The sequence below is a fragment of the Kitasatospora sp. NPDC057015 genome (assembly GCF_042673745.1).
Taxonomy (GTDB): domain Bacteria; phylum Actinomycetota; class Actinomycetes; order Streptomycetales; family Streptomycetaceae; genus Kitasatospora.
In genome coordinates this window covers 106,781-161,884 of sequence record NZ_JBHUSG010000013.1, presented here as the reverse complement: position 1 = coordinate 161,884, position 55,104 = coordinate 106,781, and the positions used below count along the sequence as shown (strand labels likewise).

Here is a 55,104-nt window from a genome sequence, read left to right as displayed (position 1 = left end):
GGACGCCCTGGTCGGCATCGTGCGCTGAGCCGGCGCCGGGGTTCGGGCCCCGGGCGTCCGCGGGTGCCCCCGGGCCGCCGCGCGCGGCCGGCGCCCCGGCCGTGGCGGCGCCTCAGTCGTGGCGGCGCCTCAGTCGTGGCCGACGCCCGGCCCCTGCCGGCGCAGCCCGAGGCGGCTCCAGCCGACACCGTCGCGCCCGTGCAGGTCCGCGCGCTCGCTGCGGTGGACGACGTCCAGGCCGTGGCCGCGCGCGAGTTCCGCCGTCTCGTCCGCCGAGACGTCGAACATCCGCCGCCCGGCCGGCACCGGACCGTGTCGCAGGGTCAGCACCAGATGGCCGCCGGGAGCGAGCAGGCCCGCGACGCTCTCCATCGCCGACGCCCGCTGGAGCGCGTCCAGGTGCATCCACACCGCGGTCAGCAGGACGAGGTCGAAGCGGCGCCCGCCCGCGCGCAGCGCCGGCAGGCCGGGGAGTGCGTCGTCGATCCACTCGATCTCCCGGTCGGCGTGGAGAATCCGCCCCCGGGAGCGGAGTTCCGGCGTCGGCTCGACGGCCACCACGACGTGTCCGAGCGCCGCCAACGCGGCGGCGTCGCGGCCGCTGCCCGCGCCGATGTCCACGATCACGGCCGGCCGTCGGGGGATCAGGTGCAGGACCTCCCGGTGGACCTCGGCGAAGGAGACGCTCTCGTACTGCTCCACCAGCGCGGCGGCGGCCTCCGCGTAACCGGCGGCGCTGGCAAGGGGTTTCGGGTCGGTCATCGGGAGAGCGTAGCGAACGGCCGGCCGCCGCCCCCGGTACGGGCGGACCGCTCCGGGACCCGCTGGCGGCCCCGCCACCGGCCGGCGACGGCGCAGGTGGGCGGGGTGCCGGTGGGCGGAAAGCGTTGGCAGTGGGACCGCGGCCCCTGGCATGCTGGCCTCGTGGAGAAACCGCAGATCTGGCTCAGCTTCGCCCCCGAACTGCACGTCTTCGTCGCCGCGGGCAAGCGGTCGGGGCGATCGGCCGTCCGGACGGACGGCGTCTCGACGCTCGGGCACGTCGTCGAGTCGCTCGGCGTCCCGCTCACCGAGGCAGGCGCGCTGCTGGTCGACGGGCGCCAGGTGCCCCCGTCGCACATCCCGGCGGACGGCGACGAGGTGTCGGTCCTGGGCGTCGCCCGCCCGCAGCCGCTGGCCGGCCCGCCCCGGTTCCTGCTCGACGTCCATCTGGGAACGCTGGCACGGCGGTTGCGCCTGTTGGGCGTCGACGCCGCCTACGAGAGCGTGGACATCGGCGATCCGGCCCTGGCGACGCGCTCGGCCGCCGAGCAGCGGGTGCTGCTCTCCCGCGACCGCGGGCTGCTGCGGCGCCGCGAGCTGTGGGCGGGGGCGTACGTCTACAGCCACCGCCCGCCCGAGCAGTTGCGGGACGTGCTATCCCGGTTCGCCCCGCCGCTCGCGCCCTGGACCAGGTGCACGGCGTGCAACGGCACCCTCCGTGAGGCCGCGAAGGAGTCCCTGCACGAGCGGCTGGAGCACGGCACCGAACGGGCCTACGACGCCTTCGCCCAGTGCACCGAGTGCGGCCAGGTCTACTGGCGCGGCGCCCACCACGCCAGCCTGAACGCCATCGTGGAGGAGTCGGTGCGCGAGTTCGGCCCGCACGCGGCCCGGCCCGCCGGCGGACCGTCTGCGCCCTGAGGGCCCGTCCGGGATCGGCCGGACCCTCGGCGCGACGGGCGCCGCGGGCCGGACGCCACGGCCGGCGCTACCCGCGCGACTCGTGCAACTCGCTCAGCTTCGAAGCCGTTTCGGCCATCGTCTGCTCCGCCTGCGCCCGGATCCCCTGGGCCCTCTCCTGGTCGCGCAGGAGATAGGACATGGTGTGGATGTGGAGCGCGGCCATCATGTCGTCGATCGCCGGAGGGTAGTTGACGGGCCCCGGCCACGGGTGGCCGGACGGGCGGGGGTGGAAGTGCAGATCCCAGACGATCTGGGGCCACCAGGGGGGACAGAGGGGGACATCGCCATCGCTCATCGGACCGTCCAGGGTGTGCGGGGACCACAGGTCCCGGCCGACAGGGGTGCCGGGCGGCGGGGCCGATCCCACGGCGGAGCTCATGGCGGGGGCGGGCCACTACACGTCGTATACGCACTGACATGCTGCCGTGCGCTCGGCGATCCATGTGTACCAGCCGTGCCCGCCACCCCACCCACGACATTCCGAGCCGCCACGTACGGAGCAGCGCGGGCCCGCCCGCACCTCGCACCGGCCGGCCGCCGAAGTGGGCCGGCGGGAAAACACCGACCGGCCCGGAACTTCTCCCCCACCCCCGACGACTACCTGGTCCGGGCCCGCAGCGGCGGGCCCGGGTACAAGGACTTCGGGAGAGTTCCATGCGTTCTCGCGTGTTGTGCGGCCTGGCCGCCTCGGTCGCCCTGCTCGCCACGGGCTGCGGCAGCGGGGCCGACTCCGGCGACGCCGGCCGGGCCGCGCCCGCTCCGACGGCCACCACGACCGGCTTCCCGGTACGGGTGACGGACTGCGCCGGCGCGGAGACCGCCTTCGACTCGGCGCCGAAGCGGATCGTCACCAGCAACGCGTCCGGCCTGGAGATGCTGCTGCGGCTCGGCGCCGGGGGCACGGTCATCGGCACCGGGTTCCCGCCCGGCAAGGGTGCCCTGCCCGCCGAACTCGCCGAACAGGCCGCCCGGGTACCGGTGCTCGGCGCCATGGTGATCCCCAAGGAGAAGCTGCTGGGTTCGGGCGCCGACCTGTACGTGGACACCTTCGCCGACATGGGCGGCATGGGCGGCGCGATGGGAGCGGCGCCCACCGCGCAGGAGTACGCGGCCGCCGGAATCAAGCACGTCTACCTGCGCTCCACCGCCTGCGCGGCGCAACTGAAGGGACCTCAGCAGGACTTGTCCGAGGTCGAGGCCGACATCAGGCGCCTGGGCCAGGTCACCGGCACCTCGGCCCGGGCCGAGGACCTGGTCGCGACCATGGAACGACAGGTCGGGGCCGTCCGGACGGCCGTCGCCGGGATCGCGGCGGAACAGCGGCCCGGCTACTTCTTCTTCGACTTCGACGCCGGCACCAAGCAGCCGATCGCGGTGTGCGGCCGACAGGTCGCCAACGCCGTGATCACCCTGGCCGGCGCGCGGAACGTCTTCGACGACTGCGAGGGCGACTTCAAGCCGGTGCCCTGGGAGGAGGTGGTGGCCCGCAACCCCGCGTGGATCCAGCTCGGGGTGCGCAACCGTGGCAGCGAGGAGGAGACCCGCAAGGCCTTCGAGGAGGCCGAGCGGTTCCTGCGCGAGTTCCCCGCCACCCGGGGGCTGGAGGCCGTGCAGGCCGGGCACTTCCTGCGGATCGGGTCCGAGGCCACCACCATCGCCGGCGTCCGCAACGCGGACACCGTCCGGCAGATCGCCGCCACCGTCCACCCGGACCTGGTCAAGGACGGCCGGTAGATGCCCACCCCCGCCACCGGCCGGTCCGCCTCCCCGCCGGGCCCGACCGACCCGCCGGCCGACCCCGGTACCGACCGGCGCCGGCCCGGGGCCGCCACCGCCACCGCCCCGGCACCGGCACCGGCCGGCCCCAGGAGCAGAGCGGCCGCCCGGCCCGGCGTGGTCGCGGGAGTGCTCGCGCCGGCCCTGCTCGTCGCCCTCACCCTCGCGGTGTCCCTCGGCTCGGTCGGCATCCCGGTCGGCGAGGTGTGGACGGTCGTCGCCCGCCACCTCACCGGCGCCGCCCCCGAGCCCGGCACCCGGGACCTCATCGTCTGGCAACTGCGCGCTCCCCGCGCCCTGCTGTCCGCCGTGGTCGGCGCCGGACTCGGCCTGGTCGGCACCGCCGTCCAGGCCATGGTCCGCAACCCGCTCGCCGACCCGTACCTGCTCGGCATCTCCTCCGGCGCCTCGCTCGGCGCCGTCGCCGTGACCGTCCTCGGGGCGGGAATCGGCGCCGGGCTCGGGTTCGGCGTCTCCGCGGCGGCGTTCGCCGGCGCGCTCGCCTCCTTCGCCCTGGTCTGGGCGATCGCCCGGCGCGGCGGCGGATTCTCCCCCCTGCGGTTGATCCTCGCCGGGGTCGGCGTCGGCCAGTTCTTCTCCGGGTTCACCAGCTTCCTGGTCCTCCAGGCCGCGGACGAGCAGCAGACCAGAGGAGTCCTGTTCTGGCTGATGGGCAGCCTCAGCGGCAGCACCTGGAGCCAACTCGCCATCCCTACCGCATCGGTGGCCTTGGCGCTGATCGCCCTGCAGGCCCGCGCCCGGTCGCTCAACGCCCTGTCGGCAGGCGACGAGACGGCGGCCGCCCTCGGCGTCGACGTCACCCGGCTGCGCCGCGAACTCTTCGTGGTCACCAGCCTGTTGACCGGAGTGCTGGTCTCCGTCTCGGGAGCGATCGGCTTCGTCGGCCTGCTCGTCCCGCACGTCTGCCGGCTGCTGGTCGGGGCCGACCACCGCAGGCTGCTGCCGGTCTCCGCGCTCGCCGGGGCCGTGCTCCTGGTGGTCGTCGACACCGTCGCCCGCAGCGCACTGGACACCCAGGAGGTCCCGATCGGCGTCGTCACCGCGGTGATCGGCGCGCCCGCCCTGCTGTACCTGTTGGACCGACGGCTGGAGCGCAGTTGAGGATCGCCATCGAGGACCTGTCCGTCAGGCTCTCCGGCCGCGAGGTGCTCGGCGGCGTCCGGCTGATCGCCGCCGAGGGCGAGATCGCCGGCCTGGTCGGGCCCAACGGAAGCGGCAAGTCCACGCTGCTCCGGACGGTCTACCGCCACCTGCGTCCGCACGCGGGGCGGGTGCTGCTGGCCGGGCGGGACGTGCGCTCGATGAGTACGGCGCAGAGCGCCCGGCACATCGCCGCGCTGCCGCAGGAGCGCGGCGACGACTTCGAGTTCACCGTACGCGAGGTGGTCGCGATGGGCCGCTCCCCGTACAAGCGGGCCTTCGCCGCCGACGGCGCCGACGACCACCTGGCGGTGGCCACCGCGCTCGCCCAGGTCGGCCTGGCCGGACACGAGGGCCGCAGCTTCGGCGCCCTCTCCGGCGGGGAGCGCCAACGCGTGCTGCTGGCACGGGCCTTCGCCCAGCAGCCGGACGTCCTGGTGCTGGACGAACCCACCAACCACCTGGACGTGCGGCACCAGGTCGAGTTGCTGGCCCTGCTGCGGGCCGGCCGCCGGACGACGCTGATCTCGCTGCACGACCTGAACGCCGCCGCCTCGCTCTGCGACCGCCTGCACGTCCTCCACGAGGGCGCGCTGGTCGCCTCCGGGCCGCCGCGCGAGGTGCTCACCCCCGGGTTGCTGGCGGAGGTCTTCGGCGTACGGGCCGCCGTCCTGGAGCACCCGCTCACCGGGGACCCGCTGATCGCCTTCGACCACCGCGCCGCCGCTGACTTCTGAACGCAGCGGACTGCTGAACGGCGCGGGCCGACGGCCCGAGGCCCGGTGCCCGCCTCCGCGGCACCGGGCCTCACGGGTGCCCGCGACGGGCGCCGCAGGGCTCCCGGCCACGGACTCACCCGGTCACGAAGTGACTCGGCCGGCCGCCCCGCAGGACCAGCCGCCCGATCCGTTCGGCGTCGACGCGCCGCATCAACTCCCATCCGGCGCCCGGCCGGTGCAGCACGGTCGAGTGCCAGGGCGTGGTCCAGACGTCCGCCGCCGCCAGCAGTCGGATGCCGAACTTGGCCGCGCCGCGCGGCTGCGGATGGATCGAGAGCCGTACCGAACGGGGGTGGTGTTCGGCGATCAGGTCGCCCCAGGCGCGACTGCGCTGGATCACCCCGTAGGCGCGGCGCCGGCAGTCGCGCTGAAGGGCCGATCGGCTGCCGGTGAACCCGACCGTGTCCTCGGTGAGGAACCGCGTGATGCCGCGGTACAGGGCGAGGGTGCCCTCGTCCCGCCTCATCTCGGCCCGCAACTCCTCGACCGTCGGGGCGTGCCGCTCGTGCACGAGGGCGCGCTTGCGGTCGTACGGGAGGTCGCCGAGGACGTCGCGCAGGTCGAACACCGAGAGCCGGCCCAGCCGTTCCCGTTCGATCAGGGCGGCGAGCTCGTCGGCGTAGGCGTCGATGTGCGGGTCGGGTACGTGGATCAGGTCGCCGAAGATGTGCCCGTCGGAGCAGACGGCGATCCTCGCGCCGGGCTCGTACACCTCCCCCACCGCCGTGCAGAGCCGGTCGAGGAAGCCGAGCGACAGACGTTCACCCTCGTCCGGGAGGTGGCCGAGCACCTTGGCCGGGCTCGGGGACTTGCAGGGGAACCCCGGCAGGGTGAACAGGATCTGCTCGCCGGCGGCGACGAAGTCGGCCAGCTGGCGCAGCTGTTCGGGGAAGGCCTCGACCGGCGCCGGGAGGCCGGGGTCGGTGGCGCGGCGGTGCGGCAGGAGCAGCCCCAGGACGGCGGCGCAGGTCCGGGCGACGGACGGCGCGGGCGGCGTGACGGTGCCGGCGGGTGGCATGCGGTTCCTCCAGGAGGGCATGACGGTACGGCGCCCCGGCGGCAGGTGTTGCCGGGGCGCCCGATGGACGGGACGCGGGAGAAGGTCGGTGTGTGGTGGTGGGCGCCGCCGTGCGCTCAGACGCGCCGCTCGTAGGCGACCGGCAGACGGTTCACGCCGCGCGCCAACACCGCCGGGATCCACTCCAGTTCGTCCAGGCCGCCGGCCGGGCGCAGCCCCGGCAGCCGGGCGAGCAGGGTGCCGATCGCGGTGGCGAGTTCGGCGCGGGCCAGCGCGGCGCCGGGGCAGAAGTGCACGCCGTGCCCGAAGGCCAGGTGCGCGTTGGGGGTGCGCTCCAGGTCGAGCACGTCGGCCTCGGGAAAGCGCCGCGGATCGCGGTTGGCGGCGCAGAGCGACACGATCACGGAGTCACCGGCCGGGACACGGGTACCGTGCAGATCCGCGTCCTCGATCGGGAACCGCCAGGTGGTCAGCTCGAACGCACTGTCGTAGCGCAGCAGTTCCTCGATCGCGCGGGGCAGCAGGGCGGGCCTGTCGCGAAGCCGGGCGAGCTGCTCGGGGTGGCGGAGCAGCGCCACCAGCATGGTGCTGATCTGGTTGGTCACCGGCTCCTGCCCGGCCACCAGCAACTGGAAGACCATCGAGGCGAGTTCCTCCGGGCTTAGCTCCCCGGCCTCCTCGGCGGCGACCAGCCGGCCGAGCAGGTCGTCCGCCCGGTGCGCGCGCTTGTCGGCGACGATGTCCGCGATGTACGCCTCCAGCGCCCGCAACCGTCCCTCGTACGCGGGGCGCCCGGGGTCGTTGGGCCCCACCGGCTGGACCACCTTGCCCCAGTCGCGGTCGAAGCGTTGGGCCAGCGCGGGCGGCAGCCCGATGACCTCGGCGAGCACCTGGAAGGGGTAGTGGGCGGCGAAGCCCTGGACGAGGTCCGCGCCGCCCCGGTCGGGGAGCGCGTCCACCAGGGCGTCGGCCAGCTCCTGCATCCGCGGGCGCAGGCTCTCGATCCGGCGCGGTGCGAAGGCGTCCAGGACGAGCCGGCGCATGTCGGTGTGCTTGGGCGGATCCTGGTGCAGCAGGTGCACCTGGAGCCGGGAGTGCTGGGGCTCCGGCATGATGGACGCCAGACTGCGCCAGTAGTCGTTGCCGAGCGCGTGGTTCTTCCCCAACCGGGGATCGTTCAGCGTGCTGTGGGCGGCCTCGTAGCCGGTGACCAGCCAGGCGGCGATCCCGGACGGGAAGCGGACCCGGTGCACGGGGCCGGCCGCCTGCAACTCCCGGTAGAGACCGTAGGGATCGCGCTTGAAGTCGCGGCCGTACAGCGGCAGCGGCTCGTCCTCGGCGCCGGGCGCGGGCGCCCCCTCGGCCGGCCGGCCGGACACCGGCGGCCCGTCCGCGACGGCGCCGGTGACCGGGCAGCGGGCCACGGCAGCGGGGTGCTGCTCGGAAGTGGTCATGGGAGTACTCCTTCGGGGAGGCGGGGCGCGGGGTGTCAGAGGGTGATCGCCGGGCGGTGGTGGTCCAGCCAGAGGGCGAGGTCCACCACCCTCTCCAGGCGCAGCCGTTGGCCCCAGTCAAGGCGCTCGGCCGGGGCGTCGAGCGTGGTCCCGAGCACCGACGCGTCGGCGATCTCACGGACCTGCGGCACGTCCAGCGCCTCCCGTGCCAGTCGCTGCAACCCCCGGTTGTAGTCCGGGTGGTGGGTGGCCGGGTAGTGGTTCTTGGGTCGCCAGAGCACCGACTCCGGTGCGATGCCCGTACCGACGGACCGCAGCAGGCCTTTCTCCCGGCCGTCGTGACTCTTCATGCTCCAGGGGACGTTGAACGCGTACTCGACGAGCCGGTGGTCGCAGTAGGGCACCCTGACCTCCAGGCCGCGCGCCATCGACAACCGGTCCTTGCGGTGCAGGAGCTGGCGCAGCCAGCGGGTCAGGGACAGGTGCTGCAGTTCGCGCCTGCGGTGCTCGGCCGCGTCCTCGCCGTCCACCCGGGGGACGGCGGCCAGCGCCGTGCGGTAGGTGTCGGCGCGGAACTCCCCGATCCGCAGCACGGCCGCGAGTTCGGGATGCAGCGGCATGGCGGCCTCGTCGCCGGTCACCAGCAGCCAGGGGAAGGTCTGCGCGGCCAGCGCCGCCGAGGCGTGGAACCACGGGTAGCCGCCGAACACCTCGTCCGCCGCCTCGCCGGACAGCGCCACGGTGGAGTGTTCGCGGATCTCGCCGAGGAGCAGGTACAGCGAGGTGTCCATGTCGCCCACCCCGATCGGCGAGTCCCGGGCGACGACGACGGCCCGGCGGTGCTCCGGGTCCAGCAGCGCCTTCGGATCGAGCACGACCGTGCTGTGCTCGGTGCCGATGAACGCACCGGCCTCGGCCGCGTACGGCGTGTCGTGGCCGGTCCGCAGGACGTCACCGGTGAACGCCACCGCCTGGTCGCTGTAGTCCACGGCGTACGAGCGCAGCAGCGCCTCGGGGCCCCCGGTGAGCCGGAGTTCGTCGGCGGCGAGCGCGGTGAGGACGGTGGAGTCGAGGCCGCCCGAGAGCAGGCTGCAGAGCGGTACGTCCGCCTCCAGCTGGCTCCGGGCGGCCCGGTCGACCAGCCCGGCGACCTGCTCGACGGTGGCGGCCAGGTCGTCGGTGTGCGGGCGCGCCTCCAACTGCCAGTACCGGCGCTCGACCTGGCCGGCGCGGTCGACGGTGAGCATCCCGCCGGGTTCGATCTCCCGGATGCCCTCCCAGAGGGTGGGTCCGGTGTTGAAGAGCAGGCTGTACGCCTCCCGCAGGCCCTCCGCACCCACCCGGGGGGTGATCCCGGGGTGGGCGAACAGCGCCTTGGGTTCGGAGCCGAAGGCCAGGCCGCCGTCGATCGGGGCCCAGAACAGCGGCTTCACACCGAGGCGGTCCCGGACCAGTAGGAGCCGCCCGGCCCGCTCGTCCCAGACGGCGAACGCGTACATCCCCACCAGCCGGTCCACCAGGCCGTCACCCCACTCCCGGTAGCCGCGCAGGACCACCTCGGTGTCACTGCGGGTACGGAACCGGTGCCCTCTGCGGCGCAGTTCGGCGCGCAGCTCGTGGTGGTTGTAGATCTCGCCGCTGTAGCTCAGGACGACCTCGGGCCGGTCCGGCGAGTCCGCCATCGGCTGGGCACCCCCGTCCGGGTCGAGGACGGCGAGCCTGCGGTGGCCGAGGGCGGCGTGCGCGCCGAGCCAGACACCGCCGGCATCGGGGCCGCGCAGGGCCATGGTGGCGGTCATCGCCTCGATCACGGGGACGTGCAGGCGGGCGTCCTGGTGGAAGGACACCCAGCCGGTGATGCCGCACATGCGGGGGCACTCCTTACGGTCGTTCTTGGACGGAGGACGGAGGACGGGAGGGGAAAAGGGAAAGGGGAAAGCGGGAAGCGGGAAGCGGGAAAGGGGAAGACGGAAGACAAGGACGGGCGCGGCCGGCCGCTCAGCCGCGGCGGCGTCCGGACCGGGCGATCAGCGCCACCGCGAGACAGCCGGTCGCGGCGGACAGCCCGAGGCCGGCCCGGACGCCGCCGCCGATCGCCCAGCCGGCCGCCCCGAGTGCCGGGCCCAGCGTGAAGCCCAGGCTGCGGGCCAACTGGACAGCGGAGCCGGCGGTCGCCGTCCGCTCCGGCGGCGCCGAGGACATCACCAGCGCCTGCACCGGCCCCCCGTACAGGCCCATCCCGGCACCGGCCAGGGCGAGCCGCCAGGCGACGGCGGGCAGTGACCAGCCGTCACCCAGCGGGACGAGCAGCAGCAGGCCGACGGCGGTGAGTCCGGCCCCCGCGACCGCGACCGGCCGGGCCCCGAAACGGTCCGCCAGACGCCCGCCGAGCGGGCCGGTCAGGCCCATCGCGAGCGGGAAGCAGAGCACGGCCAGCCCGGTGGCGGTGGCGCTCACCGCCTCGTCGCGGCGCAGATGGAGCGCGACGAGATAGTGCATCGCCGCGAAGCCCGCCGCGACCGCGAGCACGGCGGCGTGCAGACCGTGCGTACCCCCCGCGCGCAGCACCTCCCGCACCGGCCGCCCGCCCGGCCCCCGCGACCACCGGGCCAGCAGCGGGACGGCGGGCACGCCCAGCAGCAGCCAGGCCGGCGAGGCGGACGACAGGCCGAGCCCCAGCAGCAGCGCCGCGACCGCGCCACCCACCAGCCCCGCGTCGGCGAGCGAGGCGGCGTCCGGGCGGCGCAGCCGGCCGCCGGGCGGGGCGCAGCGGCGGGCGATCAGCCACGCCGCCAGGCAGACCGGGAGCTTCACCAGGAAGACCGCCCGCCACCCGAAGTGGTCGAGCAGCAGGCCGCCGACCGCAGGGCCGGTGACCGCGCCGAGCGGTCCGAGGGTCGCCGGCACGCTCATCGCCCGGCCGCGCAGCCCCGGCCGCACCGAGCGCATCGCCAGCACCGGCATCAGGACGAACAGCACCGCCCCGAAAGCCCCCTGGACGAGCCGGGCCACGATCAGCCAGACCGCCCACGGGGCCACCGCCGCGAACGCCCCGGCCACCGCGAAGCCCCCGACCGCGGTCAGCAGGGCGGGCCGGATCCCGACCTGGTCCAGCCAGCGCCCGGCCGGCAGCAACAGGGCCACCAAAGGCAGTTGGTACCCGAGCACGGCCCACTGCGCCACCCCCGCGGAGACCCCGAGGTCACGGGCGAGGTCGGTCAGCGCGAGGTTCACGACGTTCATGTCGAGCATCGCGACGAACGACAGCATCCCGGCGACCGCGACCAGGCTCCACCGGTCCTCCGGCACCGGCCGCGGCGCCGTCGCACCGGTCCCGCCGCCCGGCCCGCCGTCCACGGCCGTGTTCGCCGCCGGCCCCGACCCGCCGCCCGACATCGCGCCCGTCGCCGAGCCACTCACCGAGCCCGTCACCGCGGGACTCCGCGCCGGCGGCGGTCCTGCCCGTGCGGCCGCATGTCGCTCCCTCCGTCATGGCGGACACCGCCGATCGACGGCGTCCGTCACAGCAGTCGCCCGACGGGGGACGGAAGTTCCCGAACATCTGGGGGATTCCGGGGCTCGGGTGCGGACCCGGCGGCTCCCGGGGCGGCGACGACACCACGCGGGAGCTCGGGCCCCGAGCTCGAACCGGGCTCACGCGGGCTCAGGGGTGCGGCGGCGCTTCGGCGGAGGGCGGCACCGCGTCCGCCGGCACGAACAGGCTCAGCCGGTAGGTGGTGGGCTGCACGGTCCGTCCGCAGAGGACATCCACCCGGATCAGCCTCTCGTCGGTCACCCCGCGCTCCGCGCGCAACCGGCGGATCCGCGTCGGCAGCTGGTTCGACCAGTCCGACTCGTCCCGGGTCTCGAAGACGACCTCCCAGTGGCCGGGACGCTCCGCCTCGGCGGCCCAGGCCGCCGCGGCACGCTCCCGGAGCTCCGACCGCTGACGCCTCCGCTTCCCCTGACCCGGCATGGAGAGCAGCTTGACGGCCCCTCGCCGGCGCCGCAACGGAGTTTGCGGCGGCCACCGCGGCAAGCACCGTCCGAGGCCGAACACCCACCCGGCGGCGCAACCGGGGGTTGGCCGGTTCGGCCGGCAGAGCGGAGTGTCCTACGACGGTCGTCGCCGGTTCTCGATGCACTCCGAGCAGGAACCCACCGAGACGGTCACACGACCGTGGTAGGAATCCAGGGCCTACAGGGCCCGGAGGACGTCAAGTACAGTCCGTGGTGAAGTCGGTCGGGCCGGCCGGTCGCGTTGGGGCGATCAGGTCGGGCGGGTGCCGGCGGCCGGGTTTCGACTGGCGCCGGCGGGGGGAGCGGGGCAGGCCATGGAAGCGTTGGACGCGGCGGATCCCCGGCAGATCGGCGAGTACCGCCTGCTGCGGCGGCTCGGCGCCGGGGGGATGGGCCAGGTCTATCTGGGCCGTACGGCGGGCGGGCGCACGGTGGCGGTGAAGACCGTGCACCGGGAGTTCGCCGCGGACCACGAGTTCCGGGTGCGGTTCCGGCAGGAGGTCAGCGCGGCCCGGCGGGTGGGCGGGCGGTGGACGGCTCCCGTGCTGGACGCCGACACCGAGAGCGAGCGGCCGTGGGTCGCCACCGCCTACGTCGCGGGGCCGTCCCTGACCGCCGCCGTCCGGGAGTTCGGGCCGCTGCCGGCCACCGCCCTGCGCGTGCTCGGAGCCGGGCTCGCCGAGGCCCTGGCGGCGGTGCACGGGCTCGGCCTGGTGCACCGGGACGTCAAACCGTCCAACGTGCTGCTGGCCCTGGACGGCCCCCGCCTGATCGACTTCGGCATCACCCGGTCGCTGGACGCCGCCACGGCGCTCACCCGATCCGGCTTCGTGATCGGCTCGCCCGGCTACCTCTCCCCCGAGCAGGCGCAGGGCCTGCCGTCGGGGCCCGCCGGGGACGTCTTCTCGCTCGGCGCCGTCCTCGCCTTCGCCGCGACCGGCAGCGCGCCCTTCGGCGAGGGGCTCAGTACCCCCGCCCTCCTCTACCGGGTCGTGCACGAGGACCCGGACCTCGACCGGCTGGCCTCCCACGAGCCGGAACTGCGGGCGCTGATCGCCGCCTGCCTGGCCAAGGACCCCGCGTCCCGGCCGACGCCGGACCAGGTGCGGGAGGCGCTGACCACCGCGGGCGGCGGGCCGGCGAGCGCTCCCGGGGCGGGCCCCGGCGGCGCCGGCCGGCTCGGCGGGGACTGGCTGCCGCCGGCGGTCGCCGGTGCGCTCGCCCGGCTGGCGGTCGAACTGCTGGACCTGGACGCCGCCACCGGTGCGGTCGCGGGCGAGCCCGCCGCGTCCTCCGGAAGCGGGAGCCGGTACGCCCCGGTCGGCGGCGCCGCTTCCGGTGCGCCCCCGGCACCGGCCGGCGCGGCACCGGGGGCGCCCACCGGACGGTTCGGCCCGCCACTGCCCTGGGTGGCGCCCGCTCCCCCGGCGGCCGGGCCCCCCGGCCGGGCTCCGACCGCCGCCGCCACCGCCCTGCCGGGGCCGCCGGCCCACGGGTACCCCGGCGCCGACGGCCACCCGGGCGCCTCCACCCCGCCGGGAGCGCCCGTGGGCCGGGAGGCGCGACGGCGCCGGGGGCTGGTCACGGCCGCCGTGCTGGCCGTGGCCGCCGCGGGCCTGACCACCTGGCTGGTCCAGGGCTGGGGCTCCGACCAGGGCGGCCGGGGCAGTGCGAACCCGGGCGCCGACGGCGCGGCCTCCCCGACCGCCGCGCACACCTCCCCCGGTGCGGAACCGACCGCGGCCACCTCCGGGCCGGTCGGCACTCCGTCGGACACCGCCGCGCCGCCGCCCGGCGGCCAGGTCCCGGCCGGGTACCTGGGCACCTGGGCCGGCATCCTCACCACCCCGGCACTCCCGCTCCAGGCCGACTTCCGGATCACCATCGGCCAGGGCGAGAAGGACGGGCCGGTGGCCACCATCCACAACAACACCGGCGCCGGCACGCCGTACTGCGACAGCACCGCGCTGCTGATCTCGGCCGAGGCGCAGCGCCTGGTGCTGAAGACCTCGCCGACCACCGGTCTCAGCGGCTGCGTCGCGAACCCCGCGCTCCAGGTCTACACCCGCAACACCGACGGCAGCCTGCACCTGGAGGTGGACGGCTTCACCGGCGACCTGGCGCCCCGGCGCTGAGCCCGGTCGGTGCCGCAGGGGCCAACCGGCCGGGGGCCCGACGGCCCTGACCGGCAGACCGGTGACCGGCCGGCTGGTCAGGGCCGGGTCGCGTCGAACGGCAGCACGCGACGGAAGACGGCCATGGCCTGGCCCGGGCCGTTGTAGTCGTCGACGACGGTCACCTCGAAGCCGAGGCGACGATGGAACGCGATCGACCCGGTGTTGCCGACCGCGGTGACCGCCTTCAGCCGCCGTGCTCCCCGGCGGTGCGCGGCGTCGGCGAAGACCTCGTAGAGGCGGCGTGCGAGACCGGTGCCGCGGGCGTCGTCCCGGGTGGCGATCAGGTGGACGTACCCGGTACCGGTCGGGGTGACGAACCCGATGAGATACCCGTGGATCCCGTCCGGGCCCCGGGCGACCAGGCAGGTGTCACCGAACTCGTGCACCAGCGCGAGGACGTGCAGGGATCGCAGGTCGCGCTCTCCCCAGTAGCGGTGGTGATCGGCGAGGACCTGGTGGATGTCGGTGATGTCGGCCGCGGTGATCTGTGCGCGCATGGAGGGATCATGACAGGTGTCCCGGCCGGCGGCGGCGGGACGGTACCGACCGGGAGACCGCCGTGACGTGGCAGCGGCCCTACGGGAAGCGCGAGTTGTGAGACCCTTCGGGGCCCGCGCGGCCGGCTTCCGGCCTGCCCTGTCCGGGGTCTCGCGCGCGCGGTTCGGCGGGTCGCTCCCGAGGTCGTAAGGTGCTAGCCCATGAACCCCAGCCTCCGGGACCTGCGTCGGGCCCACGCCGAGCTGACCCCGGCGATGACGGGGGAACGCCGCCGCCAGTTCGCCGCCGTCCTCCGGGAGCTCGAACGCGCCGTCAGCGCCGGCGACGTGCCGGACGGCCCCCTGACGCCCGAGGCCGTGGCGGCGTTCCTGCGCGGGGCCGAGGCCGGCCGCTACCGTTCCGCCCCGACCGGCGCAGGCCCGACGGGACGGGGAGCGTCGGGACCGACCCCGACGGGACCGGGAGCGACGGGACCGACCCCGACCTCGGACGCGACCAACCGGACCCGGGTGGGCTGCCTCAACCGGCTCTCCGAGCGGGCGGGCCACCCGTTCGCCCTGGCGCACCGGACGCCGGCACCCGCGCCGAAGGCGGGTACGACCGTCGAGGAGGCCGGACGGCTGCGCGAGTACCTGCGGAGCCAGAACCGTCGCCCGCTCCTCGACGACGACCACGCCCGCATCCTCGCGGCGATCGGCCTCTGCCTCGACACCCGGGGGCGTTCGGGCGAGCTGGCGAGCATCCGCCTCGGTGACCTCGCGCCGGACCGGAGCACGCTGCGGCTAAGGCTCAACCCGCAGCGCCTCGTCGACCGACACGTCCACCTGACGCAGCCGCTCCCGCTCTCCGCGCCCACCCGGGCCGCCCTGGACCGCTACCTGCCGATCCGCGAACGCCTGGTGGCGCAACTGCGGGCCTGGCACCTGGAGCATCCCGACCAGGGCGTCGACCCGTACCACGATCGCCTGTTCGTGAGTCTGCTGCCCAATCACACCGGGGGCCGGCCCAGCGTCGAGGGCGGCACCGTCCTTCGGCCGGCCGGCATGCCGCTGCAGGCGCAGGGCCTGCGCCGTGCGCTGGACCGCGCGGCCTCGCGCATCAACGCCGCTCGGCCGCGGAGCCGCCCGCTCCCCACCATGGAGCAGCTCCGCCGGATCGCGGAGGGCTGACCCCCGCCCCCAGTAGGCCCTTGGCCGGTCCTTTCGGCAGCGCCACGTGATCGCCACCGGGCCCGTTAATAGCGTTCGATCAGGACCCTCGGTGGGAGCCGGGACGGCGCCGAGGCACCCGTCCCGGCTCCCACCGGCCGGGGCTACCCGGCGACGGGAACGACGACCACGGCACCATCCCCGTTCGCGACCCGGGCCGCGACCCCATCACCGTCACCGTCACCGTCACCGCCCGCGACGGGAAGGCGGGCACCGACGGGGTGGGCGGACGGCCGTAGCGAGGGACGCGCGGTGGGCCGGACGGCGCCCGGGGCGGTGGCGACGGCGCCGCCCGCCGGCTCGGCCGGTGACTCGGCGGCCCGTATCAGCGCGACCAGTTCGTCGCGGGCCCGGGCCACCCGTGAGCGGACGGTGCCCACCGCGCAGTCGGCGACCTCCGCGACCTCCGCGTAGCTCAGGCCGACGACCTGGGTGAGCACGAAGGCCTCGCGCCGCTCGGCCGGCAGCCGGTCGAGCAGGTCGGCGAGTGCCACCTCGTCCTCGAACCCGCGCTCCCGCCGGGGCACCTGATCGGCCGCCTCCTCCCAGTCCGGGACGGCCGCGCACCTGGGTCGGGCCGCCGCGCGGCGGTAGCGGTCCACGACCGTCCGGCGGGCGATCGAGAGCAGCCAGGTACGGGCGGAGGAGCGGCCGGCGAATCCGGCGAGCCCGCCGAGGGCCCGCAGGAAGGTTTCCTGGGCCAGGTCGTCGGCCGACTCCGCGTCCGTCAGATGGGCGAGGAACCGCCAGACGTCCCGCTGGGTGGCCCGGACGAACGCCTCCACGTCCTCCCGGCGGCCCTCGCGCGCGGACAGGGCGAGCGCGGTCACCTGCTCGTCATCCACGGCCCGCCTCCGATCGGTCGGCGAGGCCCGCACCGACCGGCGCGACCTCCCCTGGGAGCCGCCCGCCGGGCTGCGGGACGATGGGCCCATGACCTGTGCCGAGTACCGCGCCGCGATGTCCGCCCACCTCGACGGCGAGGGCGGCCCCGGCCCGGGCCCGCACCCCGATTCCTGCGCCGACTGCGCGCAGTGGCTGGCCGTGGCACGACGCCTGCGGGAGCTCGCGTCGCGAGCGCCGGGCCCCTCCCCCGCCTGGTCGGACGGCCTGTTGGAGCGACTGGGCGACGCGCTGCCCCGGGCGGCGCACCGCACCGCGGACGAAGCACCCCAAGGGCCGGGTACTGGTACGGGAGCAGGGCGCGGCACCGGCACCGGCGACGGGTCGGAAGCCCCGGCGGGCGGCGGGGGCGAGAGAGGTTCTGCTGCGAGACATGACGGATCCTGAGGGCGGGAACGAGGGCGGCGGCCGCAGGGCGGCTCTGCCGGTGGACGGCGCCCCGGGCAGCACCCCGCGCAGTGATACCGCCCGGGAGCATGCCTCGCCCCCGTCGAACGGGGAGTCGGGCAGCTGCACGGGCGGGCCCCGACCATGGACGGGGCTTCTCCGGCGGGGGCGGCGGGGCCTGCCCCGGCGGCGGGCCGCCCCGACGGGCGGCGCGAGCGCGCAGGGGTGACCGGCCCGGCGCATCGCGCGGACGGCCGGCCGCCGCACACGCGGGGAACGGCCGGCACCCCACGGGGGGACGGGCGGATTCAGGCTGCCAGGTCGAAGGCCGGCGGCCCGCGCCGCACCAGGACGTACGTCAGGAGGGCCGGCCGGGGCAGCCGGGCGGCGCGCCGCGCCGGGCGGACGGCGGTGGACGGACCGGCGGTGCCCGGCCCCGGCAGCGACAGGGCGGGGAGCAGCACGCAGGCCAGCGCCCGCAGAAGGGTGAAGAGGCCGGCGATCGCGGCGTCGCCGCGCCACAGCAGCAGGGCGCAGGCGAGGGCGGCGAGCAGGTGGCCGCCCACCATGCCGATCGAGAGGGCGTGCGCGGACATCAGGGGATCGTGACCGGCCGTCAGGGATCCGGCGCCCGTGCCGCCGGCCGTCGCGTGGGCGCCGGAGAGGGCTCCGTGCCCGGCCGCGGCCGGATGCTGATGGCCCGCCGGCCCCAGCCGGGCGAGCCAGGCGGCGGAGGTCGAGAGCGTCTCGGGGTCGAGGCCCGCCGCCCGCGCCAGCTCCTCGGGGGTCGTCCCGAGCGCGGCCGGGTCCCTGGTGTTGCAGAGCAGCAGGGCGGCCCAGTCCACCGGTGCGGCCGTGGGGCGGCCACCGGCCCCGCCGAGGGCGGGGGCGTACTCGAAGAGCAGGTGGAGGGCTGCCTGGGTGGTCGTCATCCAGGCCGCGATCAGGGGGAATCCGCGTCGGCGACCGCCCAGCAGCCAGCTGCCTCCGGCCGCTCCGCCGAAGGCCAGCGCCAGGGCGGGCAGCGGCAGCGGCGTCCCGGACCGGGACACGGCGTGGTGCGCGCCGGCGGCCATCGCCACGCAAGCGGTGGCGAAGACCAGGGCGCGGAGCATCCGGGGCTGCCAGGTCGTCACGATGGCCCCATCGTCGCATCCGGTGGCACCCGCTGTCCGGCCGCCCCCGGAACCGCCGGCGGCGAAGCCCGCGGCCCGCCCCTCCCGCCGGACGGACCGTCAGGTGTGCACGGGCCGCGCGCAGGCACCGAGGCAGGGGGGACGGAGGCAGGACCGCCCCGAGCGCTCCCCGGAGTCGCTAGCGCAACAGCGCGCCCCGGACGAAGGCCGCCTGGCCGACGTGCTGGAGGTCGTCCGCCAGCACGCTGACCAGCCGTACGCCGAGGGTCACCGGCGGGGTCCAGGCCTCGTCCACCACCCGGTCGAGGTCCGCGTCGGTGAGGGCGCCGACGAACTCCAGGGTGCGCTCGTGCACGGCGTCGTGGTAGCCGGTGAGCAGCTCGGCGGAGGGCACCCGCAGCCGGGCCACCTCGTGCGCGGTGTGGCCGTAGCCGGTCGCCCGGGCGGCGAAGGGCAGCGAGAAGCGGCCGAACCAGTCCTGCGCGGTCCAGATCTGCTCGGTCCTGGCGACGTCGGCGACGTGGTCGTCCTGGATCCGGGTGAGGTGCCAGACCAGCCAGGCGATCGAGTTCGCGCCCTCGTCGAGGCGGGCGGCGAGCTCGTCGGCGTCGAGTCCGTCGACCGCGTCGTGGACGGCCGTACGGATCCGGCCGAAGGCGTCGACCAGCAGACCGGCGCAGTTCATCGGGGCTCCTCCCGGCGCAGCCGGTGCTCGGCACGACCGGTGGCCGCCTCGATTGTGGCCCGTCGGGGGCTCCGCGCGGCGCAGCGACAGGCCGGCGCGGCGCGGCGGGCGGAGCGGCCGGGGGCGGCGGACGACCTGCGGCCACGGTCCGGCCGCGGCGACCACGTCGGGGCGTGCGTCCCGGTCCGGGCGGCCGGCGCGCTACCGTGCCCGTCATGGACTCCGATCCGCCACGGTCGCCCGGCCGGCCGCCGGGCCCCCCGGCCGCCCAGCGGCGCCGGGACGCCGCCGCGCACCCGTACCGGGACCCGCGGCCCCACCCGGCCCTGGGCAACTCACCGATCTCGTTCGTCTCGGCCGAGCTCTGGCAGGAGCTGGCGGACCTCGCCATCGCGCCGGCCGCCGCCGAGGCGACCGTGCTGGCCCTGCTGCGCACCATCGCCGCCGACGCCACCGACGCCGCGCTGGCGCCCGGGAACGAGCGGGCGCCGCGCGACGACCTGTACGTGAGCGCCCCCGCGTACATCGGGTCGCGGCGCCGGATGGTGTGGTTCCAGCGGGACGGGGCGCGCGGCCCGATCACCGCCTTCTTCCCGCCGGACGACGCGCTGCCGGCCGGGCCCTACCCGCGCTGACCGGGGGCGGGCCGGCGGTGGGGGCCGCCCCTCCGGCGGACGGCGCGACGGGCCGCCGAACCGGCTCCGAGGTCGACCTGCTCCCGTCCGCCCGACCTCCCGTGCGAGTGGCGGCCCCCCGCCCGGGAGGGGCAGGCTGAGGAGTGATGCGATCGCGCATCGTCCCGACGCCGGGGAGAGACCATGGGCGACACCGATGTGCTGGTGGTGGGAGCGGGCCCGGTCGGCCTGACCGCCGCGGCGGAGCTCCGCCGCCACGGGGTCGACTGCCGGATCGTCGACAAGCTCGCCGAGCCGCAGCCCTACGCCAAGGCCGTCGGGGTCCAGCCCCGGACCCTGGAGATCTGGGACACGATGGGTCTGGCCCGCGAGGCACTCGACGCCGCCCTCCCGATGCGCGGCCAGCTGATCTTCGTCGACGGGAAGCCCGGGCCCCGGATCGAGATGGAGCTGCCCGCCGACATCCCGTACGGATTCGCGGCGATCCCGCAGTACACCACCGAGCGCCTGCTGGCCGACCACCTCGCCCGGTTCGGCACCCGGGTCGAACGCGGCACCGAACTGATCGACCTCGGCCAGGACGCCGACGGCGTGCGCGCCGTGCTCAGGACACCGGACGGCCGGGAGGACGTCCAGGCCCGCTACCTGATCGGCTGCGACGGCGCGCACAGCCCGGTGCGCCGGGCCATGGGGATCCGCTTCGACGGCGATGCCTTCCCCGAGCAGTACATGCTCGGGGACGTCGAGGTCGACTGGGACCTTCCGGTCGGATTCGGGGTCCGCTCGGTGCACCACGACGCCGACGGCGGCGCCGACGACATCCTGGTGTGCATCCCGCTCCCGGGCCTCAACCGCTACCGGATGTCGATGCTCGTACCGCCCGAACTCGAAGCGGTGGCCTCCGTGCACGGCACCAACGGCGAGGTCGCGCACGGGCTCGAAACCAGCCGCACGCCCAAGCTCCGGCACATCCAGGCCGTCCTCGACCGGCTCTCCCCGACGCCCACCACCGCCTCCGCGCTGCGCTGGTCCTCGGTGTTCCGGATCAGTCACCGCCTGGTCGACCGCTACCGGGAGGGCCGGGTGTTCCTCGCCGGGGACGCCGCCCACATCCACCCGCCGACCGGCGCCCAGGGCATGAACACCGGCGTGCAGGACGCCTACAACCTGGCCTGGAAGCTGGCCCTGGTGGTCGGCGGCGCCGCAGACGAGGGCCTGCTCGACAGCTACCAGGCCGAACGCCACCCGGTGGGCGAGGAGGTCGTCGGCCGTACGGTGCGGCACGCCCGCGCCGGCATCACGGCCGACCCCGCCGACCTCACGACGGTCCTGCTCCGCGAGGCCCAGCTGCTGGTCGGCTACCGGGAGAGCCCGCTCGTCGACGGGGCCGACGCGGCGGCGGCCGACACCCCCGCACCGGGAGACCGGGCGCCCGACTGCGGCGGGCTCCTGCGCGACCTCGCCCGCTACCCGCTGCGCCTGTTCGACCTGCTCCGGGGTCCGCACCACACACTGCTCCTGCACGCCGGACCGGACACCCCGGCGGACCTCCTCCACCGCTGCGCGGACGCGGCAGCCTCGGCCGCCCACGGGCGGCTGGACAGCTACGCGCTGCTCACCCCCGACGCCCGGGCGGAGGGCATCCGGCTCCCCTGCGTGCAGGACGGCGAGGACGGCTTCCGCACGGCCTACCGGAGCCGCCCCGGCGAGGCCGTCCTCGTCCGCCCCGACGGCTATCTCGGCGGCCGGTTCCGCCCCGCCGACCCGGACGCGCTGGTCACCCACCTGCGCCGGACCTTCACCCCGGTCTCCTGACCGGGCCGGGTCGGGCCGCTGACCGCTGACCACACGCCGCTGAGCACGGGCTACGGGCCGCGAGCCGGTGCGGGACCGGTCCGGCCGGCCCCGCACCGCACGTCCGTCAGCCGGCGGTGGCCCGCCGCTGGCCGGGCACCCCCCGGTCCCGCTGGAGGTCGAGCAGCTCCCTGAACAGGCCCGGCCGGGAGGAGAGTTCGTCCCAGCTGCCCTGCTGGATGATCCGGCCCTCGCGCATCACCACGATCCGGTCCGCCACCACCACGTTGCCGAGGTTGTGGGTGACCAGCAGGACGGCCCGGTCCCTGGCCAGCTCGCGGAGGTTCTTGAAGATGCGGTGCTCGGCGCGCGGGTCGAGGGCGGAGGTGGGTTCGTCCAGGATGAGCAGCCCCGGGTTCCGGGTGGAGCGGAAGAACGACCGGGCCACGGCGAAGCGCTGCCACTGCCCGGCGGACAGCTCCTGGCCGCCCCACCACTGGCGGGCCAGCAGCGTGTCCAGGCCCTTGCGCAGGGAGTCGAGCACCTCGTCCGCCCCGCAGAGCGCGGCGGCCTCCCGCACCGCCGTGTCCCCGCGCTCGGACGGGCCGCCCAGCTCGATGTTCTCCCGGGCGGTCATCGGCCACCGGGCGAAGTCCTGCGGGACGCGGGCGGTGAACCGCCAGGCGGCGTGCGCGTCCAGGTCGCCGGTCGGTACGCCGTCCCAGCTGACCACCCCCTCGGTCGGCAGGTAGAGCGCGGAGATCAGCTTCAGCAGGGTGGACTTGCCCGAGCCGTTCTCGCCGATCAGCGCCACGATCTCGCCGCGGCGGACGGTCAGGTTCACGCCGGTCAGCGCCGGGCGGTCCGCGTCCTGGTACGAGTAGCCGACCTCGCGCACCTCCACCACCTCCGGCGCCGCCGGTCGGAGGTCGCCGCGCTCGATCCGGTGGCCGCCGGCCTCGTCCAGGAACGCGAACAGGTCGTCCAGGTACAGCCCCAGGCGGTAGAGCCGGGCGCCGTGCGAGACCATCCCCTGGAGGCCCTCGGAGGCGGTCCGGAGCGCGAACACCGCGGTGCCGGCCGAGGCCACCGTGATCATCCCGCCGGCGAGCAGGCCCAGCAGCACCGCCCAGACCAGCGCGGTGGCGAATCCGGCCGCGGCCGAGCCGAGCAGGATGACCCGGGCCGACTTCCAGGAGGCCTCGTTGGTGCTGCGGTCGATCCGGGTGCCGGCCCTGCGGTACTTGTCCAGCAGGTGGTCGGCCACGGTGTCCGAACGCACCTGGTCCGCCGTGTCCTTGTCCACCAGGAACCAGCGCAGCAGGGCGAGCACCCGGCGGTCCTCGATGGTGTCCAGCATCGCGAGGTAGTAGATCCGCGCGGACCGCACGGCCGCCATCCCCTGCGGCAGCGAGGCGAGCAGCAGGAACGGCAGCAACAGCGGGTGCAGCGTGGCCAGGACGCCGGCGGCCGCCGCCAGCGAGATGGTGGACGCGATGATGTTCTGCGCGTCGCCGAGCAGGTCGCTCGCCGTCTCGGCGCCGCGGTCGGCGGCGTCCCAGCGGTCGTTGTAGCCCGGGTTGTCGTACGCCGAGAGCTCGGCCGCGGTCGCCACGGTGAGCAGCTCCAGCTCCGCCTCCCGGCCGATCCGGGGCGAGAGCCGTTCGGACAGGCCGACGATCACCGCGCCCAGCAGGGCGCGCGCTCCGCTGCCGACGGCGAGCAGGGCGACCGAGGGCGCGGCCTGCTGGAGTCTCCCCGTGACGGGGCCGGCGGCGATCAGCGCGCCGATCGCCCCGGTGGTGGCGTAGAGGGCGACCGCCCCCAGCACGCCGGAGACCGCCTGGCAGACCAGCAGCAGGACGGTCGAGGTGCGGTCGACGCGCCAGGCCAGGCCCAGCGTACGGCGCACCAGTTGGGGCAGGCGGCGGAGCATGGCCAGCGCGGAGATGCTCCGCCCCGCGGCCTCCCGGGCGTCGCCGGGGTGCAGGAACCTCAGCTCCTCGTCCGCCGGCCGACCCTCCTCCCGGCGCTCGCCGGCGGCGGCGCCCGGGTCGGTCTCGGACGGATCGGTCTCGGAAGGGCCGGTCTCGGACGGGCCGGTCTCGGACGGGCCGGTCTCGGACGGGCGGACGGCCTGCCGATCGTCGTCCCGGGGCTGCTGCGGGGGCTGTTGGACGTTCTGCTCGGACACACGGACTCCCTTGGGTCTGCGGGCGGGTGCGGTGCTGCGGGACCGGTTGCCGCGCCGGCGGCGGGTCGTCGAGGCGGATCGCAGCGTCGGCCGCGCGGTGCGGCGCCGGTACGTGGCGGGCGGGGCGGCAGCGGATCGACGGCTGCGCATGGGCGGGCGGGCAGGGTGGATCACCACCGGCCGCGACACAACTCGCTTATGCTCAAACGCCGTTGATGTCATGCCTAGGTAGCGGAGGTGCCGGGCGGCACTCCGTTCGCGAGGACTGGTCGATCGGTGCGGCCACGATCCTGTCAGCGGGCCGGGGGCCCGCTCGGCGTGTCTGCGGGGGCCTCACTCGATCCGGGTACATCCGTGTCGGCGTCGGCGCGTTGGTGGCGGCCGATCTTGGGAACGGTCACTGTCCAGGCGGGACCACCCGCCCTCCCGGTCCGGCCCGCGGGTGGGGCGCGCGGGTGGCGGCGCGCGAGCCCGGTGCGCGGGGCCCGGCGCGCGGCGCGCAGCGCTCAGGCTGCGGCGCTGGGGCTGCGGCGCTCAAGTGGGGTGGAAGCACCGTCCCCGGGCGGGACCGGACCGGCGCGCGGGGCGCGGGCAGCCCGGATCGAACCCACGGGCGTCCCGCGCCGGCGCGCCGGCCGGCGTCGGATCAGGACACGGTGCGCCGGCGCTGGAGCAGCAGCACGGCCGCGGCCGTGACGACCGCGCCGGAGGCCATCACCCCGGCAGTGGACCGCCAGGACATCACCGACCAGCGCGAGCGGGCCGAGAGCAGCGATCCGGTACTCGCCCAGGACCCGATCGAGAGTGCCGACCCGGCGGACCCGACCGACCCGATCGAGAGCACCGAGCCGACCGAGCCGACCGACAGCAGGGACCCCACCGAGCCGATCGACAGCAGGGAGTCCTTCGACCAGAGGGAGAGGCGGGAGCCGTCCGAGAACGTCCCGACCCGGTCTGTGACTGACGTGCGCACCTGTGGAATCTCCTTCACCGGACGACGGTTGGCCGCCGGGGCGAAGTTCGCGCGAGCGTCGTACCGCACCCGGCGGTACGACGATCCTAGGTCGGTCCCCGCCGCCCGGCCGGTCGCCACCGGCACCGGCACGCGCGGACAATCATCGACGGACAATCACGAACGGTCAGTCACCGACGGACGGTCGCCGACGGACGCGGCGAGCCCCGGCGACGGGTGTCGCCGGGGCTCGCCGCGGGTGACGAAGTGACTCCCGCCGACTACGGGACCCAGTAGTTGCCGGAGGCGACGATCATCGACTGCAACTGGACGCTGCCGCCGTAGTACAGCGAGGGGCTGATCGGCGTGGCGGCCAGCTTGTTCCAGAGCGCGTCCAGCCAGGCCTGGGAGCCGGGGTCGGTCATCGCGGTGACCACGAAGGGCGCGGTGAAGGCCATGTCCTTGCCGCTGTCGAAGGCGGTGCCGTCGAGGTGGTAGCCGGTGACGACGCCGTCGGGGTTGCCTCCGGTCTTGGCCTTGATCCAGGAGTTGAGCCTGCGGGCCGAGGCCAGCGAGGCGGCGTCCCCGCCGGTCACCGCGTCGGCGCCGATCCGCCAGGGGTCGCGGCAGGCGTTCCAGCCGTAGTCCCCGTCGTTCGGGCTCTCCAGCACCTCTCCGGTGGCCGGCTTGGCGGTGGTGTTGGTGTTGACGATGAAGTCCGCCAACAGGCCGGTGCTCGCGGCGTACTTGGTCTGCTGCGAGGTGATGAGGTTCTGGTGCGCGGTCCGCACGGTGTCCCAGGTGCCGTCTCCGGTGGCGGCCCTGAAGGCCCGGAAGTGGTCGAGCATGAAGTCGGAGGAGCGGGTGACGTAGTACTGCGAGTCGCCCGAGCCCGACCAGTCGCCGAGCAGCATCAGGTGCGTGGTCGGGTTGACCTCGCTCGCCTTGACGGCGTTGATGTGCTTGACCGCCAGGTCCTTGTAGTCGTAAGTCCCGGTGCTGCCCCACTGCTTGTCGGCGAGCAGCAGGCCGTAGGCCACGTCGAGGTCGCCGTCGGTCGCCGAGTCGGAGCCGTTGACGCTCTTGCAGGAGGCGTCCTGCTCGGCGGCGAGCAGGTTGGCGTTGTTCACCGACTTGTGCGCCAGCATGTACTTCACCATGCCGTCGAAGACGGTCCGCGCGTTCGGGTCGGCGCCGGCCATGGTCGCGGTGACGACCATGCCGTAGCCCTGGGCCTCGGCCACGTACGGGTGGTCGGCATCCGGCGAGATCACCTCGTACCAGCCGTTGCCGCAGTTCTGCTTGACGAACGCGGCCTTCCACGCGTTGTAGGTGCTGACCACCTGCTGGTCGAGCGTCGACTGCGCCCCGGACGGCTTCAAGGTGCCTGCCGCGTAGGGGAACCGGTGGCTGCCGAAGGGCACGGCAGGGCCGGTCGGGGGCGTGCCGGTGCCGGGGTCGGCGTCCAGGTAGTCCACGTTGGGCAGGCCGCCCGCGGTGGTGGAGGTCAGTCGGACCAGGTTGGCGCCCGCCTTGAGCTGGGCGGTGAACGTGGAGGTGGCCCAGGTGTCCCAGCTCCCGGTGCCCGCGAAGGCGCGCCCGGCCGACACCACGGTGCCGTTGACCGCGACGTCGGCCGGGCGGTTGACGGTGGTGCCGTTGGCGTACCGCAGGCCGAGCGTCGCACTGCCGGCACTCGCGGCGTTCACCGTGAACTCGACGTAACCACCCACCACGTTGTCGCCGTTGACGAAGCCGGTGCCCGAGAAGCCGGTGTGGTTGGCCTCCACCACACCGAGCGCGACCGTCGCGCCCTCCGCCTCGTAGCGGGTGACGGCGGCGGCGGCGGGCACCGCGACCACCCCCACGACCAGACCGGCGGCGGCGAGCAGCGTGCCGCCCACTCTGTGCAGGCTCTTCATACCTGATCTCCTCAGCCCATGGACTGGACGACGATCCCGACGCGACGGGGACGGGACGGGACGGGACGGGACGGGAACAGAATCGGGGCGCGCGGGGGCGCGGTCAAGGGATTCGGTTAGGAAAGTTTCCTGACGAGGACGAGAGGGGCGGACCCGACGTCAATCCCCGTCGACCGCAGATTACTTGGGAGCGGCCCGCCGACTCCCGCCTGCAACCCCCGACGCGCCGGGCCGGGCCCGTCCCGACCGAGCCTCCGAATCGACCTCGCGGCGACCCCTCGTGGACCCGCATCCGACACCCGCCGCACCGCAGGGCTTGACGCATCAAGTAATGCTCTTTAACTTGAAGCCCCTCGCAGGCCGATCCCCGCAGGGCCTCGACCTCTTCCGCCTCTCCCCCGCGCCCGGAGGCTCCCGGTGTCCCCAGGTTTCACCCGCAAGCTCGGCCTCTTCCAGGCCACCACCATCAACATGAGCCAGATGTGCGGCATCGGACCGTTCGTCACCATCCCGCTGATGGTGGCCGCGTTCGGCGGCCCCCAAGCAGTGATCGGCTGGATCGCGGGCGCCGTCCTCGCCCTGGCCGACGGCCTGGTCTGGGCCGAGCTCGGGGCCTCGCTGCCCGGCGCCGGCGGCAGCTACGTCTACCTCCGCGAGGCCTTCCAGTACCGCACCGGCCGGCTGATGCCGTTCCTGTTCGTCTGGACGGCGATGCTCTTCATACCGCTGATCATGTCCACCGGAGTCGTCGGCTTCGTCCAGTACCTCGGCTACCTCTGGCCCGGCATGACCAAGGGCCAGGGCGACCTGGTCGGACTCGCGCTCTGCGCCCTGGTCGTCCTGCTGCTATGGCGCCGGGTGGAGAGCATCGCCAAGCTCACCACGGTGATGTGGGGCGTGATGATCACCTCGGTGGCCGCCGTCATCCTCGCCTCGGCCTCCGGCTTCAGCCCGGGCCGCGCGTTCGCCTGGCCGGCGCACGCCGTCGAGCTCACCCACGGACAGTTCTGGATCGGCTTCGCCGCCGGCCTGACCATCGGCATCTACGACTACCTCGGCTACAACACCGCCGCCTACCTGGGCGCCGAGGTGAGGAACCCCGGCCGGGTACTGCCGCGCGCCATCATCCTGTCGATCATCGGCATCATGGGGATCTACCTGCTGCTGCAGGTCGGCGTGCTCGGCGCGATGGACTGGCACCTGCTCCTCGATCCGAACTCCGTCGCCTCCAGGTCGGTGGCCTCGGCCGTCCTCGAGCAGGCCTGGGGCCGGGCAGCGGCCGACACCGTGACCGTGCTCATCCTGGTCACCGCCTTCGCCTCCGTCCTGACCGGCCTGCTCGGCGGCTCGCGGGTGCCCTTCGACGCCGCCCGGGACGGCACGTTCTTCCGCGCCTTCGGCAGGCTCCATCCCCGGCACGGCTTCCCCGTCCTCGCACTGGTGACCATGGTGCTGGTCACCGCCGCCGGCTTCTACCTGAGCCGACACGTCGGCGACACCGTCGCGCACCCGCCGCTGACCGTGCTGATCACGATGCTCACCACCGTGATGGTGCTCGTGCAGGCACTCGCGCAGATCGCCGCGGTGACCGTGCTGCGCCGGCGCCAGCCAGGACTCGCCCGGCCGTACCGGATGTGGCTGTATCCGCTGCCGGGCGTGGTCGCGGCGATCGGCTGGCTCGTCATCTACGGCTACGCGGACCGCAACTCCCCCGGCTACCACCCCGTCGAGTGGTCGCTGGCCTGGGTGGCCGCGGGTGCGGGCGCCTTCCTGCTCTGGGCCCGGGCGGAACGCACCTGGCCGTTCGGACCGAAGGGGATCCGCGAGGAGTTCCTGCACCCCGTCGCACCGGCGGAACGGACGGAACCGGCGGCACCGGCCGGCGCCGCGGCCACCGGATCGGCAGGGTCAGCGGGGCCGGCGGCCGCGGCGGGGCCGGAGCCCTCGGCGGGAGCGACGGAACGGGACCACGCCTGATCCCCGCCTGATCCCCGCCGCTCCCCGTCCGGTGCGGCCCACCCGGCCGCGGGCGCACCGGACGGGGCCGGCGCCACCACCCCCGACTACGGGCGTTCCACCTCCCCCACCTCGGAGTTGGGCACGATGTCGTGGGCGACGGCGAACCGGGTGAGGTCGGCCCGCCGCCGGGACCCGATCTTGTCGCGCAGCCGGTCCAGGTGCGAGTGGACGGTGTGCTCGCTGATCCCCAGCCGCTGCGCGATCCCGTGGTCGGTCTCGCCGTTGGCGACCAGCTCCAGGATCTGCCGCTCCCGCCCGGTGATCCGGCACTGCGGCTCCGACCAGCGGCGCACCGCGAGGGCGGCGGACACGTAGCCGCAACCGGCGCCGACCAGTCTGATCGCCGCCAGCAGCTCCAGTTCGCCCGCCTGCCGGCTCAGGCAGCCGCGCGCGCCGGCCTCCATCGGGGGCACGATGTCGGCCTGCAGGGTCGAGCAGAGCACCAGCACCTCCGCCCCCTGCCCGGCCAGCCGGTACACGGCAGCCGACAGGTCGGCCGGCGGTAACTGCAGGTCGACGAGCACCACGTCACCGGGCCGGAGCCGGCCCTGCGCCTCGTCGACGGACCGCGCGCCCAGGGCCAGCACCAGGTCCGGCGTGGCGTCGATCACCTGCGCCAGGCCGCGCCGGAACAGCGGACAGTCGCCCACGACGGCGACCCGCTTCACCTCGGCGCTCATGGCTGGTCCTCGGTACGGCCGACGCTCCGCGCGCCGGACCGGCGCGGGGGCCCGGGGCCCTCGCTGTCTCCAGTCTTCGCCCCGAACCGTCCGACGGCACGCCGGGACCCCTGCGAAACGGCAAATACTTCGTAAAGGGGTGACGATGCCCCGCCGCACGACGTGGAACCCGCCACCGTCGGCGGCGGCGCCACCGGTCCCCGGCGGACCGGCCGCCGCTCGACACTCCCGCCGACATCCGCCGGCACTGACGACGCCTCAGCGGGGCGGCGGAGGGCGGGGGCGATCCCGCCGGACGCGCACCCGGGCATCCGACCGCCCCGGCCCGGCAGCTCCGAGGTCGGCCTCACGACTGTCAGGCCACCGGCAGCCGACCCTGCGGCCGGGTGACCGGCCGGCTGACCGGCAGCGGCCCGGCCGGCGGGCCCGGCAGAGCACCGGCGCCGGCGTCCGGGTAGGGCCGACCGCCGGGCACGGGGAACGCGAGGGCAGGGCCGGGGCCGGCGGCCCGCTCCCAGAGCGGCAGGACGACGAAGGTCGCCGAGGGCAGTACGCGGTCACTCACCGGGGGCCGGCCCGTCCGCGGCGAGGCCCGCGGCACGCCACCGGTCCGCCTCCAGCGAGCGTTCCAGGCCCGACAGCAGGGAGCGGAGGTTGGCGGCGTCCCGGTCCGACGACTGGTCGTCCGCCGGGGCCTCGGCCGCGGGTCTGCTGGGTCGGTTCATGCCGGAGGTCTCGATTCTGCCGCGTGGTCGGGTGACCGGCCCGGAGGCCGACCGGCGCTCCCGGCGCGGGAGCTGACGCGACGTTAGACCGCCTCGATCAACACCGGCTAAACACGTCCCGTCCCGGCCCGGACCCGCAGGTGTCGTCCCGCCGCCGCCCGGCGCCCCCTGACACCGCCACCGCCGCTGCCGCCGGTTCAGGCGATGCCGGCCGCCCGCAGGACGGAGGCCCGCCCCAGCACCCGGTCCACGCTGACCTCGATGACGACCCGGTCCGGGTTGACCCTGGGCTCGCGGTAGCGCTCGGCGTAGCGGCGGACGGCCTCCGCGACGGCGGCCGGGTCGTCGCGGACCACCGCGACGCCCTCCAGGGTCGACCAGCGCGCCCAGTCCACCTGGCAGAGCGCGACCCGCAGGCCCTGCGGACCGGCCGCCTGGACGTTGCGGGCCTTGCGGCTGGCCCGGTTGGTGATCACCCGGGCCAGGCCGGCCTCCGGGTCGTAGGTGACGCCGACCGGCACCACGTGCGGCGTCCCGTCGGGGCGGGTGGTGGTCAGGGTGGCGAGGAGTCGCTCGCGCCAGAAGGCCAGGAAGACGTCGTCGGCGTTGCTCGGGTCGTGAACCATGCTGGGATCGTACGACCCGGTCCGCACCCGGCAGCCCCCGATCCTCGGAACGATCACCCCTCCGCGACCACGGCTCCATGCGTGAGGGTGTCGTCGAGCCGGTCGTGGACGCGGACGAGGGCGAGGCGCATCACGCCGGGGTGGCAATACGCGCCGGCACCGTCCTCGGCGGTGGACAGCATCAGGGTCCTGAGACAGGTGAGGCGCTCGTGGAGCTGCTCGGGCCGGCCCTGGAAGAACTCGTCCTCGGCGGCGTCGCGGACCGGGGTGGGGCACCGGATCCGCTCGGCGATGCCGTGGTCGAGGGCGCCCTCCGGCGCCGGGGATCGGCACCGAGGGGGTTCAGCGGGCGCTGCCGAGGTCGCGGTCGGCCTCGGAGCCTTCGAGCAGCAGGGTGGTCTCCTCGATCCGGCGGAAGCGGCCGTCCGCGGCGAACTCGGTGAAGACGTAGACCTCCATGCGGACCGTCGAACCGTCCGTCTTGACGACCTCCATGGTGTGGCGGTCGGCGTACCGGTCTCCGTCCGCGAGCTCGTCGTGCACCTCGACCGAGCCGCCGGAAACGACCGTGCGCAGGTGGGCGATGTGGGCGAGGAACTCCGTGCGGTCCGCCCAGCTGCCGTCGGTGCGCTGGCGGTAGTCGGGGGCGAAGTGCCGGTCGGCGGCCTCGTCCAGGTCGAGCCCCGGAGTGAGGAGCAGGTCGGTGAGGGCGGCGCGGATGCCGGTACGGACACCGGTGTGGATGTCGATGTCGGTGCGGTTCATGGGGATTCCTCCGGTCGCGTGCGGGAGTGGACCGATGCGGCCCGGCTCCCAGGTGCGTGCTTGAAGCACGCTTATGACCGTAGCGGAAAAGCGTGTGCCGCGCACGCTAATCTGGAGGGGTGACGGATTCGACCGGACAGGACATCGGCCACGCCCTCGGACTCCTCCTGCGGCGGAGCACCCGCGCCCACCTCTACGCCCGACTGACCGAAGGACTCGGGGAGGCGGTCGACGACCTCACCTATCCGGTCCTCAGCGGACTGGCCCGCACCGGCCCGTACAGCGCCGCCGACCTCGGCCGCGAGATCGGACTGGACCGCACCACCGTCACCCGGCGCGCCGACCGCCTGCAGCGGGCCGGCCTGCTGGAACGCCGACCCGACCCGGCCGACGGCCGCGCCACCCTGCTCGCCCTCACCGACGACGGCCACGCCGTCGTGGCGGCCACCCGACAACGACTCGCGGACGCCGTCGACGACTCGCTCGCCAGCTGGCCGCAGGCCGACGCCCGCACCTTCGCCCGCCTCCTGCGCCGCTTCGTCGAGCAGGGACCCTTCGCCGCCGACCACGACTGACCGTCACGGGCCCGGCGACCACGACTGACCGTCAAGGGCCCGGCGGGCGTCGGCACGGTTCGCGGTGCGGGCCCCGCTGCCCGCGGGCACCGGTCCGCGGTGGTCCCCCGGCCTGTTCGTCACGGGCGGCGCGGGCGGCGCGGGAGACGCGGCGGAGGCGCGGTCGGGGCAGGAGGCGCGGTCGGGGCAGGGGGTGCGGTCGGGTGGGCCGGTCTACCAGTTCGCCCAGGGGAGGTTCCAGCCGCCGAGTCCGTTGTCGGGGGCGACGGTCTTCTCCTTCGAGTTCACGATCTTGACCACGTCGCCGATCAGCGAGCCGTTGAAGAACGCGCCCGCGACGGAGGTGTCGCTGCCGCCCTCCACGTCCTTGAGCGAGACGCAGCCGTGGCTGGTGTTGGCCTTGCCGAACGGGTCGCCCTTGTACCAGTAGTTGCCGTGGAGGTAGGTGCCGCTCCCGGTCAGCCGCATCGCGTGCGGCACGGCGGGGATGTCGTACTCGTCGCCGAGTCCGACCGTCCGGGAGTTCATGTGGGTGATCTTCTCCTTGGACATGATCACCATGGTGCCGCCCCACGACGGGTGCTTCTCGTCGCCGAGCGTGGCGGGCACGGTGGTGGTCTTGCCGTCCCGGACGATCGTGAGCTGGTGCGCGGCGGCGTCCGCGGTGGACACCTGCGACCGGCCGATGGTGAACGGCTCGTCCTTGTCCACGTCGCCGTAGACGCCCGGTGAGACCTCGACGTTCTTCAGCCGGTAGTGGATGGTGACCTTGGTGCCCGGCTTCCAGTACTCGGCCGGGCGGAAGTCCAAGCGATCGTCGCCGAACCAGTGGCCCTTCACCTCGGTGCCGTCGTCGGCGGCGAAGGTGATGCCCTTGGCGACGGCGTCCTTGTTCACGATCTTCGTGCTGAACTCCACCTTGACGATCATGCCCACGCCGTAGGTCTGGCCGTCGCCGATGTTGTCGTTGGTGGAGACCTGCTTGTCGGCCGCCCGTGTGGTGAACGCGGTGGTGGCGGCGGCCGCGAGGCCGTCGGCGTCCGTCGCCTGGGCGTTCACCGTGTACGCCGTGCCGGGTGCGAGCGCGGCGGCCGGCTTCCAGCCGGTGCCGTCCGCGGTGAGCGAGCCGGGCACGGGCTTGCCGTTCTTGTCGGTCACGTCGACGGTGGTGAGCCTCCCGTGGGAGACGGACACCTGAAGCGCGTTCGGGGCGACGCCCTGGGCGCCGTCCTTCGGCTCGACGGCCAGCACCGCGGCCGACGTCTTCGGCGCGGCCTCGGCCGTGGTCGTGGCCGCCGGGCCGCCTGCCGCAGCGGTGCCGGTCGCGCGGGGGGCCTCGGCGCCCTCGCCGTGGGGGTCGCTGCAGGCCGCGGTCATCAGCAGGACGCCGCCCATCGTCAGCGCCACCGCGCCGCGCTGGAATCGGTCGCCGGTTCGTATCGCGGTCCTGGCCGCCTGAACAGTGCTCACTGTTGCTCCTTCTCGGTGATCACCAAGAGCTTGTCGGCCGGTTCGTCCCAGCAGCAACGGCCGGCGCCCGATCTGGGACGCGGGGACGCCTTTACCTACTTTGAGCAGGGAAGACGTAACCTTCCTGGGACGCGTCCATGGGACGGGGGGACGGCGTGGCCGGCGGTGGGAACCGCGGGAGCGGGAGCGGCGTGCTTCTGTCTCGGAGATCGCCGCACGGCGGGCCGGCCGCAGGGGGCGGCGACCGCGCCGATCACTGCGGGTCGCACGAGCGGGATGAAGGAACGGGTGGAGGAACGGTGTCGGAGGGGTTCGGGGAGTTGAGGGAGCGGGACGAGATCGCGCGGCTGCTCGGGGAGCTGAAGAGCCGCTCGGGGCTCAGCTACGGCGCGCTGGCGAAGAGGCTGCATCTGAGCACCTCGACGCTCCACCGCTACTGCACCGGCGACGTGGTGCCGACGGAGTTCGCCCCGCTGGACCACCTCGCGCGGCTGTGCCGGGCGACGCCGGAGGAGCTCGTCGAGCTGTACCGGCTGTGGGTCGTCGTCCACGCGGCGCGGGGGAACAGGACGTCGTCCGGATCCGAACCGTCAGGTCCGGCGGGCCCGACGGAGGCTGACGACCAGGCGCAGGTGGAGGCTCGGGCGCAGGCGACACCGGACGGCGGTGGCGACGAGCCCGGACCGGTCCTCGCCGCCCGCGCCGAACCGGACCGCGTCCCCGGGGTGGCGCCGCAGCGGTGGCGGGTCCGCCACCGGGGGATCCTGGCCGCGGTGGCGGTCTCCGTGGTGCTGGCCACCATCGGGGCCGTCGCCACGGGGCTGAAGCCGGCGACGGGCGGTGACGCCGACCCTGGGCGGGTCGCAGCCGGCGGGTCGTCCGCCGGATCCCCGACCCCGGGCGGCCTCGACGCGCCGTCCTCACCGGCCCTCGCCGCCACCTCCACCCCCACCGCCGCCTCTACCTCCGTTTCCGCCAGCGCGGGCGCGGGCTCGCCGGGGCCGACCAGCGCGGCGGACACGAGCGCTCCGATCAAGGTCTCGGTCAAGCCCGCCGGGTGGGACACCGCGTGCGACCAGTACCTGGTCGACCGACCGCCGTCCGCAGTCCCTCGACCGCCCCAGGTGGCGGACGTGGCGGGCTGGGTCTCCCGGCTCGGCGCGGTTCCCGGCCACTACCTGTCGATCGAGATCGTCGTGCAGGGCACCGGCAAGGACACCGTGGTGCTGTCGGGCCTCAACGTGCGGGTCGCCCGGATCGCGGCTCCCCTCGCCTGGAACGCCTATGCCATGGGCGAGGGTTGCGGCGGTGGAGTCGACGTCCACTCCTACGACCTCGACCTCGACGCGGCCCGCCCGCGGCCGGTCGTGACCGAGGGCAGCATCGGCCTGCCGCTCAAGGTGAGCGAGGGCGACCCCGAAGTCATCGAGATCACCGCCCGAACCACCTCCCACGACGTGTCCTGGTACCTGGAACTGGAGTGGTCCAGCGGCGACCGAAAGGGGACGCTCCCCGTCGACCTCGGCAACGGCACGCCGTTCCGCACCAGCGCGGTGAAGGGCCGGCCGCTGTACGTCCACCCGATCGACGGACATGCCTGGGAGCCGAGCCAGTTCCAGCAGTGACGGCGACGCGGCACCCGACGGCCCGGTCGTTCCGGTGCCGGACCCGGAACGACCGTTGCTCACCGGCGAGAATCTGGCGCACTCCCGGCTGGATCGCCGTCCCCGCAACCGGCCCGGGGGCGTCCCGGCCGCAATTCCTCCCCACGCACAGCGACGAGCCCGGCCGTTCGAACCGTAACCCGGTCGGGCGGGTCAGCTGGGGGAGCCGGTCCAGATGACGTTGCGGCGCTTCAAGCCGTCGCCGTGGTCGAACTGGACCGCGATGGTGTCCGACGAGCCGTTGGGCAGGGCGTACACCTCCTGGGCGGCGACCGACTGGCCGGGGTCGAGGGAGGCGGGGATCCGGCTGATCCGGCCAGTGATGTCGATCAGGGGGAAGAGCAGCTTGTCGTTGGCGTCCTTGACGAAGAGCGACTGCGAGCCGCGCAGCGAGAGCGGCGTCGAACCCGTGTTGACCAGGGTGACGGCGAGAACGACGACCTTCGCGTTCTCAGGGGCCTTGAACACGGACTCGTCCGGGACGAACGGCTGCGGAGCCGCCAGGCTGATCTTCAGCCCGGTCTCCTCGTACGTGTAGGACCCGCCGAACGACAGCCTTCGGGCCCGTTCGTCCGCGGCCCGCTTCTGCTCCTCGGCCTCCAACAGGGCGAGCTGCCGCGCCGCCTCCTCGCGCTGCCGCGCCAGCTTGTCGCGCTGCCGCCCCGCTTCGGCGTCGGCGGCAGCCGTCACAACGCGCTGCTCCTCCCTGAGCTTGTGCACCTGCACCACGACGAGCACCCCGCTGGCGACCGAGGCGAGAAGCCCGACGGCACCGAGGATCACGCCCGTGAGGGCCATGCCGCGGTTGCTCGCCAGGCCCTTGCGGACGTGTCTCAGCGCGACGGCGCCGAGGATGACGGCCAGCAGCGCCGGAAGCCAGGCGAGCCAGAAGAAGGCGATCATCAGTCCGAGGACGGCACTGACGATTCCGAGCGTCATGGCCGCCACACCGAGCCCGTTGCGGGGCTGCGGTGCGGGCTGCGGGAACGGCCAGTACGGCACGCCCGTGCCCGCCCCCGCGTTCAGGTCCGGACCCGGCACCGCACCTGGGACCGGGACCGGAACTGCGGCCGGAGCCGGTTCCGGTATGCCCGGCGCCGCCGCCGGAGCCGGACCTGCATCCGCAACCGGAACCGGGGCGGGCTCCGACCCGGGCGTCACCCCGGGAGCGGGCGGCGCCCAGGGGTCGAAAGCGGCCGGCTCTCCGGCGGCCTGCGGGGTGCCGGGCTGGACGGGTGCGGTCATACGGCGGTCCTTCGGGTGGATCGGGCCGTGAACGGATGTTCAGGTCAACCCCGCAGTCTGCCTGACGAGCACCCAGATGGCGACTCGTTTCTCCGCAGGTGGGGAGCGGTCAGCTCCCCGTGTAGGTGAGGCACCCGGCTCCGCCCGGCAGCACCGCCCGGTCGGCGTGCTCGAAGGTGCGCGGATCGGCGCCGTGCCGGCCGGCGGACAGCGGGATGCACCCAGACCTCGTCCGGGTGCGGTGGCCGAGATCGGCAGCGTCCACGGCCACGCACCGCCGATAATGCCTCGACATCGGGCATGGCGATCATGGACGCTTCGCGCGATGACAAGAATCGACGACACGCCGCCCGCGTGGGACGAGCGTACCCAGCTCACCACGTTCCTCGACTACACACGTGACACCGCCCGCGCCAAATGTGACGGCGTCTCGGCGGAGAACGCTCGCAGGGCACTTCTGCCGCTCTCACCGCTGATGACCATGAGCGGAGTGATCAACCACCTCCGCTGGGTCGAGTACTACTGGTTCCGGGTGGTCTTCCTCGGCGAGGAGGACCAGGGTCCCTGGACCGACGAGGACCCCGACCGCGAGATGCGGATCGCCGTCGACTTCCCACTCCCGCAGTTGCTCGACGAATACGCCGAACAGAGCGCCCGCCACCGCGAACTGGTCCGTGCGAACAGCCTGGACGATCAGGCCAAGCGAGCCCTCGGCAACGGCCTTCACGTCGACTTGCGCTGGATCCTCCTGCACCTCACCGAGGAGACGGCCCGCCACAACGGCCACCTGGACATCCTGCGCGAGATGCTCGACGGCACCGCCGGCACCTAGATCCGACGGAGATCACGGCTGGAGCCGGACCGGGGCGGAAGAGCGCGGCCGGCTGCCGCGCACGGCCCGAGACCGACGCCCGGGAGCCGCCGACTCCCGGGACCCGGGCCGGCTATGGGCAGGCCGCGCCACCCTTCCCGGCCCCACCCGTCACACCGGTCACCCCCGGGACGGGCGGGCCGGTCAGATCTCGTCCCAGGGTGCCTCGCTGTGCAGCCGCCGCGCGGTCGCCAGAAGCGGTGCGTCCAGCGGCAGGTCGACGGCGTCGATCCGGCCGACCGCGGCGAATCCGCGCGAGTTGGTGAGGAAGGCACCGTCGAACGACGCCACGTCGCTCAGGAAGACCGGCCGGCGCTTGGACTCCACCCCGGCGGCGGCCAGTTCGCGGGCGAGCACCTGCATCGCGATGCCCTGGAGAGCCGGTGCGTCGGGCCAGACCACGGCGTCGCCCTCGACGAAGCCGACGTTGGTGACCGCCCCCTCCGCGACCACACCGCCCTGGCCGACCAGGAGGGCTTCGTCGAAACCCTCGGCCGCGGCGAGCAGCCCGTAGTAGGCCTGGCCGAAGCCGCCGGTGTGCTTGATGTGCGCCACGGGCCGCTGGTAGTCGACCGCGCGCAGGCCCACCACCTCGGCGGGGGCGGCGCCCGGCGGCCGGACGGACACCAGCACTCGGACACCCGGGTCGTCGTCCGCGGGGCGGAACACGTGGACCCGCACCGAGGCGTCCCGGACGCCGTGGGTGTCGAGCGCGTGCCGGATCAGGGCACGCACCCGGTCACCGTCCAGCGGCTCGCCGTAGAGCTCCCGGGTGGCGGAGTCCAGCCGGGCCAGGTGGTACTCGAACCCGGGGGTACGGCCACCTCGTACCTGCATGGCGGTGAAGTGCCCGTACCCGCCGAGGGCGAGGTACGTCAGGTCGTCGACGGTCGCGGCGCGGCCGTCGACCTCCACGGTCAGCTGCTGGGCGACAGTCATACCGGTGAGCCTAGGCGACCGCGACCGGCGGATGCCGGGGTTCCGCCGGACCGCGCCGTGGCCCGCGCCCGGCCGGGGCGCGGGCGCGGGCCACGACCCGGCGGTGCTCAGTGCCCGCGGGCGATCCAGTCGGCCAGGCTCGGCGCCTCGGCGCCGACCGAGGTGGAGTCGCCGTGGCCGGTGCGCACCACGGTCTCCGGCGGCAGGGTGAGGAGGCGTTCGCGGATCGAGTCGATGATGGTCGGGAAGTGCGAGAACGAGCGCCCGGTCGCCCCCGGGCCGCCGTGGAAGAGGGTGTCCCCGGTGAAGACCGTGCCCAGCTCGGGCGCGTACAGGCAGACGGCGCCCGGCGCGTGGCCGGGGGTGTGCAGGACGGTCAGGGTGGTGCCGGCCACCTCGATGGCCTGCCCGTCGGCGAGTTCGCCGTCCGGCAGCCGCTCGGGGTGGGTGAGCTTCCACAGCGGCAGGTCGTCCGGGTGCAGCAGGACGGGCGCCCCCGTCCGCGCGGCGAGGGCCGGGGCGGCGTCGATGTGGTCGTTGTGGGCGTGGGTGCTGACGATGGCGACCAGCCGGCGGTCGCCGAGGGCCGCGGCGATGGCGTCGGCGTCGTGGGCCGCGTCGATCACCACGGCCTCCCGGTCGTCACCGACGATCCAGACGTTGTTGTCGACCTCCCAACTGCCGCCGTCCAGCTCGAAGGTGCCGGCGGTGACGAGGTGCTCGACGCGCGCGGCGGTCACAGGACCACCACCGAACGGAGCACGTCGCCCTGGTGCATGCGGTCGAAGGCCTGTTCCACGGCGTCGAGTTCGATGGTCTCGGTGACGAACGCGCCCAGGTCCAGGCGGTCCTGGAGGTAGAGGTCGATCAGCATCGGGAAGTCCCGCGAGGGGAGGCAGTCGCCGTACCAGGAGGACTTCAGCGAGCCGCCGCGCCCGAACACGTCCAGCAGCGGCAGTTCCAGCGTCATCTCCGGTGTGGGGACGCCGACCAGGACGACCGTCCCGGCAAGGTCGCGGGCGTAGAACGCCTGCTTGTACGTCTCGGGGCGGCCGACCGCCTCGATCACCACGTCGGCGCCGTTGCCCTCGGTCAGCGAGCGGATCGCCTCCACCGCGTCGGTGGTACGGGAGTTGACCGTGTGGGTGGCGCCGAGCCGGCGGGCCGTCTCCAGCTTGCGGTCGTCGATGTCCACCGCGATGATCTTCCCCGCGCCCGCCAGCCGGGAGCCCATCACGGCCGCGCCGCCGACTCCCCCGCAGCCGATCACGGCGACCGAGTCGCCCCGGCCCACGCCACCGGTGTTGACGGCCGCACCGAGGCCCGCCATCACTCCGCAGCCCAGCAGGCCGGCCACCGCGGGGGCCGCCGCCGGGTCGACCTTGGTGCACTGGCCGGCCGCGACCAGCGTCTTCTCGGCGAACGCGCCGATGCCCAGCGCGGGCGACAGCTCGGTTCCGTCGAGCAGGGTCATCTTCTGCTTGGCGTTGTGGGTGTCGAAGCAGTACTGCGGCCGGCCGCGCCGACAGGCCCGACACTGCCCGCACACCGCACGCCAGTTGAGGATGACGAAGTCACCGGGAGCGACCTCGCCGACGCCCTCGCCGACCGACTCCACCACGCCGGCGGCCTCGTGGCCGAGCAGGAACGGGAACTCGTCGTTGATGCCGCCCTCCCGGTAGTGGAGGTCGGTGTGGCACACCCCGCACGCCTGGATCCTGACCACCGCCTCGCCCGGGCCCGGGTCGGGTACGACGATCGTCGTCACCTCCACGGGTGCGCCCTTGGCGCGCGCGATGACTGCCTTCACCTGCTGGGACATCCGGTTCCCACCTCCGTCGGCCGGCGCGACTGCGCGCCGGGACCTCGAAATACCGCTGGCCCTCGCAGCGTATCCCCGGAGCCCCGGCCGCTCCCCGATCCCGGCCGGTGATCCGCCGAACCCCATGCGCCGCCGGCGCCGCCGGGCCGCTCCCGGGGCCGGGCGCCGAACTCGCCGGGAACCGCCCGCTGATGGCCGGATCTGCCGCTGCCCGAGGACACGCCGCCCACTTACGGTCGTACGGAGCCCGGCCTCGCACCGCCTCCGCGGCCCGCCCACGCGTCACCGCACCCGCGCTCCGGACCGTCCGGAGACCACGCACCGGAACGGCCGGACGGCCGGGGACCGGACGGCCGGGCAACCGGGTAACCGGGCAACCGGGCAACCGGGCAACCGAGCAACCGAGCAACCGAGGAGGGATCCACCCGCCCAGCAGCCGAAGTCTCCCGTACGCCCCAGCAGACGTTCGCAGACCCCGCAGACCGCGCCCAGCGGTCGACCGCCAGGAGGATGGATGTCCGTCGAACAGCGCCCGGCCGAGTCCGCACCCCCGCTCGTCCCCCTGCACTGCCTGCGCCACGCCGAGCCGGGCCCGCCGCGCCTGGCCGCCCTGCCCACCGGCACCCCGGTCTGGCTGGTCAGCCGGCACGCCGACGTCCGTCAGGTGCTCACCGACCCGCGCCTGAACCGCGCCCTGCTGTACGCCCCGGACGCGCCGCCGGTCTCGCTGACCCCCAACCTCCTGGACGACCCGGACACGCTGCTGAACCTCGACGGCGCCGAGCACCAGCAACTGCGCCGCACCGTCCAGCGGGCCTTCACCCCGCGCGCCATCGCCCGGTGGCGGCCCTGGGTCGCCTCCGTGGTGGAGGGCCTGCTGGACGACCTGATCGACCACGGTTCGCCGGCGGACCTGATCGCGGAGTACACCCGTCCGCTCCCGGTCGCGGTGATCAGCCGCCTGATGGGACTGGACGGGCTCGACCTCAAGCGGCTCGGCCACTGGAGCGACCACGCACTGTCGGCCACCGCCTACTCGGCCGAGGCGATCGCGGCGGCCATGGGCGAGTTCGGTCGATTCGCCGCCGAGCTGATCGCCGAGCGGCGCGCCCGGCCCGGCGACGACCTGGTGAGCGGACTGCTGGCCGCGGCGCAGGAGAGCGGCGGGATCGCCGAACCGCACCTGGTGTCGCTGGTCGTCGGGCTGGTGGTGGCCGGTCACGAGACCACCATGACGACCCTGGGGAACGCCATGGTCTACCTGCTCGGGGACGGCCGGGAGGCCTGGCAGCGGCTGGCCGGCGACGAGGAGGGCGCGAGCGCGGCGGCCGAGCAGTTGCTGCGGGCGATCCCGCTCGGCGACACCGAGGCCCTGCCCGGCCTGCTGCGCCGGGCCGCCGAGGACGTGGAGATCGGCGGCGTGGCCATTCCGGCCGGGGCCGTGGTGGCGGCCGACACCGGATCGGCCAACCACGACCCGGCGGTGTATCGGCACGCGCTGGCCGAGAGTCTGTTCGCCCCGCTCGGTACCCCGAGCCTCACCTTCGGGGCCGGCCCGCACCACTGCCTGGGCGCCTGGCTGGCCCGGATGGAGCTGGAGCTCGCGCTGCACCGGCTCGCCCGCCGGCTCCCCGGCCTGCGCCTGGCCGAAGGGCCGGCGGCGATCGAGTGGCGGGAGGGCCTGCTGACCCGCAGCCCGCTCGCCCTCCGGGTCACCTGGTGACGGTGGGTCCGGAGCGGACCGGCGGCCCCGGCGGGAGTGGCGGCCCCGGCGGGAGTGGCGGCCCCGGCGGGAGTGGCGGCCCCGGCGGGAGCGGCGGCCCGGGCGAGGCCGGCGGCCCCGGCGACGTCGTGGTCCGGGTGGATTCGGCCCGCTGCGTGGGCGCCGGACTCTGCGCGACCACCGCTCCCCGGGACCTCGCCCTGGGCGAGGACGGCCGGGCGCACCCGCGTCGTCCGGTCACCGTGCCCGGCGAGGAGCTGGCCGAGGCCGCCGAGCTGTGCCCGGTGGAGGCCATCACCGTGGTGAGCGCGCGGGACGGCCGGCGGATCGCCCCGGCGCTCTGACTCGGCGGGGTGCCGGCGGCGGCGGTGACCGGGCAGTGGGTCGGTGCCGGTGCCGGGCAGGCCCGCTGCCGGGTGGCCGCCCGACCGGGTGCCGCGTGCCGGCGGGCCGCTCAGCCTCCGTGCGGCCCGCCCGGTACGGTGCCGGGCGGGCCCGCGTCCGCGCCCGCGCCCGCGTCCTCGGCGGCGGCTGCGCGGCGCAGCGTGCGGATCGCCGGGATCGCCAGCAGCGCCGCGCAGCCCGCCAGGCAGGCGCCCGCCGAGACCAGCAGCAGCCGGTCCGGGGAGGCCAGTGCGATGGCCGGGCCCGCCAGGATCTGGCCGAGTGCGATGCCGGAAACCGAGCCGCCCAGCTCGTACGCGGAGACCCGGTTGAGCACCGCGGGCGGGGTGTGGGTCTGCACGCTGGTCGCCCACATCACCGACCAGAACGCCAGGGCGCCACCACCGAGGACGTGGCCCGCGAGCAGCACCGGCAGGCCGGCGTCCAACGCCACGCAGAGCGGCAGCACCGTGTACAGCGCCATCGCCACCGTGCCGGCGGCCAGTGGCCGGGCCGGGCGCAGCCGCAGGGCCAGCAGGCCGCCGAGCACCGTTCCGGCGCCGAGGAAGGAGACCGCCAGGCCGTAGGCGTCCGGGCCGAGCCGGGCACCGACCAGTGCCGAGCTGAGCGGCACCAGCGGTCCGAAGACCAGCACGCCGTAGCCCATCCAGATCAGGATCACCGCCCACATCCAGGTACGGGCGCGGAACTCCTGCCAGCCCTGGCGCAGGTCGCGGCGGAGTGAACCGCCGGTGCGGGCGTCGGAGTCGGCGACGGTGACGGCGGGGGTATCGGCAGGGGCGCCGGCGGGCGCGAGCCGGATGAGCGCCAGGCACAGGGCGCTGAGCAGGAAGCTGCCGGAGTCGATGGCGTACACCGTCCCGGCGCCGACGAGCGCGATCAGCAGTCCGGCCAGGGCCGGGCCGAGCAGTTGGGCGAGCGCGTCGGCCACCTTGAGCGTGGCGTTCGCCCGGTGCGGGTCGCGGGCGACCAGCGGGACCATCCCGTTCGCCCCCGGCAGGAACATCGCGACGGCCGCACCGGCCAGCGCCGCCATGGTCACGAGCAGCCAGAACGGCGGCGGCCCGGCGAAGAACGCGGCGGCCAGCACGCCCTGGGTGAGCACCCGGACGAGATCGGCACCGACCATCATCCGGCGCGCGCCGAACCGGTCGGCGAACACGCCGCCGAACAGGACCAGGACGACGAAGGTCCCGGTCCAGGTGCCGAGGACGAAGCCGACCCCGGAGATCCCGTAGCGCGCGCCGACGGCGAGCGCGGCGGCCACCGGCATCATCGCGTCCCCGAACAGCGAGACCGTGCGGGCCGTGAAGAAGAGCGTGAAGCGCCGGTCCCACAGCGGGGGCCGGGCCGATGGCCGGGCGGGCGGACTGGCGGGCGGACTGGCGGACGGACTGGCGGACGGACTGGCGGGCGGGCAGGGGGACGGCGGATCGCCGGCTGGTGAGGACGGGGTCTGTTCCCGCGTGGTGGTCACAGTCCGCATTCTGGTCTGGACCAATCGGCCGCCCCAGTGTCCCGAACGACACGATGGGGTACTTTCGCGCCATGACGCTTCGTTCGCTGCCGAAGTCCCCGGCGCCGCACCGGGTGGTGGCGCTGCTGCAGCCCCCGCAGCCGACCTTCCCGCTCGCCTGCGCGGCCGAGGTGTTCGGTGACCACGGCCCGACGATCCCCGCCCGGTACGCGTTCGAGGTCTGCACCGAGCATCCCGGCCCGGTGCGCACCGAGGCCGGCTACGACCTGCTGGTCACGGCGGGACTGGACGCGCTGGAGCGCGCCGACACCGTGGTGGTCCCCGGCTGGCAGCAGCCGGCCGGGGCCGAAGTGCCACCGGCGGTGGTCGCGGCGGTCCGCCGGGCGCACGGGCGCGGCGCGCGGATCGTCGGCATCTGCTCGGGTGCCTTCGTGCTCGCCGCCGCCGGACTGCTGGACGGCCGGCGGGCCGCCACCCACTGGGCCCGGGCCGCCGAGCTGGCCGCCCGGTTCCCGCGGGTGCCGGTCGACCCGGCGGTGCTCTACGTGGACCACGGCGATGTCGCCACCAGCGCGGGGGCGGCCGCCGGTGTCGACCTCTGCCTGCACCTGGTGAGCGCCGACCGGGGCGCCGCGTACGCGATGCGGATCGCCCGGCAGATGGTGATGCCGCCGCACCGGGAGGGCTGCCAGTTGCAGTACGCCGAGCTGCCCACCGCCGGGCCGGTCGCCGATTCGCTGGCCCCGCTGCTGGAGTGGCTGGCCGAGCGGCTGGACCAGCCGGTCGGCGTCGCCGAGATGGCGGTCCGCTCCCAGGTCTCGACCCGCACGCTGACCCGGCGCTTCAGCGAGCAGCTGGGCATCAGTCCCGGACGCTGGCTGCTGGACCGGCGGATCGCCGCCACCCGGGCGCTGCTGGAGGAGACCGACCTGCCGGTGGAGACGATCGCGCGCCGGGTCGGTCTCTCCTCGGCCGTCAACCTGCGCCGGCGCTTCCACGAGGCCCTGCGCACCACTCCCGCCGCCTACCGCCGCGCCTTCCGCGTGGACCGGGCCGGATAGCGGACCGGGCCGGCCGGGCCGGAGCCGGACCGGATGGCGGAGCCAGGTTCGGCGGGACAGGGCGGCGGCGGCGGTGGCGGCGGCGGTGGGCGGCTGCGGATCAGAGCCGTGGCCGCCTCAGTTCCCGCGGAGCAGCGCCTCCACGGAGCCCCGCATGGCCTGCGCGAAGCCCTCCCGGGTGTCCTCGTCGACGAGGTCCAGGGAGAGGTACGGGTTGAGGTCCTCCAACTCCACCAGGAGCAGCCCGCCGTCCTCGGTGCGGCAGGCGTCGACCCGCTGGATCCCGTGCGACAGGGTGTTCCAGTCGACGAACCCGCGGGCGAAGGCCAGGTCCTCCGCCGTGGCGGCGTAGGGCTCCAGCTCCCAGCGGCGCGCCGGGTCGGGGGCGTACAGGGCGTACTGGAAGTCCCGGTCCACGTAGTAGAACGAGACCTCGTGGCGCAGCGGTATGTACGGCTGGACCAGGCAGCCGGCCAGCGGCTCGGCCGCGAGTGCGGCCGGGGCCAGGATGCGCAGGCCGAGCGAGTCGGCGCCGAGGCGGGGTTTGACCACGTACCGCTCGGCGGCCGGCAGGGCGGCCAGCGCGGCGGCCGGGCCCAGGTCGCCGTCGGCGGTGGGGATCACCGGCCGGCCGTCCGCCGAGAGGTCCAGCAGGTACTGCTTGCCGGCCATGTCGCCGCGCCCCGTGAGCGGGTTGTAGACGAGGACGCCCTGGTCGAGCGCGGCCCGGCGGAACTCCTCGTACGCCTGCTGGTAGTGCAGCACCGGGCCGCTGTTGCGGATGACCACCGCGTCGAACCGCCCCATCAGGGCGCGGGCGTCCAGCGGATGGCAGAGCGCGAGGTCGAAGTACTCGCGCAGGCGGGCGGTGAGGCGGATGTCCTCGTCGCCGTAGCTGCGTCCGTTGGCGGGGTAGGCGGGGTCGGAGACGTACAGCAGGGACGGCCGGGCGGACGGCATCGGGGGCCTCTCGATCGTGCTGGTTCGGGATCCGGTCTCGGAGCGGCCGGCGGGCGGTGGGCGGCGTCAGCCGCAGGCCAGGGCCGCGCGGATCTCGGAGGCGGGATCGCCCTCATGGTAGGGGCGCTCGCTGGTCTCGATGCTGTCCAGGAACTCCTGGTAGCGGACCGCGTACAGCAGGTGCGCGAGCGGCTCGGCCAGGGCGAGGGCGCGGGCCGGGTCCGAGCCGGGTGCGTGGACGGCCCAGGCCCCGGCCCAGAGCTCGGCGATCTGGGCCCAGCGCTCGTCACCGACGTAGGCGCGCGGGCGCAGGCCGTCCAGGGCCGGGTTCCCCCAGCAGCTGTCGGCGAAGTCGAGGACGACGGTGCGGCGGCCGTCGGAGCGCCAGTTGCCGGGGTGGAAGTCGCCGTGCACGAGGGTGTCGGGCAGGCCGCAGGCCGCCAGGTCGGCGATCAGCGCCGGCAGCCGGTCGAGCAGCCCGCGGGCGGCGGTCAGCTCCGTCGGGGTCAGCTCCCGGGCGGCCTCGCCGTCGAGCACCCGGCGCACGCGCTCGGGCAGGGTGGCGAGGGTCCGGTCGGGCAGGCCGGACTCGGCCGCGGTGGTGGCGAACGCGCCGCCGTGGGCCAGGGCGGCCTGGACGGCGACCAGCCGCGGCACGACGTCCGCGACGGTCTCGGCGGACGGGCCCCAGCAGTCCTCGCCGGGCACCTCGGCGAGCAGCAGGCGCCGGCGCTCGCGGTCGGCGGCGAGCACCTCGGGGACGAGGCCGGGGTCGACCGCGCGCACCAGCTCCATGACGGTGGCCTCGCAGGCGTTGAAGGCCGGGTTGGTGGTCTTCAGCCAGGCCGTTCCCGGCTCGGCGGGCAGCCGGACGAGGCCGGAGAGGTTCCAGGTGCGGATCTGCTCGGCCGGTCCGGTGGGCGTGCGGCCGGCGGCCCGGAGGGCGTCGGAGGCCCAGGCGAGGGCGGAGCGCAGCCCTTCGGCGGTGGCCCAGTCGGCCCGGCGGTCGGCCGGGCCGAGCAACGCGTCGTCGTCGTCGTGGCCACCGCCGTCATGGGCGCCGCCGTCATGGCCTTCGGCGACGGTGGCCGGTTCGCCGGGGAGCGGGCTCGGAGGGCCGCCCGCGGGTCGCTCCAGTGCCTCGACGTGGTAGACGGTGTGCCCGCCCCGGCCGCCGTCGCCCCCGGTGACGGCGACCAGGCGCAGCACGGCGACGGGCACCCCGAGCAGCTCCTCCAGCCTGCCGGTGACGGGGCCGACCATCGACCAGCGGGCACCCTCGACCTCGAACGGGCCGAACCGGCCGAGCCGTTCCCCCCGGTGGGTGAGGTGGGCGGTGACGGTCCGGCCGGTCGTGTTGTCCATGGGCGAAGGGTGCCGCACGGGCCCGCCTGGCGCGAGGGGTTTTCGCGCCCCGGCCCTCGCCCCGGCGGCCCGGTCAGGCCGGGATCGGGACGGCCGTGCCGGTGACCCGGACCCGGGTGTCGCCCTCGTGCAGGGAGACCCGCAGGATGCCCGGACGGCCCAGGTCGTCGCCCTGGTGGAGGGTCAGTTCGGCCGGTGCGGTGACGGCGCCGAGCTCGCGCAGGTAGGCGCCGAGGGCCGCGGCGGCGGCGCCGGTGGCCGGGTCCTCGACCACGCCGCCGACCGGGAACGGGTCACGGACGTGGTAGGTCCCGGCGTCCTCGCGCCAGACCAGCTGCAGCGTGGTCAGGTCGCGGGCCGTCATGTAGGCGGCGAGGCCGTCGAAGTCGTAGTCGAGGTCGGCCAGTCGGGCCCGGGTGGCGACGACCAGCACCAGGTGCCGGGCACCGGCGTGGGCGAAGCGCGGCGGCAGGGCCGGGTCGAGGTCCTCCGCGGCCCAGCCGAGCAGGGCCAGGGCCTGCTCGACGTCGGCCGCCCCGGCCGGCTCGGTGTGCGGCTCGACGCTGGTCAGGGTGGCCCGCAGGAGGCCGGCCGGGTCGGTGTCCACCTCGACCGGCACCTCGCCCGCGCCGGTGTGGAAGGTGTACCGCCCGACCCCGTCGCGGGCCGCCACGGCGACGGCGGCGGCGACCGTGGCGTGCCCGCAGAACGGGACCTCCAGCAGCGGGCTGAAGTAGCGCGCGGTGTAGCTGCCGGGGGCCGCCGCGGCGGTGAGGAAGGCGGTTTCCGAGTAGCCGAGCTCCGCCGCGATCTCCAGCATCCGCCCGGCGCTCAGCGTGGTGGCGTCCAGGACGACGCCGGCGGGGTTGCCGCCCGCCGGATCGGTGGTGAAGGCCGCGTAGCGCAGGATCTCGGGGGTCCGGGGTGATCGTTCGCTCGTCATGCCCGGTCGAACGCGGCGCCCGCGCGAGGGATTCCCGGGCCGGGGCGCACCGGATCCTCCGGCCCGCGCGTGGCCTCCCGGGTGCGCCGGGCCGGGCAGCCGATGCGCGATGCTGTGCACTGGGCGACGCGGTGGCGGCGGTGGTGCGGAGCGAGGACGGTGTCCGGTGACAGGCGGCAGGGAGATCTCGACGGCGGCCCAGGCCGCGGCCGACGGGCGGGTGCTGGCGTTCGAGCACCTGCTGGGGGCGGCCGGGCGGCTGGAGCACATCCTGGGCCGGGCGATCGAGGAGGAGTGCGGGGTCGGCCACTCCGTGTTCGAGGTGCTGCTGGTGCTCGGCCGGGCCGGTGCGCCGGGCCTGCCGATGCGGGAGATCGGCCGGGAGCGGGTGCTGACCACGGGCGGGGTGACCCGGTTGGTGGACCGGATGGAGGCGGCCGGCCTGGTACGCCGCACCCAGCACCCGGAGGACCGCCGGGTCCAGCTGGTGACCCTGACGGAGCTGGGTGAGGAGACCTGCGTCCGGGCGGCCCGGGTGCACGCGGAGAACGTGCAGCGGTTCTTCCTCGACCGGTTGCCGGCGGAGGGCCGCGAGCGATTCGTGCACGACCTGCGGATGCTGAGCCTGAGCGCCGGAAAGTCACTGCCCCGGCTGCGCTGACCCCCGGGGCATACCGGACCGCCCGGCGCGGCGGGCGGGGCGCGGCGGGCGAGACGGCGGTGCGGTGCCCGGACGGGCTGCCCTGTTCGGCGCAGTCGTAGGTGCGGCCGAGGGTCGGACGACGGACGCTGGCGGAAGAGTGCACTACGGCGAGAATACCTGACTAGTCAGTTGCTGCCCGATCAGGCGAATGCCCCGCAGCCTTCGGGCGCAGCGACCACGCAGGTCCCCGCCCGCCCGACCTGCCGCCCCGGAGCCATCCCGCCACCGAGGAAGGACCCTCATGAGCACCCTCGACTTCCAGGTCCTCGACAGTCCCGACAGCTCCCTCAACAAGACCGCCGTCCTGGTGACCGGGGAGCGCGAGGCCATGCTGGTGGACGCCGGCTTCACCCGGTCCGACGGCCGACGCCTGGTCGAGGCGGTCCGGGCCAGCGGCAAGCGGCTCACCACCGTGCTGATCAGCCACGGTGACCCGGACTTCTACTTCGGCGCGGAGGAGGTCCAGGACGCCTTCCCCGAGGCCCGCATCACCGCCCCGCACCTGGTGGTCGAGCACATCCGGGGGACGTACCAGGCCAAACTGCAGGCCTGGGCGCACCTCGGCGAGGAGCTCCCCACCCGGTTGGTCGTGCCCGAGGTGCTGCCGGGGGACGAGATCATGTTCTCGGGCCACCGCTTCGACCTGCGCGGCGCGGACTTCCACCTGCCGGACCGGCACTACCTCTGGCAGCACGAGCACCGGGCCCTGCTCGGCGGCGTGCTGCTCTTCCAGGGCCTGCACGTGTGGACCGCCGACACCCCCACCGCGGAGCAGCGCGCCGCCTGGATCGACCTGCTGGACGGCATGGAGGCACTGCGGCCGGAGTTCGTGGTGGCGGGCCACCGCACCGCCGGCTCCCCCACCGACTCAGGCGCGATCAGCTACACCCGCGACTACCTGCGCACCTTCGAGACGGAGGTGGGGAAGTCGCCCGACGCGGCCGCCGCCAAGGCCGAGCTGGAGCGCCTCTTCCCCGACGCCGGGATGCCGCTGGCCGTCGACCTGGGCACCAAGGTCGCCAAGGGGGAGATCACATGGGGCTGACCGGCGGCAGCGGCGACGCCCCCTCCACCGCCCCCTCCACCGCCCCCGCCGACGTGGTGCGCCGCCAGTACCTGGCCTCCGCGCGCGGCGACCTGGCCGCCCTGCGGGCGACCCTCGCCGACGACGTCGAGTGGACCGAGATGGCCGGCTTCCCCCTAGCCGGGACGTACCGCACGCCCGAGGGCGTGACCGCCGCCGTGATGGAGCGGCTGGCCGCCGACTGGGAGGACTGGACCGCCCACGACGACAGCTACGTGGTGGACGGGGAGAACGTCGTCGTGCTGGCCCGCTACACGGCCCGCCACCGGACCACCGGCAAGCAGCTGGCGGTCCGCGTCGCGCACCACTTCGTCGTCCGCGGCGGGCTGATCGTCCGCTTCGAGCAGTTCGTCGACACCGCCCTGGTCCGCGAGGCGATGACCGGCACCGCACTGACCCCGGCGCGCTGACCCGGACGTGCCGGCCCCGACCCGCTGAACGACCTGCGCGCCGGGCCGACGCGGTGACATGGCCGGCCGGGGCGACACCGGGCCGTTCGGTCACCCGTCCGGGGGAGCCTGCCGCGCCGCGCACCGCATGCCCTCGACTCGTGCGGGCCACCGGGGCAGGCTGTCGGTGGCGCTGGCGCCCGCGAACGACGAGGAGCTGACCTTGAGCACAGGTACCGACCGGGCATTCGTGATCGTGGGGGCGAGCCTCGCCGGGGCGAAGGCAGCCGAGGCCCTGCGCGAGGCCGGGCACGACGGGCCCGTCGTGCTGCTCGGCGAGGAGCACGAGCGCCCGTACGAGCGGCCGCCGCTCTCCAAGGGGTACCTGCTCGGCAGCACCGAGCGGGAGAAGATCTACGTGCACCCGCCGCAGTGGTACGCGGACCACGACGTCACCCTGCGGCTCGGTACGGCCGTCACCGCCGTCGACCCCGACTCGCACACCGTCACGCTGGCCGACGACGGCCGGATCGGCTACGCCAAACTGCTGCTCGCCACCGGCTCCTCCCCGCGCCGGCTGCCGGTGCCCGGCGGGGAGCTGCCCGGCGTCCACTACCTGCGCCGGGTCGAGGACAGCGAGCGACTGAAGCAGGCGCTGCGGCCCGGTGCCCGGATCGCGGTGATCGGCGCCGGCTGGATCGGCCTGGAGACGGCGGCGGCGGCCCGCGCGGCGGGCGCCGAGGTGACCGTGCTGGAGAGCGCCGAGCTGCCGTTGCTGCGGGTGCTCGGCCGCGAGGTGGCCGAGGTCTTCGCCGGGCTGCACCGCGACCACGGCGTGGACCTGCGGTTCGGCGTCCAGGTCGAGTCACTGACCGGCGGCCCCGCGGGCGTCACGGGGGTGCTCCTGGGGGACGGCGGCACGGTGGCGGCCGACGCCGTGATCGTCGGGATCGGCATCACCCCGAACACCGCCCTGGCCGAGGCCGCGGGGCTGGAGATCGACAACGGGGTGCGGACGGACGAACGGCTGCGCACCTCCGACCCGGACATCCATGCCGCCGGGGACGTCGCCAACGCCTTCCACCCGCTGCTGGGCCGTCACCTGCGGGTCGAGCACTGGGCGAACGCCCTCAACCAGCCGCAGACCGCCGCCCGGGCGATGCTCGGCCAGGACGCGGTCTACGACCGGGTGCCGTACTTCTTCTCCGACCAGTACGACCTGGGCATGGAGTACACCGGGTACGTCGAACCCGGCGGCTACGACCGGGTGGTGTTCCGGGGCGACGTGGCCGGTCGGGAGTTCATCGCGTTCTGGCTGTCCGGCGGCCGGGTGCTGGCCGGGATGAACGTCAACGTCTGGGACGTCACCGACCCGATCCGCGAGCTGGTCCGCTCCGGCCGCCCGGTGGACCCGGCGGCCCTGGCCGACCCGGCCCGGCCGCTCGCCGAGCTGTAGCCGTCCTGCATCCGTGATCGTACGGAGACGGTCGACCGTCCCACTGTCCCCGTACGATCGGACGATGAAGTCGACCCCGCACCCCTCCCGGGACCGGATCCGGCTGGACCACGTCCTCGCGGCGCTGGGCAACCCGATGCGGCTGACGATCGTACGGATCCTGTCGGACGGCGCCGAACGCCCCTGCGGGTCCATCCTCGACGGCGTCTCCAAGTCGACGCTGACCCACCACTGGAAGGTGCTGCGCGAGAGCGGCGTGATCCGCCAGCAGCCGTCCGGTCGGGAGCTCCTGCTCACGCTGCGCCGCGAGGACCTCGACGCCCGCTACCCCGGGCTGCTGGACGCGCTGCTGGCCGGCATCGGATCCGACGCGCGGGCGGAGGCCGGGGGCGCGCCGGGCCCGGGCGGCCCCGGGGACGAGGCCGGGCACGAGGCCGGGTACGAGGCCGGGCGGCCCTGACCCGGCCGTGCACGTCAGCCGGGCCCGGCCGTGAGCGGTGCGGGCCCGGCGGTCAGCGGTGCGGGCCCGGCCGTCAGAGGCCGGCGAGGAAGTCCACCAGCGCCTCGGAGACCTCCTTGGGCCGCTCCTGCTGGGTCCAGTGGCCGCAGCCGGGCAGCAGGCGGACCTCGCGCAGGCCGGGCACGTACCCGGACAGCCCCGACAGGCTCTCCCGTGCCTGGGATCCGGCGATCACGAGGTCCCGGTCGCCCACGAGCAGCAGGGCCGGCGGCTGGATCCCGGCACCGTGCCAGCCGGCCGTCAACTCCCAGTTGCGGTCCAGGTTGCGGTACCAGTGCAGCGGCCGGCGGAACCCGTTCTCCTCGAACTCGCCCACCAGAAAGGCGATGTCGTCCTCCGAGAGCCAGTCGGGCAGGCCGTCCGGATCGCGCAGCACGTCCAGGAACCCGCCGCCGTCCGGCACCATCGGCAGGCCGTGCGCACCGAGGACCGGGGCTCCGGCGAGCAGCCGCCGGAAGGTGGTGTCCAGATCGCGCCCCAACTCGGCCTCGGGCGCGCCCTGCTGCTGGAAGTACATCATGTAGTAGGACCGATAGGCCGGGTCGCCCAGCCGGCCGCGCAGCTCCTCCGAGAGCGGGAGCCGGCCGCGCGGGTACGGCGGCACGGAGAGTCCGACCACCCCGCGCACCAGGTCGGGACGGGTCAGCGCGAGGTGCCAGGCGACCGGCGCGCCCCAGTCGTGCCCGACCACCACGGCCTGCTCGGCGCCGAGCGCCGCGACCAGGCCGACCACGTCGCCGGCCAGGTGCAGGATGCTGTACTGGTCCACCTCGTCCGGGCCGCCCGTCCGCCCATAGCCCCGCTGGTCCGGTGCCACCGCGTGGTAGCCGGCCTCCGCGAGCGCCACGAGCTGGTGCCGCCAGGAGTACCAGCTCTCGGGGAACCCGTGCAGCAGCAGGACCAACGGCCCCGAGCCGGCCTCGGCGACGTGCATCCGCAGTCCGCTCGCCGACTCCACGAAGCGGTGCGATATCTCCGTCATGACGCTCCTTCGGGCCCGACCGGCGGCCCGTACCCACCGGTCTCCGACGGCCAGTGTCCGACGCGCCGCACCCCTTCGGTCAAGGGGGCGTGCGGGTGCGGCCGCCCGTCCCGGCCGCCCGCGCGGCCGGTGGCGGGCGGCCGCGGCCCGCCCCCTCAGCTGAAGTCGAGAGCGCCGGTGCGGCTGCGCTTGAGCTCGAAGAACTTCGGGTAACCGGCCAGCAGCCGGACCCCGTCGAAGACCCGGACGGCGTCGTCCCCGCGCGGGATCGCGGTGAGGACGGGACCGAAGAAGGCCGTGCCGTCGACGTGGATGGTGGGGGTGCCGACCTCCTCGCCGACCGGGTCCATGCCCTGGTGGTGGCTCCGGCGCAGCGCCTCGTCGTACTCGGTGCCGTCGGCCGCGTCCGCGAGCTTCTCGGGCAGCCCGACCTCGGCGAGGGCCTCCCGGATCAGGGCCGCGTCGGCGGCCCTGCCACCGTCGTGGATGCGGGTGCCGAGGGCGGTGTACAGGCCCCGCAGGACGGACTCCCCGTGGTGCTCGGCGGCGGCGGTGCAGACCCGGACCGGCCCCCACCCGGTGTCGAGCAGCCGGCGGTAGCGCTCGGGCAGGCCCTCGCGGCCCTCGTTGAGGACGGACAGGCTCATCACGCGGAAGGTGAGGTCCAGCTCGCGGTGGCGCTCGACCTCCAGGATCCAGCGGGAGGTGATCCAGGCGAAGGGGCAGATCGGATCGAAGTAGAAGTCGACTTTGGTGGTCACCCGGCCGACTCTAGGTGCGCGGTGGCCCGGGCAGTAGCTCCAATCGGCCACGCCGATCCTGGGCCACTTCGACCCGCCCGGCCGGGCCGGCGCCCGTCCGGAGCGACCCGCCGGCCGGCGTGCACCGCCGCCGACCGACATCTCCCCCGGCGTGCACCGCTCCCGCGGACACCACCCCGACGGACGCTGGCCGCCGGTGCCCGGTCACTCCTCGACCAGCATCCCCGCGCGCAGTCCCTTGAGCACCCGGATGAGGATCCGTGAGACGTGCATCTGCGACAGCCCGAGCCGCTCGCCGATCTGCGCCTGGGTCAGTTCGGCGCCGAAGCGCAGGGACAGGACGGTCCGCTCGCGCTCCGGCAGGCCCGCCAGCAGCGGCTTCAGGGACTCGATGTCGACGGCGGCCTCGAAGCCCGGGTCCTCCACCGCGAGGTGCTCCGCCAGGGCGGCCCCGCCCCCGTCGCCGTCGGGCGGCGCGTCCAGCGAGCGGGTCCGGTGGGCGTTGGCCGCCTTCTGACCCTCCACCACCTCCCGTTCCGGCAGATCGAGGTACGCGGCCAGCTCGGCCACCGTCGGCGCCCGGTCGGCGCGCTGTTCGAGGTCGTCGCCGGCCTTGGCCAGGGCGAGCCGCACCTCCTGGAGCCGGCGCGGCACGTGCACCATCCACCCGGTGTCCCGGAAGAAGCGCTTGAGCTCACCGCGGATCGTCGGCAGCGCGAAGGTCGGGAACTCTACCCCGCAGGACAGGTCGAACCCGTCGATGGCCTTGATCAGTCCGACCGTCCCGGCCTGGAGGACGTCCTCCATCGGCTCGCTCCGGTCGCGGTAGCGGGCGGCCGCGAACCGCACCAGCGTCAGGTTCAGTTCGATGAGCGTGCCGCGCACGCGGGAGTACTCGTGGGTGCCCTGCTCCAGTGCGGCCAGCCGCAGGAAGAGCTCCTTGGACAGGGCCCGGGCCTCGGCGGGCCGGACGGCGCCCGGGTCCTCCACCGGTCGGCGGGGCCGGGGCGGCGGGACGGCGGCGGCGGCCGACGGCCTGCGGGGCTGCTCACCGGCCGGCACGGACGGGCCGGCGGGAGGCCTTTCCAGGTCGCGAAGAGCGGGCATGAGCGTTCCTTCCAGTCGTCGGGCCTGCCGTCCTCCCCCGACCCTTCGTACCCACGTCCGTACGCCGGACGCAAACCCGATGCCCGAATTGCCCCGGTATCACAGCCCTTGGCCGTGATCCGGACCACACTCCCCCGGCCCGACCGGCGGCCGTGCCGCCGGCCGCCGGGCACTTCCGTGCGGCAGGCCGAGACCTCCCCGGCCGGGCCCGCCGACACGCGGCCGTGCGGGCCCCCCGCGGGGGGGGGGGGGGGGGGCGGGGGGGCGGGGGGGGGGGCCCCCGGGGGGGGGGGGGCGGGGGGGCGGGGCGGGCGGCCCGCGCCGGGGCCCGCCGGGGGGGGGC

Annotated in this window: 54 protein-coding genes and 1 pseudogene (1 of these 55 running past the window's edge); 22 read left to right on the top strand and 33 right to left on the bottom strand. The window is 75.0% G+C overall.

What is annotated here, in order from left to right; all coding sequences use genetic code 11:
- Nucleotides 1–28, top strand: partial view of a hypothetical protein gene (locus ACFTWP_RS15930; RefSeq protein WP_380265119.1) — the 3' portion only. Its footprint begins 584 nt before the window's first position; the window shows 28 of its 612 coding nt (coding positions 585–612); the start codon falls outside the window, past its left edge; the stop codon is at nt 26–28.
- 101 nt (nt 29–129) lie between these two features.
- On the opposite strand, the gene ACFTWP_RS15925 is transcribed toward ACFTWP_RS15930, so the two are convergent.
- Nucleotides 130–762, bottom strand: a complete 633-nt coding sequence (locus ACFTWP_RS15925; protein WP_380265118.1) for a class I SAM-dependent methyltransferase — start codon at nt 760–762, stop codon at nt 130–132.
- A gap of 162 nt (nt 763–924) precedes the next feature.
- Between ACFTWP_RS15925 and ACFTWP_RS15920 the strand changes: the two genes are divergently transcribed.
- A complete protein-coding gene (locus ACFTWP_RS15920; RefSeq protein ID WP_380265117.1) occupies nt 925–1,683 on the top strand; it encodes a Mut7-C RNAse domain-containing protein in 759 nt (252 codons plus the stop codon).
- 67 nt (nt 1,684–1,750) lie between these two features.
- Here ACFTWP_RS15920 and ACFTWP_RS15915 read toward each other — a convergent pair whose 3' ends face one another.
- Nucleotides 1,751–2,020, bottom strand: coding sequence for a hypothetical protein (locus tag ACFTWP_RS15915; RefSeq protein ID WP_380265116.1), 270 nt, complete (start codon nt 2,018–2,020; stop codon nt 1,751–1,753).
- 359 nt (nt 2,021–2,379) lie between these two features.
- On the opposite strand from ACFTWP_RS15915, the gene ACFTWP_RS15910 reads away from it, so the two are divergent.
- The 3 genes from ACFTWP_RS15910 to ACFTWP_RS15900 are packed head-to-tail and all read left to right on the top strand — an operon-like array spanning nt 2,380 to nt 5,399.
- Nucleotides 2,380–3,459, top strand: coding sequence for an ABC transporter substrate-binding protein (locus tag ACFTWP_RS15910; protein ID WP_380265115.1), 1,080 nt, complete (start codon nt 2,380–2,382; stop codon nt 3,457–3,459).
- Nucleotides 3,460–4,623 (top strand): FecCD family ABC transporter permease, encoded by a 1,164-nt coding sequence (locus tag ACFTWP_RS15905; protein WP_380265114.1) that lies wholly within the window; start codon nt 3,460–3,462, stop codon nt 4,621–4,623.
- Nucleotides 4,620–5,399: an ABC transporter ATP-binding protein gene (locus ACFTWP_RS15900; protein ID WP_380265113.1), complete on the top strand. Its 780-nt coding sequence runs from the start codon at nt 4,620–4,622 to the stop codon at nt 5,397–5,399. Before ACFTWP_RS15905 ends, ACFTWP_RS15900 begins: the two co-directional genes overlap by 4 nt.
- A 115-nt stretch (nt 5,400–5,514) precedes the next feature.
- On the opposite strand, the gene ACFTWP_RS15895 is transcribed toward ACFTWP_RS15900, so the two are convergent.
- The 5 genes from ACFTWP_RS15895 to ACFTWP_RS15875 all read right to left on the bottom strand — a co-directional run bounded on the left by ACFTWP_RS15895 (nt 5,515) and on the right by ACFTWP_RS15875 (nt 11,889).
- Nucleotides 5,515–6,459, bottom strand: coding sequence for an L-tyrosine/L-tryptophan isonitrile synthase family protein (locus tag ACFTWP_RS15895; RefSeq protein WP_380265112.1), 945 nt, complete (start codon nt 6,457–6,459; stop codon nt 5,515–5,517).
- A 116-nt stretch (nt 6,460–6,575) separates the two neighbouring features.
- Nucleotides 6,576–7,913 (bottom strand): cytochrome P450, encoded by a 1,338-nt coding sequence (locus ACFTWP_RS15890; protein ID WP_380265111.1) that lies wholly within the window; start codon nt 7,911–7,913, stop codon nt 6,576–6,578.
- A gap of 35 nt (nt 7,914–7,948) precedes the next feature.
- A complete protein-coding gene (asnB, locus tag ACFTWP_RS15885; protein ID WP_380265110.1) occupies nt 7,949–9,781 on the bottom strand; it encodes an asparagine synthase (glutamine-hydrolyzing) in 1,833 nt (610 codons plus the stop codon).
- 130 nt (nt 9,782–9,911) lie between these two features.
- Nucleotides 9,912–11,222, bottom strand: a complete 1,311-nt coding sequence (locus ACFTWP_RS15880; RefSeq protein ID WP_380265109.1) for an MFS transporter — start codon at nt 11,220–11,222, stop codon at nt 9,912–9,914.
- Nucleotides 11,223–11,577: 355 nt separating this feature from the next.
- Nucleotides 11,578–11,889 carry a hypothetical protein gene (locus ACFTWP_RS15875; protein ID WP_380265108.1) on the bottom strand — a complete coding sequence of 104 codons (312 nt, stop codon included), beginning with the start codon at nt 11,887–11,889 and terminating at the stop codon, nt 11,578–11,580.
- Nucleotides 11,890–12,247: 358 nt separating this feature from the next.
- Between ACFTWP_RS15875 and ACFTWP_RS15870 the strand changes: the two genes are divergently transcribed.
- The gene (locus ACFTWP_RS15870; RefSeq protein WP_380265107.1) at nt 12,248–14,068 is read left to right on the top strand and encodes a serine/threonine-protein kinase; all 1,821 of its coding nucleotides are present in this window, start codon (nt 12,248–12,250) and stop codon (nt 14,066–14,068) included.
- A gap of 77 nt (nt 14,069–14,145) precedes the next feature.
- Here the strand turns inward: ACFTWP_RS15870 and ACFTWP_RS15865 are convergent, their stop codons facing one another.
- Nucleotides 14,146–14,607 carry a GNAT family N-acetyltransferase gene (locus tag ACFTWP_RS15865; RefSeq protein ID WP_380265106.1) on the bottom strand — a complete coding sequence of 154 codons (462 nt, stop codon included), beginning with the start codon at nt 14,605–14,607 and terminating at the stop codon, nt 14,146–14,148.
- A gap of 201 nt (nt 14,608–14,808) precedes the next feature.
- Between ACFTWP_RS15865 and ACFTWP_RS15860 the strand changes: the two genes are divergently transcribed.
- The gene (locus tag ACFTWP_RS15860) at nt 14,809–15,777 is read left to right on the top strand and encodes a hypothetical protein (RefSeq protein WP_380265105.1); all 969 of its coding nucleotides are present in this window, start codon (nt 14,809–14,811) and stop codon (nt 15,775–15,777) included.
- A gap of 329 nt (nt 15,778–16,106) precedes the next feature.
- Here the strand turns inward: ACFTWP_RS15860 and ACFTWP_RS15855 are convergent.
- Nucleotides 16,107–16,751: pseudogene (locus ACFTWP_RS15855) on the bottom strand (sigma-70 family RNA polymerase sigma factor); the annotation flags it as partial.
- Here ACFTWP_RS15855 and ACFTWP_RS15850 point away from each other — a divergent pair.
- Nucleotides 16,750–17,106, top strand: a complete 357-nt coding sequence (locus ACFTWP_RS15850) for a hypothetical protein (RefSeq protein ID WP_380265104.1) — start codon at nt 16,750–16,752, stop codon at nt 17,104–17,106. The pseudogene ACFTWP_RS15855 and the gene ACFTWP_RS15850 overlap by 2 nt on opposite strands.
- A 308-nt stretch (nt 17,107–17,414) precedes the next feature.
- Here the strand turns inward: ACFTWP_RS15850 and ACFTWP_RS15845 are convergent, their stop codons facing one another.
- Nucleotides 17,415–18,242, bottom strand: coding sequence for a hypothetical protein (locus ACFTWP_RS15845; protein ID WP_380265103.1), 828 nt, complete (start codon nt 18,240–18,242; stop codon nt 17,415–17,417).
- 178 nt (nt 18,243–18,420) lie between these two features.
- The gene (locus tag ACFTWP_RS15840) at nt 18,421–18,927 is read right to left on the bottom strand and encodes a DinB family protein (RefSeq protein WP_380265102.1); all 507 of its coding nucleotides are present in this window, start codon (nt 18,925–18,927) and stop codon (nt 18,421–18,423) included.
- Nucleotides 18,928–19,142: 215 nt separating this feature from the next.
- Between ACFTWP_RS15840 and ACFTWP_RS15835 the strand changes: the two genes are divergently transcribed.
- Nucleotides 19,143–19,562, top strand: a complete 420-nt coding sequence (locus ACFTWP_RS15835) for a hypothetical protein (RefSeq protein ID WP_380265101.1) — start codon at nt 19,143–19,145, stop codon at nt 19,560–19,562.
- A 183-nt stretch (nt 19,563–19,745) separates the two neighbouring features.
- On the top strand, nt 19,746–21,377 hold the full coding sequence (locus tag ACFTWP_RS15830) for an FAD-dependent monooxygenase (protein ID WP_380265100.1): 1,632 nt from the start codon (nt 19,746–19,748) through the stop codon (nt 21,375–21,377).
- Between the two features lie 106 nt (nt 21,378–21,483).
- Here the strand turns inward: ACFTWP_RS15830 and ACFTWP_RS15825 are convergent, their stop codons facing one another.
- From ACFTWP_RS15825 to ACFTWP_RS15815, 3 genes are all read right to left on the bottom strand, one after another.
- Nucleotides 21,484–23,550, bottom strand: a complete 2,067-nt coding sequence (locus ACFTWP_RS15825) for an ABC transporter ATP-binding protein (RefSeq protein ID WP_380265099.1) — start codon at nt 23,548–23,550, stop codon at nt 21,484–21,486.
- A gap of 646 nt (nt 23,551–24,196) precedes the next feature.
- Nucleotides 24,197–24,523, bottom strand: a complete 327-nt coding sequence (locus ACFTWP_RS15820) for a hypothetical protein (RefSeq protein WP_380265097.1) — start codon at nt 24,521–24,523, stop codon at nt 24,197–24,199.
- A gap of 260 nt (nt 24,524–24,783) precedes the next feature.
- Nucleotides 24,784–26,424, bottom strand: coding sequence for a glycosyl hydrolase family 8 (locus ACFTWP_RS15815; protein WP_380265095.1), 1,641 nt, complete (start codon nt 26,422–26,424; stop codon nt 24,784–24,786).
- Nucleotides 26,425–26,895: 471 nt separating this feature from the next.
- Between ACFTWP_RS15815 and ACFTWP_RS15810 the strand changes: the two genes are divergently transcribed.
- Nucleotides 26,896–28,401: an APC family permease gene (locus ACFTWP_RS15810; protein WP_380265149.1), complete on the top strand. Its 1,506-nt coding sequence runs from the start codon at nt 26,896–26,898 to the stop codon at nt 28,399–28,401.
- Nucleotides 28,402–28,487: 86 nt separating this feature from the next.
- Here the strand turns inward: ACFTWP_RS15810 and ACFTWP_RS15805 are convergent, their stop codons facing one another.
- From ACFTWP_RS15805 to ACFTWP_RS15780, 6 genes are all read right to left on the bottom strand, one after another.
- Nucleotides 28,488–29,123, bottom strand: coding sequence for a response regulator transcription factor (locus tag ACFTWP_RS15805; RefSeq protein WP_380265094.1), 636 nt, complete (start codon nt 29,121–29,123; stop codon nt 28,488–28,490).
- A 355-nt stretch (nt 29,124–29,478) separates the two neighbouring features.
- Nucleotides 29,479–29,688 carry a hypothetical protein gene (locus ACFTWP_RS15800; RefSeq protein WP_380265093.1) on the bottom strand — a complete coding sequence of 70 codons (210 nt, stop codon included), beginning with the start codon at nt 29,686–29,688 and terminating at the stop codon, nt 29,479–29,481.
- Nucleotides 29,681–29,848 carry a hypothetical protein gene (locus ACFTWP_RS15795; RefSeq protein WP_380265092.1) on the bottom strand — a complete coding sequence of 56 codons (168 nt, stop codon included), beginning with the start codon at nt 29,846–29,848 and terminating at the stop codon, nt 29,681–29,683. The genes ACFTWP_RS15800 and ACFTWP_RS15795 overlap by 8 nt, the downstream gene beginning before the upstream one ends.
- A 197-nt stretch (nt 29,849–30,045) precedes the next feature.
- A complete protein-coding gene (locus ACFTWP_RS15790) occupies nt 30,046–30,474 on the bottom strand; it encodes a pyridoxamine 5'-phosphate oxidase family protein (RefSeq protein WP_380265091.1) in 429 nt (142 codons plus the stop codon).
- A 53-nt stretch (nt 30,475–30,527) separates the two neighbouring features.
- Nucleotides 30,528–30,656: a hypothetical protein gene (locus tag ACFTWP_RS15785; RefSeq protein ID WP_380265089.1), complete on the bottom strand. Its 129-nt coding sequence runs from the start codon at nt 30,654–30,656 to the stop codon at nt 30,528–30,530.
- Nucleotides 30,657–30,816: 160 nt separating this feature from the next.
- On the bottom strand, nt 30,817–31,239 hold the full coding sequence (locus ACFTWP_RS15780) for a nuclear transport factor 2 family protein (protein ID WP_380265088.1): 423 nt from the start codon (nt 31,237–31,239) through the stop codon (nt 30,817–30,819).
- Between the two features lie 119 nt (nt 31,240–31,358).
- Between ACFTWP_RS15780 and ACFTWP_RS15775 the strand changes: the two genes are divergently transcribed.
- Nucleotides 31,359–31,814, top strand: coding sequence for a MarR family winged helix-turn-helix transcriptional regulator (locus ACFTWP_RS15775; protein WP_380265087.1), 456 nt, complete (start codon nt 31,359–31,361; stop codon nt 31,812–31,814).
- A gap of 213 nt (nt 31,815–32,027) precedes the next feature.
- Here ACFTWP_RS15775 and ACFTWP_RS15770 read toward each other — a convergent pair whose 3' ends face one another.
- Complete coding sequence (locus tag ACFTWP_RS15770) at nt 32,028–33,284, bottom strand: Ig-like domain-containing protein (protein ID WP_380265086.1); 1,257 nt, start codon at nt 33,282–33,284, stop codon at nt 32,028–32,030.
- A 299-nt stretch (nt 33,285–33,583) separates the two neighbouring features.
- Here ACFTWP_RS15770 and ACFTWP_RS15765 point away from each other — a divergent pair, with 299 nt between their 5' ends.
- Complete coding sequence (locus tag ACFTWP_RS15765) at nt 33,584–34,909, top strand: helix-turn-helix domain-containing protein (protein WP_380265085.1); 1,326 nt, start codon at nt 33,584–33,586, stop codon at nt 34,907–34,909.
- A gap of 192 nt (nt 34,910–35,101) precedes the next feature.
- Here ACFTWP_RS15765 and ACFTWP_RS15760 read toward each other — a convergent pair whose 3' ends face one another.
- Together ACFTWP_RS15760 and ACFTWP_RS15755 are read right to left on the bottom strand one after the other, a co-directional pair.
- Nucleotides 35,102–35,989: a DUF4190 domain-containing protein gene (locus ACFTWP_RS15760; RefSeq protein WP_380265084.1), complete on the bottom strand. Its 888-nt coding sequence runs from the start codon at nt 35,987–35,989 to the stop codon at nt 35,102–35,104.
- Nucleotides 35,990–36,302: 313 nt separating this feature from the next.
- Entirely contained in the window at nt 36,303–36,458 is a 156-nt protein-coding gene (locus tag ACFTWP_RS15755; RefSeq protein WP_380265083.1) for a hypothetical protein, read from the bottom strand.
- A 60-nt stretch (nt 36,459–36,518) separates the two neighbouring features.
- Here ACFTWP_RS15755 and ACFTWP_RS15750 point away from each other — a divergent pair, with 60 nt between their 5' ends.
- Entirely contained in the window at nt 36,519–37,025 is a 507-nt protein-coding gene (locus ACFTWP_RS15750; RefSeq protein ID WP_380265082.1) for a DinB family protein, read from the top strand.
- A 183-nt stretch (nt 37,026–37,208) separates the two neighbouring features.
- Here ACFTWP_RS15750 and ACFTWP_RS15745 read toward each other — a convergent pair whose 3' ends face one another.
- From ACFTWP_RS15745 to ACFTWP_RS15735, 3 genes are all read right to left on the bottom strand, one after another.
- Nucleotides 37,209–38,003, bottom strand: a complete 795-nt coding sequence (locus ACFTWP_RS15745) for an aminotransferase class IV (protein ID WP_380265081.1) — start codon at nt 38,001–38,003, stop codon at nt 37,209–37,211.
- A 107-nt stretch (nt 38,004–38,110) separates the two neighbouring features.
- Entirely contained in the window at nt 38,111–38,743 is a 633-nt protein-coding gene (locus tag ACFTWP_RS15740) for an MBL fold metallo-hydrolase (protein WP_380265080.1), read from the bottom strand.
- Nucleotides 38,740–39,825, bottom strand: coding sequence for an S-(hydroxymethyl)mycothiol dehydrogenase (locus tag ACFTWP_RS15735; RefSeq protein WP_380265079.1), 1,086 nt, complete (start codon nt 39,823–39,825; stop codon nt 38,740–38,742). Before ACFTWP_RS15735 ends, ACFTWP_RS15740 begins: the two co-directional genes overlap by 4 nt.
- 514 nt (nt 39,826–40,339) lie before the next feature.
- On the opposite strand from ACFTWP_RS15735, the gene ACFTWP_RS15730 reads away from it, so the two are divergent.
- The gene (locus ACFTWP_RS15730; protein ID WP_380265078.1) at nt 40,340–41,548 is read left to right on the top strand and encodes a cytochrome P450; all 1,209 of its coding nucleotides are present in this window, start codon (nt 40,340–40,342) and stop codon (nt 41,546–41,548) included.
- Nucleotides 41,545–41,892 carry a ferredoxin gene (locus ACFTWP_RS15725; protein WP_380265077.1) on the top strand — a complete coding sequence of 116 codons (348 nt, stop codon included), beginning with the start codon at nt 41,545–41,547 and terminating at the stop codon, nt 41,890–41,892. Before ACFTWP_RS15730 ends, ACFTWP_RS15725 begins: the two co-directional genes overlap by 4 nt.
- A 110-nt stretch (nt 41,893–42,002) precedes the next feature.
- On the opposite strand, the gene ACFTWP_RS15720 is transcribed toward ACFTWP_RS15725, so the two are convergent.
- Complete coding sequence (locus ACFTWP_RS15720; RefSeq protein WP_380265076.1) at nt 42,003–43,430, bottom strand: MFS transporter; 1,428 nt, start codon at nt 43,428–43,430, stop codon at nt 42,003–42,005.
- A gap of 71 nt (nt 43,431–43,501) precedes the next feature.
- Here ACFTWP_RS15720 and ACFTWP_RS15715 point away from each other — a divergent pair, with 71 nt between their 5' ends.
- Nucleotides 43,502–44,491 carry a GlxA family transcriptional regulator gene (locus ACFTWP_RS15715; RefSeq protein WP_380265075.1) on the top strand — a complete coding sequence of 330 codons (990 nt, stop codon included), beginning with the start codon at nt 43,502–43,504 and terminating at the stop codon, nt 44,489–44,491.
- Nucleotides 44,492–44,608: 117 nt separating this feature from the next.
- On the opposite strand, the gene ACFTWP_RS15710 is transcribed toward ACFTWP_RS15715, so the two are convergent.
- The 3 genes from ACFTWP_RS15710 to ACFTWP_RS15700 form a co-directional block, all read right to left on the bottom strand.
- Nucleotides 44,609–45,451: a hypothetical protein gene (locus ACFTWP_RS15710; protein WP_380265074.1), complete on the bottom strand. Its 843-nt coding sequence runs from the start codon at nt 45,449–45,451 to the stop codon at nt 44,609–44,611.
- 66 nt (nt 45,452–45,517) lie between these two features.
- Entirely contained in the window at nt 45,518–46,816 is a 1,299-nt protein-coding gene (locus tag ACFTWP_RS15705; RefSeq protein WP_380265073.1) for a phosphotransferase family protein, read from the bottom strand.
- 73 nt (nt 46,817–46,889) lie between these two features.
- Nucleotides 46,890–47,759, bottom strand: a complete 870-nt coding sequence (locus ACFTWP_RS15700; RefSeq protein WP_380265072.1) for a PhzF family phenazine biosynthesis protein — start codon at nt 47,757–47,759, stop codon at nt 46,890–46,892.
- Between the two features lie 166 nt (nt 47,760–47,925).
- Between ACFTWP_RS15700 and ACFTWP_RS15695 the strand changes: the two genes are divergently transcribed.
- From ACFTWP_RS15695 to ACFTWP_RS15675, 5 genes are all read left to right on the top strand, one after another.
- Nucleotides 47,926–48,420, top strand: a complete 495-nt coding sequence (locus ACFTWP_RS15695; protein WP_380265071.1) for a MarR family winged helix-turn-helix transcriptional regulator — start codon at nt 47,926–47,928, stop codon at nt 48,418–48,420.
- A gap of 283 nt (nt 48,421–48,703) precedes the next feature.
- Nucleotides 48,704–49,507 carry an MBL fold metallo-hydrolase gene (locus tag ACFTWP_RS15690; protein WP_380265070.1) on the top strand — a complete coding sequence of 268 codons (804 nt, stop codon included), beginning with the start codon at nt 48,704–48,706 and terminating at the stop codon, nt 49,505–49,507.
- Nucleotides 49,498–49,956: a nuclear transport factor 2 family protein gene (locus ACFTWP_RS15685; protein ID WP_380265069.1), complete on the top strand. Its 459-nt coding sequence runs from the start codon at nt 49,498–49,500 to the stop codon at nt 49,954–49,956. Before ACFTWP_RS15690 ends, ACFTWP_RS15685 begins: the two co-directional genes overlap by 10 nt.
- Before the next feature lie 196 nt (nt 49,957–50,152).
- Nucleotides 50,153–51,391, top strand: a complete 1,239-nt coding sequence (locus tag ACFTWP_RS15680) for an NAD(P)/FAD-dependent oxidoreductase (RefSeq protein ID WP_380265148.1) — start codon at nt 50,153–50,155, stop codon at nt 51,389–51,391.
- Nucleotides 51,392–51,455: 64 nt separating this feature from the next.
- Nucleotides 51,456–51,851: an ArsR/SmtB family transcription factor gene (locus ACFTWP_RS15675; RefSeq protein ID WP_380265068.1), complete on the top strand. Its 396-nt coding sequence runs from the start codon at nt 51,456–51,458 to the stop codon at nt 51,849–51,851.
- A 73-nt stretch (nt 51,852–51,924) separates the two neighbouring features.
- Here the strand turns inward: ACFTWP_RS15675 and ACFTWP_RS15670 are convergent, their stop codons facing one another.
- From ACFTWP_RS15670 to ACFTWP_RS15660, 3 genes are all read right to left on the bottom strand, one after another.
- Nucleotides 51,925–52,893 (bottom strand): alpha/beta fold hydrolase, encoded by a 969-nt coding sequence (locus ACFTWP_RS15670; protein WP_380265067.1) that lies wholly within the window; start codon nt 52,891–52,893, stop codon nt 51,925–51,927.
- A 155-nt stretch (nt 52,894–53,048) separates the two neighbouring features.
- Entirely contained in the window at nt 53,049–53,654 is a 606-nt protein-coding gene (locus ACFTWP_RS15665; protein ID WP_380265066.1) for a disulfide bond formation protein DsbA, read from the bottom strand.
- A gap of 204 nt (nt 53,655–53,858) precedes the next feature.
- The gene (locus ACFTWP_RS15660; protein WP_380265065.1) at nt 53,859–54,761 is read right to left on the bottom strand and encodes a SigB/SigF/SigG family RNA polymerase sigma factor; all 903 of its coding nucleotides are present in this window, start codon (nt 54,759–54,761) and stop codon (nt 53,859–53,861) included.
- Between the last annotated feature and the right edge of the window lie 343 nt (nt 54,762–55,104).

Excerpts from the sequence above, each read along its gene's own strand:
- ACFTWP_RS15700 (WP_380265072.1), bottom strand. The coding sequence starts at position 47,759 with ATGACGAGCGAACGATCACCCCGGACCCCCGAGATCCTGCGCTACGCG.
- ACFTWP_RS15850 (WP_380265104.1), top strand. The coding sequence starts at position 16,750 with ATGACCTGTGCCGAGTACCGCGCCGCGATGTCCGCCCACCTCGACGGC.
- ACFTWP_RS15835 (WP_380265101.1), top strand. The coding sequence starts at position 19,143 with ATGGACTCCGATCCGCCACGGTCGCCCGGCCGGCCGCCGGGCCCCCCG.
- ACFTWP_RS15675 (WP_380265068.1), top strand. The coding sequence starts at position 51,456 with ATGAAGTCGACCCCGCACCCCTCCCGGGACCGGATCCGGCTGGACCAC.
- ACFTWP_RS15745 (WP_380265081.1), bottom strand. The coding sequence starts at position 38,003 with ATGACTGTCGCCCAGCAGCTGACCGTGGAGGTCGACGGCCGCGCCGCG.
- ACFTWP_RS15790 (WP_380265091.1), bottom strand. The coding sequence starts at position 30,474 with ATGGTTCACGACCCGAGCAACGCCGACGACGTCTTCCTGGCCTTCTGG.
- ACFTWP_RS15830 (WP_380265100.1), top strand. The coding sequence starts at position 19,746 with ATGGGCGACACCGATGTGCTGGTGGTGGGAGCGGGCCCGGTCGGCCTG.
- asnB (WP_380265110.1), bottom strand. The coding sequence starts at position 9,781 with ATGTGCGGCATCACCGGCTGGGTGTCCTTCCACCAGGACGCCCGCCTG.
- ACFTWP_RS15795 (WP_380265092.1), bottom strand. The coding sequence starts at position 29,848 with ATGAACCGACCCAGCAGACCCGCGGCCGAGGCCCCGGCGGACGACCAG.
- ACFTWP_RS15925 (WP_380265118.1), bottom strand. The coding sequence starts at position 762 with ATGACCGACCCGAAACCCCTTGCCAGCGCCGCCGGTTACGCGGAGGCC.
- ACFTWP_RS15895 (WP_380265112.1), bottom strand. The coding sequence starts at position 6,459 with ATGCCACCCGCCGGCACCGTCACGCCGCCCGCGCCGTCCGTCGCCCGG.
- ACFTWP_RS15685 (WP_380265069.1), top strand. The coding sequence starts at position 49,498 with ATGGGGCTGACCGGCGGCAGCGGCGACGCCCCCTCCACCGCCCCCTCC.
- ACFTWP_RS15870 (WP_380265107.1), top strand. The coding sequence starts at position 12,248 with ATGGAAGCGTTGGACGCGGCGGATCCCCGGCAGATCGGCGAGTACCGC.
- ACFTWP_RS15780 (WP_380265088.1), bottom strand. The coding sequence starts at position 31,239 with ATGAACCGCACCGACATCGACATCCACACCGGTGTCCGTACCGGCATC.
- ACFTWP_RS15860 (WP_380265105.1), top strand. The coding sequence starts at position 14,809 with ATGAACCCCAGCCTCCGGGACCTGCGTCGGGCCCACGCCGAGCTGACC.
- ACFTWP_RS15865 (WP_380265106.1), bottom strand. The coding sequence starts at position 14,607 with ATGCGCGCACAGATCACCGCGGCCGACATCACCGACATCCACCAGGTC.
- ACFTWP_RS15805 (WP_380265094.1), bottom strand. The coding sequence starts at position 29,123 with ATGAGCGCCGAGGTGAAGCGGGTCGCCGTCGTGGGCGACTGTCCGCTG.
- ACFTWP_RS15735 (WP_380265079.1), bottom strand. The coding sequence starts at position 39,825 with ATGTCCCAGCAGGTGAAGGCAGTCATCGCGCGCGCCAAGGGCGCACCC.
- ACFTWP_RS15690 (WP_380265070.1), top strand. The coding sequence starts at position 48,704 with ATGAGCACCCTCGACTTCCAGGTCCTCGACAGTCCCGACAGCTCCCTC.
- ACFTWP_RS15785 (WP_380265089.1), bottom strand. The coding sequence starts at position 30,656 with ATGCTGTCCACCGCCGAGGACGGTGCCGGCGCGTATTGCCACCCCGGC.
- ACFTWP_RS15840 (WP_380265102.1), bottom strand. The coding sequence starts at position 18,927 with ATGAACTGCGCCGGTCTGCTGGTCGACGCCTTCGGCCGGATCCGTACG.
- ACFTWP_RS15910 (WP_380265115.1), top strand. The coding sequence starts at position 2,380 with ATGCGTTCTCGCGTGTTGTGCGGCCTGGCCGCCTCGGTCGCCCTGCTC.
- ACFTWP_RS15715 (WP_380265075.1), top strand. The coding sequence starts at position 43,502 with ATGACGCTTCGTTCGCTGCCGAAGTCCCCGGCGCCGCACCGGGTGGTG.
- ACFTWP_RS15875 (WP_380265108.1), bottom strand. The coding sequence starts at position 11,889 with ATGCCGGGTCAGGGGAAGCGGAGGCGTCAGCGGTCGGAGCTCCGGGAG.
- ACFTWP_RS15915 (WP_380265116.1), bottom strand. The coding sequence starts at position 2,020 with ATGAGCGATGGCGATGTCCCCCTCTGTCCCCCCTGGTGGCCCCAGATC.
- ACFTWP_RS15815 (WP_380265095.1), bottom strand. The coding sequence starts at position 26,424 with ATGAAGAGCCTGCACAGAGTGGGCGGCACGCTGCTCGCCGCCGCCGGT.
- ACFTWP_RS15710 (WP_380265074.1), bottom strand. The coding sequence starts at position 45,451 with ATGCCGTCCGCCCGGCCGTCCCTGCTGTACGTCTCCGACCCCGCCTAC.
- ACFTWP_RS15730 (WP_380265078.1), top strand. The coding sequence starts at position 40,340 with ATGTCCGTCGAACAGCGCCCGGCCGAGTCCGCACCCCCGCTCGTCCCC.
- ACFTWP_RS15660 (WP_380265065.1), bottom strand. The coding sequence starts at position 54,761 with ATGCCCGCTCTTCGCGACCTGGAAAGGCCTCCCGCCGGCCCGTCCGTG.
- ACFTWP_RS15750 (WP_380265082.1), top strand. The coding sequence starts at position 36,519 with ATGACAAGAATCGACGACACGCCGCCCGCGTGGGACGAGCGTACCCAG.
- ACFTWP_RS15810 (WP_380265149.1), top strand. The coding sequence starts at position 26,896 with ATGAGCCAGATGTGCGGCATCGGACCGTTCGTCACCATCCCGCTGATG.
- ACFTWP_RS15890 (WP_380265111.1), bottom strand. The coding sequence starts at position 7,913 with ATGACCACTTCCGAGCAGCACCCCGCTGCCGTGGCCCGCTGCCCGGTC.
- ACFTWP_RS15705 (WP_380265073.1), bottom strand. The coding sequence starts at position 46,816 with ATGGACAACACGACCGGCCGGACCGTCACCGCCCACCTCACCCACCGG.
- ACFTWP_RS15670 (WP_380265067.1), bottom strand. The coding sequence starts at position 52,893 with ATGACGGAGATATCGCACCGCTTCGTGGAGTCGGCGAGCGGACTGCGG.
- ACFTWP_RS15905 (WP_380265114.1), top strand. The coding sequence starts at position 3,460 with ATGCCCACCCCCGCCACCGGCCGGTCCGCCTCCCCGCCGGGCCCGACC.